Below are 56,006 nucleotides of genomic sequence, written 5' to 3'. Positions count from 1 at the left end.
CGCAATGCCGCGAGCAGCTTCTCCTTCAGGCCGCCGATCGGCAGGATGCGACCACGCAGCGTGATCTCGCCGGTCATCGCCACATCGGCCCGCACCGGGATACCCGTCAGCACCGACACGATAGCCGTGGCCATCGCGGCGCCGGCGGACGGGCCGTCCTTCGGGGTCGCGCCTTCCGGCAAGTGGACGTGGATGTCGCGCTTGTCGAACAGCGGTGGCTCGATGCCGAAATCGATCGCCCTGGAGCGGACATAGGAAGCCGCCGCCGAGATCGATTCCTTCATCACGTCACGCAGATTGCCCGTCACCGTCATGCGGCCCTTGCCGGGCATCATGACGCCTTCGATCGTCAGCAGCTCGCCGCCGACTTCCGTCCAGGCAAGACCCGTGACCACGCCAACCTGATCGTCGGCCTCGACCTGGCCGAAGCGGAAGCGCGGCACGCCAAGATAATCGGCGAGGTTTTCCGCCGTGATCTTCACCGTCTTCTTCTTCGTCCGCAGGATCTCGGTCACCGCCTTGCGCCCGAGCTTCATCAGCTCGCGCTCCAGGCTGCGCACGCCGGCTTCCCGCGTATAGGTCTGGATGATGCCGCGGATCGCGTCCTCGCCGACAGAGAATTCGTTCGGCTGCAGGGCATGATCACGGATCACCTTGGGCATCAGGTGACGCTTGGCGATCTCGATCTTCTCGTCCTCGGTGTAGCCGGCGATGCGGATGATCTCCATGCGATCCATCAGGGGCGCAGGGACGTTCAGCGTGTTCGCCGTCGTCACGAACATCACGCTCGACAGGTCGTATTCGACCTCGAGGTAATGGTCCATGAACGTCGAGTTCTGCTCCGGATCGAGCACCTCGAGCAGGGCCGATGACGGATCGCCGCGGAAGTCCTGGCCCATCTTGTCGATCTCGTCGAGCAAGAAGAGCGGATTGGACTTCTTGGCCTTCTTCATCGACTGGATGACCTTGCCGGGCATCGAGCCGATATAGGTGCGCCGGTGACCGCGGATCTCGGCCTCGTCACGCACGCCGCCGAGCGCCATGCGGATGAACTCGCGGCCGGTCGCCTTGGCGATCGACTTGCCGAGCGAGGTCTTGCCGACGCCGGGCGGTCCGACGAGGCACAGGATCGGCCCCTTGATCTTCTTCTGGCGGCTCTGCACGGCGAGATACTCGACGATGCGCTCCTTGACCTTGTCGAGGCCGAAATGATCGGCGTCGAGCACGTCCTGCGCATAGTTGAGGTCCTGCTTGACCTTGGAGTTCTTGCCCCACGGGATCGACAGCAGCCAGTCGAGATAGTTGCGCACCACCGTCGATTCAGCCGACATCGGCGACATCGACCGCAGCTTCTTCAATTCGGCTTCCGCCTTCTCGCGGGCCTCCTTGGAAAGCTTGGTCTTCTTGATGCGCGCCTCGATCTCGGCGGCCTCGTCGCGGCCGTCCTCGCCCTCGCCGAGCTCCTTCTGGATCGCCTTCATCTGCTCGTTGAGGTAGTACTCGCGCTGCGTCTTCTCCATCTGGCGCTTGACGCGCGAGCGGATGCGCTTCTCCACCTGGAGCACGGAGATCTCGGCTTCCATGAAGCCCATCGCCTTCTCCAGACGCTCCTTCACGGAAAGCGTCGCGAGCATCTCCTGCTTCTCGGGGATCTTGATGGCGAGATGCGAGGCAACCGTGTCGGCGAGCTTGGAATAGTCGTCGATCTGGCTGGCCGCGCCCACTACTTCGGGCGAGATCTTCTTGTTCAGCTTGACGTAATTCTCGAAGTCGGTGACGACCGAGCGGGCGAGCGCCTCGATTTCGACCTCTTCCTCTTCCGGTTCGGCGAGCGCGGTGGCGCGGGCCTCATGGAAATCGGCGCGGTCGGTGAACGAGACGATCTTGGCGCGCGAGGCGCCCTCGACCAGAACCTTCACGGTGCCGTCGGGCAGCTTCAAGAGCTGCAGCACATTGGCGAGCGTGCCGATGTCGAAAATCGCATCGGGTTCAGGATCGTCGTCGGCTGCATTCATCTGGGTGGCGAGCAGGATCTGCTTCTCCTGACCCATCACCTCTTCCAGCGCCTTGATCGACTTTTCACGGCCCACGAAGAGCGGAACGATCATATGCGGGAACACAACGATATCGCGCAGTGGGAGGACTGCGAAAACGCCGTCGCCGGAAGCCTTGGATATCTTGGCCATTGTCCAACCTTTCATGTCGCGGCCGCTTATTTTAGCCAACCGCGAATCTCATATTAACGACCGAGTATCGTTCCGCCTACCACCGTTTGTGACGGGAGTTTTACAGCACAGAATTCGGCGCCTCGGCCTTCTGCTGTTAGGTGGATGCAGCCGGGGCAAAGATCAAGGGTTAACACGGTCGCTCGACCCGTTCCATCGCTTATCCCCGCCCCGTTGACAGCAAAACGGCGCCACGCGGGCGCCGTTCCATAAAAATGACGGGTCCAGTGCCATTTCAGGCGCTGACATTGCCCTTCTTTTCCTTCTGCTCGGAATAGATGTAGAGCGGCCTTGCGTTGCCGGACACCACCTCTTCCGAAATCACCACTTCGCGCACGCCTTCCAGCGCCGGCAGCTCGAACATGGTGTCGAGAAGAATCGCTTCCATGATGGAGCGCAGGCCGCGCGCGCCGGTCTTGCGCTCGATGGCGCGCTTGGCGATCGCCGACAGCGCGTTCTCATGGAACGTCAGGTCGACATTCTCCATCTCGAACAGCCGCTGGTACTGCTTGACCAGCGCGTTCTTCGGCTCGGTCAGGATCTGGATCAGCGCCGGCTCGTCAAGGTCTTCAAGCGTCGCCAGGACCGGCAAACGGCCGACGAATTCCGGTATCAGGCCGAATTTCAACAGATCCTCCGGCTCGACCTGGCGGAACAGGTCGCCGGTGCGCCGATCCTCGGGCGAGGCCACGGTCGCGCCGAAGCCGATCGAGGTCTTGCGGCCGCGATCCGAGATGATCTTGTCGAGGCCCGCGAAGGCGCCGCCGCAGATGAACAGGATGTTGGCGGTGTCGACCTGCAGGAATTCCTGCTGCGGATGCTTGCGGCCGCCCTGCGGCGGCACCGAGGCGACCGTGCCTTCCATGATCTTCAGGAGCGCCTGCTGCACGCCCTCGCCCGACACGTCGCGGGTGATCGAGGGATTGTCCGACTTGCGCGAGATCTTGTCGATTTCGTCGATATAGACGATGCCGCGCTGGGCGCGCTCGACATTATAGTCGGCCGACTGCAACAGCTTCAGGATGATGTTCTCGACATCCTCGCCGACGTAGCCGGCTTCGGTCAGCGTCGTGGCGTCGGCCATGGTGAAGGGCACGTCGATGATGCGGGCGAGCGTCTGCGCCAGCAGCGTCTTGCCGCAACCGGTCGGGCCGATCAAAAGGATGTTCGACTTCGCCAACTCCACGTCGTTGTTCTTGCCGGCATGCGCGAGGCGCTTGTAGTGGTTGTGCACCGCCACCGACAGCACGCGCTTGGCGTAAGGCTGGCCGATGACATAGTCGTCGAGGACCTTGAGGATCTCCTGCGGTGTCGGCACGCCCTCGCGCGACTTCACCATCGAGGTCTTGTTCTCCTCGCGGATGATGTCCATGCAGAGTTCGACGCACTCGTCGCAGATGAAGACGGTCGGGCCGGCGATCAGCTTGCGGACTTCGTGCTGGCTCTTGCCGCAAAACGAGCAGTAAAGGGTGTTCTTGGAGTCACCGCCATTATTGCCGACCTTGCTCATTTTTCTGTCCTTTCACCAACGCCCGCCGGTGGTCTGGCTTTCAGTGACGTCTCACCAATCTATCGCGGGAATCCGCCACCGCCAGTGTCCCGGCTCACACAGCGCGTTCCGTACGAAACACGAAATCAGAAAACGCGGCAATGATTCGCTGCAACCCCATTCAAAGCTAAGCCGTCGAAAATCAACATAGCCTTAACGTAGGCAATCCCGACGCCTGAGGGAACAGCCAAATGTGGCCGAAATGCCGCAAGGCGCGCCAAAACCGCGTTATGCCGTCATTTGCTGCTGATGTCAGGCCGAAGCAGCGACCGTCTCGGCCGCTTCGCGGCTCGAAATGACCTTGTCGATCAGACCGAAGTCCCTGGCCTCGTCCGCGGTCATGAAGTGGTCGCGGTCGAGCGTCCGCTCGATCTCCTCATAGCTCTTGCCGGTATGCTTGACATAGACCTCGTTCAAGCGGCGCTTCAGCTTGATGATGTCCTGCGCATGACGTTCGATGTCCGACGCCTGACCCTGGAAGCCACCGGACGGCTGATGGACCATGATCCGGGCGTTCGGCGTGGCGAAACGCATGTCCTTGTGGCCGGCGGTTAGAAGCAGCGATCCCATCGAGGCTGCCTGGCCGATGCAGAGCGTCGACACGGCCGGCTTGATGAACTGCATGGTGTCGTAGATCGCCATGCCCGAGGTGACGACGCCGCCCGGCGAATTGATGTAGAGGTTGATTTCCTTCTTGGGGTTCTCCGCCTCGAGGAACAAAAGCTGTGCACAAACCAGCGTCGCCATCCCGTCCTCGACCGGGCCGGTGATGAAGATGATGCGTTCCTTCAAGAGACGCGAGAAAATGTCATAGGCGCGCTCGCCGCGATTGGTCTGCTCGACCACCATCGGAACGAGGTTCATGTAGGTTTCAACGGGGTTCTTCATGGACTACCCTTGTTGGAGATGGATTTCCGGCACCTTGGTAGACGAGCAATGGCGCGGAATCGTTCTGGACCGGTTATGACCTAAATAGGATGCCGGCTCACCCTAGCGCAAGGCCGCCTCTCCTAGCCATCTGGTTAAGTCGAGTAAAGCGCTGCAGGCCTGAGAAACACGGTTGATTTGATCGCGCGAGACGGCTTCGGTCCTGGTTGGCCGGACGAAGCCATCCGCAAGGTAGCAATTCCTTAACCGCGCCGCTTAACGAAAAGCCTTGAAATCACTGTCCGACCCTGGACCTTCCGCTACAGTCCTGCGTTGTGAAGGCGTCCTTTTTCAACGGGGGAATGTCATGATCCGCAAACACTCCGCATCGCTGGCGGCGGTCGCGATGCTTGCCAGCATCTCAGGAACCGCCGCTGGTGGCCGCGCGCTCGAATGCTACGAGCCGATCCACAGGCCGGCGCTCTATGACACCGTCTACGAGGATGTGATGGTGAGCCCCGGCGGACAGGTGGTCGATTACGACGCGCCGATCTTCGGCTCCTATCAAAGCGTGGACCAGATCGCGCCGCCGCGCGTCACCTATGAGACCATGCCGGCGGTGACACGCACGGTCTACCACACGGTCAAGGTCGATGATGGCGGCTATGCCTGGGAGTGGCGCGTCATCCATGGCCGCAAGGTGCTGTGCAAGGTCTGGCGCAAGGCCCGCTATGCGCGTGTGGCCGAAACGGTCGTGGTCCAGCCGGGGCGCGTCCGGCGCGTCGTTCAGCCGGCGGAATATGAAGCGGTTGCCCACGAAGTGCTGGTGCGGCCGCAGCAAGTCCGCATCCGGGAAATCCCGCCTTCATATGGAACAGTGGCGCGCCGGGTGGTGGTGCGGGAAGGCTCGACCAGCTGGCGGCGGGTGCAAATTCCCCGGCAATGCCAAGATTAGGCGAAAACTCGCCTATCGGTTGCAGCCGGCCGGGCCGCCTTGCCGCGCACCGGCCGCATTTTGTTGCCGGCTTAGCCCAGGTCGATGTCGAGAATGGCCATCGAGAAATTGTAGTCGCCGTCGTCCTCGTCCTTGAAGACGATGCCGAGGAATTCGTCGCCGACATAAACCTCGGCCGAGTCTTCCTTGCGCGGACGCGCCTTGACCTGCAGCTTGGGGTTCTGGAAGACGCGCTTGAAATAGGCGTCCAGCTTTCTGATTTCGTCAGGCTTCAAAAGTCTTCTCCGAAATGTCGGCCTTGTTCGTGGGAACGCGCTTCTGACACGCCAACAATGGCCATGTAAAGGCAAGCCGGCAGGATAACATGGGAGAACAGCCAGGCGGAACTGGCGACCCGTTCGGCCGCCAGCGGTAAGCGGTCGGTCAGATGTCGAAGCTGACCACGTGATCCATGCTCTGCGACGGCAGGAGCTGGTCCATCTGCCGCGAAGGCTGGTCGCAGCCGGTCTCGCCGACGACACGCGCGGGCACGCCGGCGACCGTCTTGTTGTGCGGGACGGGCGACAGCACCACCGAGCCGGCGGCGATCTTCGAGCAATGGCCGACCTCGATATTGCCGAGGATCTTGGCGCCGGCGCCGATCAGAACGCCGCGGCGGATCTTCGGATGGCGGTCGCCACTGGCCTTGCCGGTACCGCCCAGCGTCACCCCATGCAGGATCGAGACGTCGTCCTCGATGACGGCCGTCTGGCCGACGACCAAGCCCGTGGCGTGGTCGAGGAAGATGCCCTTGCCGATGCGGGCCGCCGGATTGATGTCGGTCTGGAACACGGAGGACGAGCGGCTCTGCAGATAGAGCGCGAAATCCCTGCGGCCCTGATTCCACAGCCAGTGTGCCAGCCGGTGCGTCTGGATGGCGTGAAAACCCTTGAAATAGAGGACCGGCATGATGAAGCGGTCGCAGGCCGGGTCGCGGTCGTAATAGGCCTGGATGTCGACGCGAACCGTGGTGCTCCAATCCGGGTCGTCGTCCAGCATCGCCTTGAAGGTCTGGCGGATGAGGTCGGACCCGATGTCCTGATGTGCCAGGCGCTCGGCAAGCCGGTGGATCACCGCTTCTTCCAGGCTCTCCTGGTTGAGGATGGTGGAATAGAGGAAGGCCGCAAGCAACGGATCGCGGTTCACCGCCTCCATCGCTTCGTCCCGGATCGACCGCCAGATCGGATCGACCGGCTGCACCATGCTGGGGCGGGCAATCGTAATGCTGTTCATCGACGCTCTCCGGCCTTGCTCATTCTCCGGCGGCACATATAGGCCAGATCATAGCACGGTTGAACTCAATTTTCCTTAGTGTTCGTTCAAATGGACCTGGTTCACGCAAATTCAAGCGATGATGGAAAACGAACCCTTGCTGGGGGATAGGCGCCGAAATGTCCTGCCTTCGGCGCCCGCCTGTCGAAAAATGGCCCCGGCTGCACCTCAAGGATCAGGTCGGCAACATTGCGCCGGCGTGCTCGGCAACCATGTATTCGGCGTACCAGTCGGGCCAATTCTTGTCGTATTCCCCGCCGGTTCGCTTCTCGTGCTCACCATGGGCGGCCGCCGCCCGCCGAAGCGCGGCGGCAAGCTCGGCCGACGACGCGAACACCGTATCGCGCGCATCGACGCGGCCGGGTAACCGCTGGGTGATCTCCTGCAGCAGCCAGCCATTGCCGTCCGGATCGCTGAAGGTGACGAACGAGGAATAGCTGCGCCCCTCCGGATGCCGGCCCTTGATCGCCGGCTGGCCGGGGCCGTTGCGATGGAACACCTCGCTTGCCTGGACGCCGCGCGCAACCAGCTCGGCATGGGCCGCCTCGATGTCGGACACGATAAGATAAAGCACTTTTGCCGAGCCGGGTGGCGCCGGCGTCAATCCCTTGCCGAAATGGATCGAGCACGGTGAGCCGGGTGGCGTGAACTGGACGACGCGAAACGTGTCGCCAACGACGAAATCAGCGTCGAGCCGCCAGCCTAGCCCTGCATAGAAATTCTTGGACCGATCGACGTCCGAGACGGGGATGACGACAGCCTCCAGCTTCATGTCGATCGTGCCTGGTTTCGCTTTCTCGATGCTGGTCATGCCAAACTCCTCCGGTTTGAGTGACGCGGCAGCTTCCAGCCGTCTTGTCGTTTGGTCAACCGCTCGCCGATGCCGGCTGGCATTTGCGGCCGTGCTGGGCGACATTCTCCCTCGCCCGCGCCAAACGGCTCCTGGAAAGGCCAGCCATGCAACGATCCTTGATCGACGAAGCGCTGAAAAGCGAGCTTGCCGCGCTCTATAGCTCCGAAGATCGCCACTACCACGGCCTGGCCCACATTCAGGCGATGCTGGCGCTGACTGAAGAATACCGGGGCCTGCTCGACGATCCAGAGGCCGTCGAGGCGGCGATCTGGTTCCACGATGCAATCTATGACAGCCGCGCCAAGGACAATGAGGCAAAAAGCGCCGAACTGGCCGAGAAAAGGCTCGCCGCGCGCATCGATCCCCACCGCCTCGCCCGCATAGCGGCCATGATCAACGCCACCGCCACGCACCAGTTGCCGCCTTTCCGCGATGAGGACGCGCTCAACGATGCCGCTCTTCTGCTCGACATGGATCTGGCGATCCTCGGCGCCGAACCTGCGGTCTTCGATGCCTATGAGAAGGCGGTTCGGCTGGAATATGGCTGGGTGGAAGAGCCGATGTGGCGCGCCGGTCGTGCTTCCGTCCTGCAGAATTTCCTCGCCCGTCCGCATATTTTCTACACGCAATCGTTCCGCGATCGGTTCGAGGCAAGGGCACGAAAAAATCTGGAGCGCTCGCTGGCTTCGCTGCAGCCGGACAAAGGCTAGTCTGGAAAAGTTTCCATCCGTCGCGCATAGGCCTTGAAGCCGGCGCGCTCATAGACCGCCTGAGCGGCCGGGTGGTCATGCGTATCGGTGTGAAGCCAAACCCGCTCCGACCGATGCGACCACGCCGCGCGCAGCGCCCGGTCGAGCAGGAACGGCCCCAGCCGCTTTCCTTGAAAGGCCGGGACCAGCCCGAAGTGAACGAGCTCGATGGCCGTCTGCCCGACATGGTTGAACTCGCAGAAGCCCGCGGCCTCGCCATCGAGGCGCAGCACGTGGATATGCGTGGCATCGTCGGCGAGCAGCGTTTCGAGTTCCGCTTCCGCCATGCGCAGCCGCTGGTCCCATTGCACCGGTCCGCCGACCGCGCGGTAGAGATCGAGATAGAAGGAAAGATCGAGCCTTTCGCGCGCCACCGTGGCGCCGGGCGACGGCGACGCAAGCGGCGCGCTCTGCGGCGGCGCCAGCATCTCCATGTAGGTGACGAGAAGATCGACCATTTTGTGAGCCGAGGAGCGTCGCGCTCAGAGCGGGTTTTCGGCGTAGAATTCGAGCACGCGCTGCTTGAAGCTCTTGTCGCCGACGGCGAGCATGTGGTCGCGGCCTTCTATATGGAATGCTTTCGCATTGGGCATGAGCGCCGCCAGCTCGTCAGGCGAGCCGCCGATATCGTCCTTCGTCCCGACGGCGATCAGCGTCGGCTGGGCGATGCGCGCCATGTCGGCCTCGCTAAGCAGCTCGCGCGACGTCGCGATGCACGCCGCGAGCGCGCGCCGGTCGCTACGCGTCTGGTCTGCGAAGGCGCGGAAGGAGCGTCCGCGCGGATGCGTGTTTTGCGAGGGGTCCTCCGCCAGCAGCGCCGCCGCGATCGGATCCCAGTCGCCGACGCCGTCGACCATGCCGATGCCGAGGCCGCCGAACACCAGCGTCGCAACCTTCTGCGGGTTGGAGAGCGCCAGGAAGGCCGAGATCCGCGCGCCCATCGAATAACCCATGACATGGGCGCGTTCGATGCCGAGGTGATCAAGCAGCGCGGCTGCATCGGAAGCCATCTTGGCCGGCGTGTAATCGGCCTCGTCATAACTCTTCGACGACGAGCCATGGCCGCGATTGTCGAAGGCAATCGCCCTGTAACCGGCGTCGTTCAGCGTCTTGAACCAGCCCGGCGAGACCCAGTTGACATAGTGGCTGGAGGCAAAGCCATGGATCATCAGCACCGGGTCGCCCTGTCCCGAGGCCGGCTGGCGATCGAGATAGGCGAGTTCGAAACCGTCATGCGAAAGGAATTGCATCGGCTGCTTTTCAGTTGGATTGGGCGCCGATGGCCGGATGGCGCAAAAGATCGCCTTCCTTAATGCCGTCCCTGGCGGCGGTGCCTGCCTTCAACTCAAGCACGAAGCGCACGGGCTGTCCGGGTGAGATGATCGCCTCGGACTCGGGCTCGCCAGGCTTGATCGCCTTGATCCGGCCGTCCTCGCCGACAAAGACGAGGTCGAGAGCCATCGGCGTGTTCTTCATCCAGAAATCCACCTCGCCGGTTCTGTCGAAGACGAACAACATCCCGTGATCGTCGGCCATCGTCCGGCGAAACATTAGTCCCGCCTCCCGCTCCGCGGAAGTATCGGCGATCTCGATGGAGAAGGAACGCTCGCCCGAACCGGTCGACACCACCAGCGGCGTCCGGTCGATGGGGAGTAGCATCGCATCCGCCGAACTCGGCTTCGCAGCCATGAAACAGGCGGCGAAAACGATCGCGGCGCAGAGCGCGCCCGCAGTCAGCCAATTGCGGTAAGCCATGGGGTACCTCGTCCAGACGCTCGTCCTAAACCATGATCCGCGGAAGTGGAACCGGTTTTCGGACAAGATGGTCATGTCGCGGCAAAGGGCTCATCGACTGCGTCAAGAAGCCCTTAATGCGAGACCGACAAGGTACCCATATCGGGGTGGATTTCGGCGGCCATAAGGCCTTTGTCGCCGCGTCCGAAGCGCACCAGCACGACCTGACCAGGCCGGAGCTCGGTTATGCCGTAGCGTCGCAAGGTTTCCATGTGGACAAAGATATCTTCGGTCCCCTCGCCCCTCGTCAGGAAGCCAAAACCCTTCGTGCGGTTGAACCACTTGACCAGGGCCCGCTCGAGGCCGCTCTCCGGGCTGACGGTAACGTGGGTGCGCTGTTCCTGCTCTGCCGGATGCACCGCCGTCGAGGCATCCATGGACAGGACGCGGAAAGCCTGCAGCCCGCGCTCGCCCTGTTTCACCAGGCAGACGACCCGCGCGCCCTCGAGCGCCGTCTGGAAGCCGTCCTTTCGAAGACAAGTCACATGGAGGAGGATATCACCCGAGACGCCGTCGTCCGGAAGAATGAACCCGTAGCCCTTGGCCACGTCGAACCATTTGATCGCGCCGGCGATTTCGACAAGCTCGGCGGAGTCGCCGCCATTGTCCCGCTTCAAGGCGTCGTCAAGGCTTGCGTCCCGCCTCGTTAAAGAGGCTTTTTCCCCCATAAGAATGCCCCCTTTTTCCAACTGAACCGCAACTGATTCTTGCCAAGAGATTAACACTGCGGCTTCCGGGGTGTGCAAGGGCTGACGTGCCTTTTTTCACCGTTCAGCACCGGAAAGGCTGAATTGCTGTTTGCCGGCGCTTCCCGGAGACGATTGGCGAGGCCCCAAAAACCGATCCCGCCGCCGCTATTGTCGGACGATTGCCCTTTCGTCGGGTGGCCCCTATGGTGCCTCACAACCCCAACAAGCCGAGGAAGCCGCCATGCGCTATCTGCACACAATGGTCCGCGTCGCCGATATCGACCAATCGCTCGATTTCTACTGCAACAAGCTCGGCCTGAAGGAGGTCCGCCGCTATGAAAACGAGCAGGGCCGCTACACGCTGATCTTCCTCGCCGCGCCCGAAGACGAGCAGAGCGGCATCAACGAGAAGGCGCCGCTGGTCGAGCTGACCTACAATTGGGACCCTGAGGACTACAAGGGCGGCCGCAATTTCGGCCACCTCGCCTATGAGGTCGACGATATCTACGCCACCTGCCAGAAGCTGATGGACAGCGGCGTGACCATCAACCGTCCGCCGCGCGACGGCAACATGGCCTTCATCCGCTCGCCGGACGGCATCTCGATCGAGCTGCTGCAGAAAGGCCCCGCCAAGGCCAAGGCCGAGCCATGGGCCTCGATGGCGAACACGGGCGTCTGGTAGAACCGGCGGTCCCGCGCCGATTTGACCGGCCGCCGCTGGCGTTTCGCCAGATGCTGCCTATCTACCGGGAATTGGCGTCAGCCTCATCCAGGCTGGCGTTTCTTCATCCGCCAGGAGAACTTCATGTTGACCAGCCGCGCCGATGTCGCCACCGAACATGCCAGCCGCTACCTGCAGCAGCTTTGCAAGCACTGGTCGCACAAATTCCCGGTTGAGTTCGACCCGCGCCACGGCGCCATCCAGCTCTCGATCGGCCGCACCGTGATGGACGCCGACGATCATGCGCTGCACATCGCTTTGGCCGCCGACGACGAAGCTTCGCTGGACCGGTTGGAGACAGTGGTCGCCGACCATATCAAGCGCTTCGCCTTCCGCGAGGAATTGAGCTTCGACTGGCAAAAGGCCGCCTGACAATCGGCGATCACCCGCCGGCTTTTCCAGCCATATCGAGCAGCGCCAGGACGCTGCGCCAGTTGCGCGCCGTGCCCGGCACCTTCAAGGTACGCGGGATCAGATTGGCGAAGACCGATTTGCCGAGCCCGTCCGGCGCGTGAAGATAAAGCACGTCGCCCTTGATCTCGAAACGCTCGGGGCCGGTGCATTTGTCGGCGAGCCGCTGCGTCTCCTCGGCGGTCGGTTCCCGCTCCAGCGCATAGGCATGCAGCTTGGTCGGTTCGCCGGCGACCTCGGGATAGGGATTGTCCTTCACCAGCCGCTCGAACCAGCCGGCGTCGCGCACCATGATGCGCGAGTGAAAACCCCATTTCTTCTCGAAGGCCGTTTCGATCTCCTTGGTCAGCGCCGCCGCACCCCCATTCTTCGCCCGGAACACGACATTGCCGCTCTGCATATAGGTCGCGACATCGGTGAAGCCGAGGCCTTCGAAGAAGGCTTTGAGGTCCGCCATCTTGACGATGCGGTTGCCGCCGACATTGATGCCGGAAAACAGCGCGACGAAGACCGTGCCTTGTTTTGCGCTCATATGATGAAGCCCGCCAGCGTCTCGTTGTCGGTGATATCCTGATACTGCACGCCCTCGGCGTCGAAATTGGCCTTCAGCAAGTCGAAATTGCGCCGGTCCTTGGTCTCGATGCCGATCAGCACCGAGCCGAAATTGCGCGCAGACTTCTTCAGATATTCGAAGCGGGCGATATCGTCGTCGGGACCGAGCATTTCGAGGAAATCGCGCAGCGCGCCCGGCCGCTGCGGAAAGCGGATGATGAAATACTTCTTCAGCCCCTCGAAGCGCAGCGCCCGCTCCTTCACGTCCGGCAGCCGCTCGAAATCGAAATTGCCGCCGGAGACAACCGCGACAATGGTCTTGCCCCTGATCTCCTTGCGTGAAAAATCCTTCAGCGCATCGATCGCCAGCGCCCCGGCCGGCTCCAGCACCACGCCCTCGACATTGAGCATCTCGATCATCGTGGCGCAGAGCCGGTTTTCCGGAACCAGCCGGACGGCATCGGCGGTGAAGTCCTTGAGGTGGCGCAGTGGCTCGCGGCCGATCTCGGCCACCGCGGCGCCGTCGACGAAATTGTCGACCTTGGCGAGCTTGACCCGCTTGCCGCTGGCCAGGCTCTCACGCAGGCTCGGCGCGCCCGCCGGCTCGCAGAAAACGAAGCGCGGGTCGCGATGCTGGTCGGCGAAATAATGAGTCACGCCGGCGGCAAGGCCGCCGCCGCCGACGGGAAGCATGACGATATCGGGCACACGCCCACCCGGCATCTGGGCCGCAATCTCATAGGCGACCGTCGCCTGTCCCTCGATGATGTCCTTGTGGTCGAAGGGCGGCACCATATGCGCGCCGGCGCTTTCGGTGAATTCGAAGGCGGCGCGGTAGCAGTCGTCGAAGAAGTCGCCGACCAGCCTGATCTCGACGAAATCGCCGCCGAACAGCCGCGTCTTGTCGATCTTCTGCTGCGGCGTCGTCACCGGCATGAACACGACGCCCTTTTTTCCGAAATGCCGGCAGACGAAGGCAAAACCTTGCGCATGGTTGCCGGCCGAGGCGCAGACGAACAGCTCGGCATTATTGCCGGCGGCAAGCGCCTTGCGGAAGAAATTGAAGGCGCCCCTGATCTTGTAGGAGCGCACCGGCGTCAGGTCCTCGCGCTTCAAAAGGATGCGGGCGCCGGTCTTCTTCGACAGATAGTCGTTCTCCTGGAGCGGCGTTTCCGGAAAGATTTCGCGGATCGCTTCGGCGGCCACAGCGACGCGGGCGGAAAAGCTGTTCACGACAAGTCCCTCATTTTCGATCTCGCCGGCACGCGCCACCATCCTGCCGGTGCCGGCAAACCTTCCTGCCGCCCTTTTGGCTTTCGCGCAACACCACGATGGTCCTCGCCCGGCGCTGAGCTAATTTCCGCTGGACACGACTTACTTTAGCCGCACTTCGGCTGTCCGGGAGATTTCCGCGGAGGTGGACGGCCAATCGCGGCCAAAGTGGAATTGCAGTGGAAGTGTCGACGTGCGGTTGAAGACAATTCTCATTATTGCCCTTGCCCTGCTGACGGTGGGCTGCGCGGGTCCCCAGACGCAGGAAATCCTGGGCAGCGTCGTCGTGCCTACGCAGGCGACCGAGATCGCGGGCAATCATTCGATCTTCATCGCCACCACGCGCAAGCGGTCCGACGACCCGAACAAGGTCTTCGACGGCGAACGCTCCGCGACGCTGAACTATGCCCGCGTCAGCGTCACCGTTCCGCCCGTTCACCAGGTCGGCCAGATCGAGCGCCGTTCGCGCGGCAAGTCGGACGACCCGACCAAGTATTTCATGGCCTCGGAAGTCGTCGGCTACGATACGCAGCCGAAATTCAGCAGCGCCCTCAACGCTGACATCGACGCCCGCGGCGGACGTGTGATGGTCTTCGTCCATGGCTACAACACCGGCTTCGACGACGCCGTCTACCGGCTCACCCAGATCGTCCATGATTCCGGCTATCCGGGCACACCCGTGCTGTTCTCCTGGGCTTCCGGTGCCAAGACCACCGACTATGTCTACGACAAGGAAAGTGCCGCCGCCGCGCGCGACCAGTTGGAAGTGACGCTCAGGATGCTGGCGCAGACCGGTGCCCGGCGCATCGACATTGTCGCCCATTCAATGGGAACCTGGGTGACGATGGAGACGCTGCGCCAGCTCGCCATCACCGGCGACCGCGATCTGAGCGGCAAGCTCGGTGATGTCGTGCTCGCCTCGCCCGACATCGATGTCGACGTCTTCAAGAGCCAGATGCGCCGCTACGGCAAGCCGGACAAGCCCTTCATCCTGCTCCTGTCGGATGACGACCGGGCGCTGCGGCTTTCCGGCCTGATCGCCGGCTCGCGGCCGCGCGTCGGCGACTATCGGGACGCCGCCGACCTCGCCTCCTATGGCGTCACGGTGGTTGACCTTTCCAAAATGAAGGGCGGCGACAGCTTCAATCACACCAAATTCGCCGACAACCCGATGATGGTGCAGATGATCGGACAGCGGCTTCGCGAGGACGATGGATTTGCCAGCGATCGCGACGTCACCGACCGCATCCGCCAACTGGCGGCGCAGTAGTCCCAACCGCGCAGTTTCTGCGTTGCATAGACTTTGAACTGGACCCGGCCGCTCTCTGCCTTTATCGGAGTAATGGAGAGCTTTGCCGCCCTTGGGGGACCCCGGGTGACTGTGCATGTGAAGATCGTTGTCGGCCTTGCCTTCGCGCTCGCCCTCGCCGGCTGCGCCGGTCCCACGCACGACCTTCTCAACCGCAAGGCGGTTGCGGCGCCGGCCTCCGACATTGCCGCCACGCATGAGATCTTCGTCGCCACCACCCGCCAGCAGGCGACGAAGGACCCCCGCCAGGTGTTCGACGGCGACCGATCGCTGACCACCAGCTACGCCCGCGTCGACGTCACCGTGCCGAAGATCCACCAGGTCGGCGCGATCGAGCGCGCCAAGGGCTCGGCCGACAGTAATCCCGCCAAGCAGTTCACCGCCACCGATGTCGTCCACTATGGCGACGCGCAGCAATTCGCCAAGGCGGTCGGCGCCGACATCTCCATGCGAGGCGACCGCGCTTTGATCTTCGTGCACGGCTTCAACAATGGTTTCGACGACGGCATCTATCGCATCACGCAGATAGCGCATGACACCAAATATCCAGGCACCCCGGTGTTGTTCTCATGGGCATCGAGCGCCAAGGCGACCGGCTATATCTACGACAAGGACAGCGCCAACGCCGCGCGCGACGACCTCGAGGCGACGCTTAGAATGCTGGCCAGGACACGGATCAAGAGCATCGACATCATTGCTCATTCGATGGGAACCTGGCTGACGATGGAAGCGCTGCGCCAGCTCGCCATCACCGGCGACCGCGACCTCGGCGGCAAGCTCGGCTATGTCATCCTCGCCTCGCCCGACATCGACGTCGATGTCTTCAAGAAGCAGATGATCCGATATGGCAAGCCGGACAAGCCCTTCGCCATCCTGCTTTCGGGCGACGACCGCGCGCTCAAGCTGTCGAGCTTCATTTCCGGCGACAAGCCGCGCGTCGGCGACTACGGCAACGCCGCCGACCTCGCGAGCTACGGGGTGGTCGTGGCCGACCTTACCAAGACCAAGGGCGGCGACGGCGGCCTGAACCATGCCAAATTCGCCGATAACCCGATCCTGGTGCAATTGCTCGGCGACCGGCTGCGCACGCCGGCAGCGCTGCGAGCGGGCGAACCGCAGGGAGCCGGGTTGGACAATATCGGCCAAGGCCTCGGCAAAGCCGTGGGATCGGTGGCCGAGGTGGTCATCACCACGCCGTTCAAAGTGCTGACCATAGCCACCGGCGGCGAATAGCGCCGCTCCCGCTCAGACAAAGAGGTCGACCTTCTGGAAGGTCCTCACGTCGACCAGGCCGACATCCGAGATCCTGAGCTCCGGGATGACGACCAGCGCCAGCAGCGAGTGCTGCATATAGGCGTTGTTGAGCGAGCAGCCGACCTTGCACATGGCCTCTGTCAATTGCTCGGCTTTCGCCGCGACGATCTCGGCGCGTTCGTCCGACATCAGGCCGGCGATCGGCATCTCGACCAGCGCCAGTTCCTTGCCCTTGGAATAGAGCACCACGCCGCCGCCCACCTCGCCCAGCCGGTTGACGGCCAAAGCCATGTCTTCCTTGTTGGTGCCGACGACGATGATGTGGTGCGCGTCATGCGCCACGCTCGATGCCATCGCGCAGTCTTCCACATAGCCGAAACCGGAGACGAAGGCGTTGGTGACGCCGCCCGTGCCGCGATGGCGCTCGACCAGGGCGATCTGGCAGATGTCGTTGCGCCGATCCATGGCGACCAACCCGTCCTCGACGGGCAGATCGGCCTCCAGCGCCCGCGTCGGCGCCTGGTTCTCGATCACGCCGATCACCCGCGCCCGCACCTCGTTGGCGCCCTGCGGCGCCGCAATGTCGAAATCCTTCGCCGCGAGCTTCTTGCCGAGCTTGACCGTGTTCTTCGCGGATTGCGGATAGTCATAGGCGGGGATGTCGATCTCGAGCTTGCCGGCCTTCGCCAGCTTGACGCCGCGGCCATAGACCTCGTCTATGGCCATCTGGGCAAGGTCTGAAACGATCAGCAGGTCGGCCAGTCGCCCCGGCGCGATAGAGCCGATATCGCGCTCCAGCCGGAAATGCTGCGCGGTGTTGAGCGTCGCCATCTGGATCGCGGTCACCGGCTTCAGGCCCTGTTGGATGGCATGCCGCACCACCCGGTCCATATGGCCTTCATGCACCAGCGTGCCGGAATGGCTGTCGTCGGTGCACAGGATGAAGTTGCGCGGGTCGATGCCGCCTTCGGTCACCGCCTTGATCTGTGCCGCGACGTCGTACCAGGCCGAACCAAGCCGCAGCATCGCCTTCATGCCCTGGCGCACACGCGCGATCGCGTCCTCGGCGCGCGTGCCTTCATGGTCGTCCTCCGCGCCTCCCGCGACATAGCCGTGGAACGGCAGGCCGAGATCGGGCGATGCATAGTGCCCGCCCACCGTCTTGCCGGCCTTGACTGTCTCGGCGATCTCGCCCGACATCACCGGATTGTTGGCGGCGACGCCGGGGAAATTCATCACCTCGCCGAGCCCGATGATGTTTTCCCAGGTCATGGCCTCGGCCACGTCGGCGACCGTCAACTCGGCGCCGGCGTGCTCTAGCCCCGGCGCCGACGGCACGCAGGACGGCATCTGCACATGCACGTTGACCGGCATCGCGACCGCCTCGTCATGCATGAGCCGCACGCCCGGCAGTCCAAGCACATTGGCGATCTCGTGCGGATCGATGAACATCGAGGTGGTGCCATGCGGGATCACCGCGCGGCAGAACTCCGTTACCGTCACCATGCCGCTTTCGACATGCATATGCGCGTCGCAGAGGCCAGGCACCAGATAGCGCCCGCCGGCATCGACGACCTTGGTCCCCGCCCCGATGGCGTGCCCGGCGTTCGGCCCGCAATAGGCAAAGCGGCCGGCGGCGATCGCGATGTCGGTGCCGGGGATGATCTCGCCCGAATGGACATTCACCCACCGGCCGTTCCGGATGACCAGATCCGCGGGTTTTCGGCCCATCGCGACATCGACCAGATGTGTCGCGACCTCCGTCCACGGCTTTGGCTTTGCGGCGCTGGTCGGCTTGGCGTTGGTCATGGGCGAGTCCTCTTGCATAAGCCACTTTGGCAAATGTCGGCGCGTGGAGCCAGAGCGTCAGGTCGTAAACCACTGTTGCAGAGATGCAATTCCGTTCAGCGGCGAAAGGGGCTAGTCTTTCCCAAGGAGTCTTTCGGAACCGCCATTTCGGAGTGCTCGATGCGTCGACTGACGCTCGCCAGTGCCGGCTTTCTTGCCCTGCTGTCCGGGTCTGCCTGGGCGGCGGATCTAGGCGCTGATCTGCCGATGACCGCGCCTGGCTTCGACTGGACCGGCTATTATGCCGGCATGCAGGCCGGCTATGGCTGGGGCCGGTCCGACATCACCGTCGATGGCGGTTCGGTCAAGCCCGACATCGACGGCGGTTTTGTCGGCGGCCATGTAGCGGGGCTCTGGCAGTTCGACCAGGCCGTGATCGGCGCCGAGGCCGACCTCAACTACGCCTCGATCGACGGCACTGCCGATGCCGGCCCGGCAGGCACGTTCGGCACGGACGTCAAATGGTTCGGATCGATCGATGCCAAGGCCGGCTACGCCGCTGATCGCGTGCTGCTCTATGGCATCGGCGGCATCGCTTTCGCCGGCATCGAGAACTCGCAGGCGGCAGGCACGACTTTTGCCCGAACCCGCACCAGCACCGGCTGGACGCTCGGCGCCGGCGTCGACTACGCCTTGACCAACAATGTCGTCGTCGGCGCGCAATACCGCTACTACGATTTCGGCAAGGAGCATTTCGACGCTTCGGACACCTTCACGGAACGCGACCAGGACGTGAAGCTGCAGACGCTCGGCGTGAATTTCAGCTATAAATTCTGAGGCTTGCCGCCGTCGTGGCGGCTCCGTCTCTTATTGCCTCTTGAAATCAGGCTCTTGAAAATCAAATGGCCGGCGCCCGCAGGGGGCGGGGGAATGGCTACGGCCTGATAGACGCCGGCCTCGGCGGATCGATCCGCCGTATGGCAAACATGAGCGTTCTCGCAGCAGACCGTAATTCCGCGATCGCGCCACTTTCCAATTACCTGCCCCGCCTGAACCGAACATGGCGGATACGCTTCGCCGACGAGGCTGCAGCCGGTTGGTCAGGATCGGTTCGATGCCGGCCTTCCCGCCGGCATCGCGGCCAGGCACTCCTCCAGCAGCCGAAGTCGCGCTTTTTGCCAGCGCAGCGTATGCCCAACCTCGTGCAGGTTACATCTTGCCTTCGAATTGGCTGCCTCGATCAGCCCCCGCTCGAGCCGATCGATCTCGCTGCGCAACTGACGCGCCTCCGCCTCCCGCAGCCCTCTGATCCAACCTGCCCCACGCATGGTTCCAGCACCAAAGCCGGCCCCATGCTCGCAGACAAAGGCTAATGAGATCGGTTTGCGGAACCCGGCATTTTAAACATCACTAATGTTAAATCTATGCGGCGGATCACCCACGCAAACTGCGGACGATCCGAAACATCGCTTGACGGCCCATGTCAGGCATCTGAAAAGGGCACGCCTGCGGACGTGGCGGAATTGGTAGACGCAAGGGACTTAAAATCCCTCGATCTCTGATCGTACGGGTTCGATTCCCGTCGTCCGCACCAACCTTCGCTCTTCGACGAGTCCTCCGAGCCTTGCTGAAGAGAGGAGCTTCGGGTGGCAGGCCCCCAACGCCGAAACATCGTAGCCGAAGACAGGCTCAAACCTTCATCGGGTTGAGCTTCAGGTGCTGGAGCAGGATGATTGTCTTGGCGTCGACGATGCGGCCGTCGGCGATGGCGGCCAGCGCCTCGTCCAGTGGTATTTCCAGAACCTCGATGTCCTCGCCTTCCTCCGGCGCGCCGCCGCCGTCGGAAATGCGGTCGGCCGGCGAATAGCGCGCGGTGAAGAACCACAGCCGCTCCGTCACGCTGCCCGGGCTCATGAACGGCGAGAACAGCCGCTCGATGTCCTTCAACCGGTAACCCAGTTCCTCTTCCGCTTCCTTGCGGATGGCGGTTTCAGGGTCGTTTTCGTCGAGCAGCCCGGCGCAGGCCTCGATCAGCGGCTCGCGGTGACCCACGGCGTAAGCCGGGAAGCGGAACTGCCGCACCAGGAGCACGGTCGAGCGTTGCGGATCGAACGGCAGGATCACCGCGCCGTCGCCGCGATCGTAGGTCTGCCGGATCTGCGTCTCCCATTGCCCGTCGCGGCGGCGATAGTCGAGCACCGTCTTCTTCAGCACCGCCCAGTCGTCCGAAAGGACCTCTTCCGAACGGATGCGAACGCGATCTTCCATGACGACCTCCGTATTGGCCGCAAAGGGATAGAGCAATTTCAGGAAAAGTGTGAAGCGGTTTTCCGTCCGAAATTGCGTCAAAAGAATAGAGCGGCGAAAGATGACCCGCGCAATCCTGGAAACCGACTGGTCCAGCGGCAGTTTCACCGGCTCGTGTCTGGCGCGAAGCACCGCGACTGCCTAGATAGCGGTATCTTCCCAGGAGCCCGCTTCATGACGTCATCGCTTTTCCAGCCGATCACCCTCGGCGACCTCACCTTCCCCAATCGCATCGCGGTCGCCCCCATGTGCCAGTATTCGGCCGAGGACGGCTCGGCTAGCGACTGGCATCTCCATCACTGGATGAACCTGGCAATGTCGGGCGCCGGCATGGTCACCGTCGAGATGACCGATGTCGAGCGGCGCGGGCGCATCACACATGGCTGTCTTGGCCTCTATTCGGACGACAATGAGGCGGCCGCCAAGCGCACGCTCGACGCCGCCAGGCGCGTCGCCGCGCCCGGCACGAAGTTCGGCGTCCAGCTTGCCCATGCCGGCCGCAAGGCCTCCAACCGCCGACCCTGGGAAGGCGGCGGTCCGCTGCAGCCCGGCGAAGATCCCTGGCAGACGGTTTCTGCCTCGGCCATCGCCTATGACACGGGCTGGAATGTGCCGCACGCGCTGGAGGATGAGGAGATTCTTGAGCTCATCGCGCGTTTTGCGCAGTCGGCGGTGCGCGCCGAACGCGCCGGCTTCGACTTTGCCGAACTGCACGCCGCGCATGGCTATCTGATCTTCCAGTTCCTCTCGCCGCTCTCCAACCAGCGGACCGACCGCTGGGGCGGGTCACTCGAAAACCGCATGCGCTTTGCGGTCGAAATCGCCAGGGCGGTCAGGAAGGCCGCTCCGTCCATAATGCTGGGCGCGCGCCTCTCGGTGAAGGAATGGGTCGACGGCGGTTTTGACATCGAGGACGCGATCGAGGTGGTCAAGGCGCTGAAGGCCGAGGGCATCGCCTATATCTGCTGCTCCAGCGGCGGCAATTCACCCCTGCAGCAGGTGCCGCCCGGCCCCGGCTACCAGGTGCATCTGGCGGAAGCCGTGCGCAACGGCGCCGGCATTCCGACGCGCGCCGTGGGGCTGATCGACGATCCGAGCCAGGCCGAGGCGATCGTCGCCGATGGTCGCGCCGACATGGTGGCGCTGGCGCGCGCCTTCCTCGCCGACCCGCGCTGGGGCTGGCGCGCGGCGGCGGCGTTCGGCGAGGAGATCCATCCCGCGCCCCAGCTGGCACGTTCGGTGACGACGATGCGGCATTGGATGAAGGCTGCCGGCTAGAGCAATTCCAGGAAAGTGCGCGCGGTTAGGCTCGGCGACTTCGCCGTGGTCTTCCGTCCGGAATTGCGTCAAAACGAAACCGGAAATCAGCGGGGGCCTGAGACGTTTGGGCGCAGGATCCTCGCCACAACTGCAACCAATTTGGCCGCTTTACGTTGGCGGCCATGATAGACAGCAAACCTTTTGAGAAGCCGGTGGTGGTCGAGCTCGGCCATGTCGGCAAATATCGCCAGATAAGCAGCACCCGCGGGGCCGCCGAGTGCCTGATGACCGTTTGGCCGCTCAATCGCGGCGAGCGCCATCGTGATGCTCTCGACACTTGCCTCAAAGCGCTGGAAGGGTATCGTTCGCCAGCGGACGCACGTCGCGCCCTTATCGAGGCGGCCAGGGAATCGGATGTGCTGGTTCCCGAGGACAGGCTGCTCGACGGAAAGCTGCACTGAGCAATTCCAGGAAAAGTGTGATCGGTTTTCCGTCCGGAATTGCGTAGAAACGTACTAGCACGCTTCTTAACCGGAGGATTTCATGGCGAAGCTGACTTACAAGATCGTCGAGCATGATGGCGGCTGGGCCTACAAGGTCGGCTCGACGTTTTCCGAGACTTTCCGCACCCACCAGGAGGCGCTGCGCGCCGCCGAGATCGCCTCGTCCGAGCAGCAGGTCGCCGGAACCACCGACGGCATCCAGTATGAGGATGCCGAAGGAAAGTGGCACGATGAGCTTGCCGACGGCCGCGACCGGCCGCAGACCGAAGTATCGGACTGAGTTTTACCCGCGCCCGCGGCCGACGATGCCCGAGCCTTCATGCCGGCCGCTGGCGGGGTGCCAGAGCAATTCCAGGAAAAGCGCGTAGCGGTTTTCCGTCCGAATTGCGTAGAAACAAAGAGTTGGGGCGGGCCAGCGATTCCATCAAACGCTGAACCGCTCAAGGCTTATTTGCCGCAGTACTGGTCGTTGACGTTACCGCTGGCATTGGCGTCCGGTCCGGGCGTGCTCGACGCGCACGGTCCCACGGGGCCGGGATTGCCGAGCGTATTGAGGCCGGAAGCGTCACCACCCGCGATGCTGCCCGTGGTGGTCCGGTCGATCGGCCGCTCGCTCGAGGCCGAATTGCCGCTGTGCCACCACGACCAGTCGTCGGACGACTGCGCCATCGCCGCGCCACTCAGGGCCAATACGAGCGCCGAGGCTGCTATGATTTTCCTAAGCATTGGAGTCTCCATTCTGTTGGTCGCCGAAGATTTGACCGGCGACGTGGCTGAAACCCGGGGTTGCAGGCAAAGGTTCCAGCGGGGAGATCACGATGAATCGCGGCGGTCGACACGTTTATGTGACGGTTCTGTGAGGCGTCAGAGGCTCAACACCGACTGATGCGCGCAATTGCGGCGAAAACTCAATTCACGCCCGCGAAGGCGCGTGCGGCGATACGTTGGATGAACGCGACGACCCGTTCGGCTTCCACAAATTGCGGCATGTGGCCGAGACCTTCGACCCGCTCGAAGTCGAGTCCCTGGATCTTGTCCAGCATCGGTTCGCCATGGACAGCTTCGCCAATGACGCGGTCGGCGCTGCCGAACAGAATGCCGGTCGGCATCGCTATTTCGCCATAGCGCTTTTCGATGCGATCAAGATCCTGCTCGACCGCCACGAAGTCGGTGGACGTCGCGAAATAGTGGGACGGGCGCAAGCCGAGCCATCCCCCGCCGGCGACCATGTAGTCCGCGGGAACCACTTGCGGTGCGAAGATGAACCTCAGCGTCGGCTGCGCGTAACGCAGGCTGAGTGGTATCGCCGCCGTATAGGCCAGGACCCGGCGCAGCAGCGGCGATGGAATATAGAGCAGGTCGAACCGCTGACGTGTCCTCGCTTCCAGATGCGTCAGCGGCGACAGCAGCGCGATGCCGGAAATCGCCGTCGGATGCTCGGTCGCCAGCGCAAGTGCGACGGCGCCGCCCAGCGAATGGCCGACGATCAGAGGTCGTTCCAGCCGCAGTTCCTCGATGAAGCGCCGCACGACGTGCGCCTGTTCTGGCAGCCGGCCGGTCGCGCCGCTCTCCCGAACCGAATAGCCCGAGCCCGGCCGGTCGAGCGCGATCAGGCGGTAGCCGGCGCCGAAGCGTCCGAACAGCGTATGGCGGAAATGGTGGAGTTGGGCGCCCAACCCATGCAGAAGAACGATCGGCCTGCCCTCGCCTTCTTCCACGTAATGGATGCGGTTGCCGTCGATCTCGACGAATTTTCCGCAAGCCGGCACCAGCCTTTCGGCCCTCGCCGCGATCCGCCATGTCGCGAGCATCAGGACGAGCAGGACAAGCGCGGCCGCGGCGAGCAAGCCCGCGAGCAGCCACAGGACGATCAATATCAGCATGGTTTCATCCGCCCCCGACCGACCGCACCATATCCGCAACGGCCGCCGCCACAAGCGCGCATCCGGCTTTCGCATTGCGGACGGCCTCAGGCCGCGTTATCTCAGGCGAGCTTTCGCGCCGGAGTCCGCCATGCCTGAAATCGTCACCGCCGCCATGCTCGTCATCGGCGACGAAATCCTCTCCGGCCGCACCAAGGACAAGAATATCGGCCATCTCGCCGACATCATGACGGCGATCGGCATCGACCTGAAGGAAGTGCGCATCGTCCCCGACGAGGAAGACGAGATCGTTGCGGCGGTGAATGCCGTGCGCGCCCGTTATGCCTACGTCTTCACCACCGGCGGCATCGGCCCCACGCATGACGACATCACCGCCGATTCCATCGCCAAGGCTTTCGGCGTGCCCTGCGAATACGACGCCAAGGCCTACGCCCTGCTCGAGGCAAGCTATGCCGGGCGTGGCATCGAATTCACCGAAGCGCGCAAGCGCATGGCGCGCATGCCGCGCGGCGCCGACCTTATCGACAATCCCGTCTCCGTCGCGCCGGGTTTCCGCATCGGCAATGTCCATGTCATGGCCGGCGTGCCGTCGATCTTCCAGGCCATGCTCGACAATGTCGTGCCGACGCTCAAGGCCGGCACGAAGATGCTGTCGGCCACGGTGCATTGCCCGTTTGGCGAAGGCCTGATCGGCGGGCCGCTGGCCGAGATCCAGAAGGCGCATCCCGACACCATCATCGGCTCTTATCCCAAATATGGCGACGGCAAGTTCTGGACCGAGCTCGTCGTCCGCGCCCGCAGCGAGGAAGCGCTCGAGGCCGCGCGCAAGGATGTCGAGGCGATGGTGGCGGGCTTGGCCAGGGCAGGCTGACCCGGCGTTAGGCTGGAACCAGTCAACGCGCTGAGGCGTTCCCTTGCCGCGCACGCACGTAGCGCAAGCAATTGAGGGAACGATCATGCGCTTCAAGACAATCGTCGCCATTTTGCAGAACGAGCAAGACGCCGAGCGCGTTCTCGATTGCGCCCTTCCGCTTGCCGAAAGGTTCGAGAGCCATCTCGTCGGCATCCATGCCGAGTCGTTGCCCGTTCCCTACACGTCGGCCACCGGCTTCCCGGACACCGAATTCCTCCAGGTCTCGGCCGAGATGAACAAGGAACGCGCCGGCAAGCTGCAGGCCTATTTCCTGAAGCGGGTTGAGGAATCCGGCCTGTCCTTCGAATGGCGAAGCCTGGAAAGCTTCTCCGGCGACAGCGCGCTGACCGGCATAACGAGCGTGCGCGCCGCCGATCTGATCATCGCCGCGCAGCGTGACACCGGTGGCGACCCGAGCGCCGATGTCGACACACTGGTCTATGATGCCGGCCGGCCGGTTCTGGTCGTGCCCCATGCCGGGCCTCTGATCACCACCTTCAGACGCGTGCTGCTCGCCTGGAATGGCAGCAAGGAGGCCGCTCGCGCAGCCTTCGATGCCCTGCCTTTCATCGCCGAGGCCGACAAGACGGACATTCTCGTCATCGACCCGCCCGAGACGCTGGATGAATCTCCGGAAGCGGCCGGCGCCGAGATCGCAGCGGCCTTGTCGCGTCACGGCGCCAATGTCAGCGTCTGCGTGCAGAAATCCGGCGGCACTTCGGTCGATGACATGATTCAGGCCAGGATCGCCGAATCCGGCGCCGACCTTCTGGTGCTCGGCGCCTACAGTCACTCCTGGCTGCGCCAGCTTCTGTTCGGCGGCGTTACCCGCACGGTGCTGCGCACGACGAATGTGGCGGCTTTCCTATCGCGTTGAGCATCCCTCGAAAGCGGGAGCCAGCTTCAGGGCAACACCTTTGCAAGTCTGACGGGCGTCGCTTGAATCCGGTTGAGCGCGGTGCCCGAGTCCACAGCCGTCGCCGGCCCTGCTCTTGCCAAGCCTGGCGCTTTCCGGCTAATTCCGCCTGCATTCCAGTGTTTCTGCGCGCCACGGCGCGCCTTGCGGAGTGCGCGAACCATGTCCCTTCCCGAAAAAGCCTTTCCCGTCTCTTGGGACCAGTTCCACCGCGACGCCCGTGCGCTTTCCTGGCGGCTTTCCGGCGCCAGCAAGGGACAATGGAAAGCGATCGTCTGCATCACCCGCGGCGGCCTGGTGCCGGCGGCCATCATTGCGCGCGAGCTCGGCATCCGCATCATCGAGACGGTATGCGTCGCCTCCTACCATGACTATAGCAGCCAGGGTCAGCTGCAGGTCCTGAAGGAGATTTCGCCGCCGCTGCTCGCCGATGACGGGGCCGGCGTGCTGATCATCGACGACCTGACCGATACCGGCAAGACGGCCGGCATCGTGCGCGCCATGATGCCGAAGGCGCATTTCGCGACCGTCTATGCCAAGCCGAAGGGCCGTCCTCTGGTTGACACATTCGTCACCGAGGTCAGCCAGGACACCTGGATCTACTTTCCGTGGGACATGGGCTTCACTTACCAGAAGCCGATCGCGGACGATCATGTCGGCTGAACGGCCGTCATATTTTCCAGAGGATCTGCCTCAAAGGAGCGGCGTGTAGTCGAACCAATGAGCGCGTCTACTTTGTGAGATTGACCTTTTCTGGCGGCATTTTCCCACGGAGTGAAGTTTTTTACTTTTAAAGCCCATAATTCGCCGTAAGATTCGTAAGGTGGCAAACGATTCTGGAGGCTGGGGGCAGCTTTCTTCCGATGTTGACGAGGCCGACAACGCACAACCAGATGGCCGAAAGAGTCCGGCGACTCTTCGGCAAGGCGCCGTGCCGCCTGCAGGTTGCCGCCCTGCCCTGGCGTGAAGGCGAAGATGGCGTCGAGATCATGCTGATCACCAGCCGCGACACCGGGCGTTGGGTTCTGCCGAAGGGCTGGCCGGAGGCCAGGGAACCGCTTTGCGAGGCCGCCGCCCGTGAAGCAGGCGAGGAAGCCGGCTTGCGCGGCACCGTCTCGCATCTTGAAGCCGGCCGTTATTTCTATGCCAAGGTCCTCGCCTCCGGCGAGGAAGTGCCCTGCGAAGTCCTGGTCTTTCCGCTGCATGTCGACCGCATCGCCGACCGCTGGAAAGAGAAGCGCGCACGGACGCGCAAATGGGTTGGCGCGACCGAGGCGGTCGAAATGATCAACGAGCCGGACCTTTGCCAGATCATTGCCGGTTTTTGCGCCGCGCCGCACACCTTCGTCTGATCGTCAGACGCGACCGAAATCATCGGAACTCAGTCGGGTCCAGCGGTCGCCCATCAATCCGCCGATAAAGATGTCGCCGGAGCGCACCGCTTCCGCGACCTCGGCGATGCGAGAGCGTACCATCGTGCCGCCGGCATAGCGGAAGAAGAGACGGTTGTAGCCGAAGAGGTGCGGCAGGAACCTGGCTTGTGTCTGGCCGGTTATGCCCACGCAGCCCATCTCCCGCGCAGCCGCGATAAGGCCGTCCAGCGTCGCGCCCCAGTGGGGTCCGGGCGCCTGGATCTGCAACAGGTTCGCGATGCCGCCAGCCTGCCCGTAGAAGGCATGACAACCGACCATCTTGCCTGCTTCGTCATAAGTCCCGCCGAAATGAAGTGGCCCGTCGGCCTGCTTTTCGGCCGCCAGCGCGAGCAGCCGCGGCAGTTCGCCATCCTTCCAGCTCGGTCGAAGAGCAAAATCGGACATCAGTGCCGGCAGCCGCTCCGCAAACTGCGCGGCATCGATCCGCTCATGGTGGATCCGTCGCGACGATGAAGGCTGGACCGGGGGCTCGAGCCGTCTTCCCGCGAGAGCATCGAACGCTCGCGCACAGGGGCCGAGCGCCAGCCGAGCCAGCCCGGGCCATTTACGCTGCAGCAAGGCGGCGGCCATGGCGCCCGGCTGAAAAACACAGGTCCATTCCAGACAGTGCACCGGCAAGAGCTGATACTTCATCGGACGCGCGAAGGCCAAGGATGTCCGGTTGGCCGAATCAGTCAGATATAGATCGAACTCGCCCTGATGCAGGGCACGCAGCAATTGCGGTCCGGCCCAACCGTGATCGGTGCTGGAATCGGTCATGAAGGGACCGATGATGGCCGCATTCAATGCCGTTCCATTGAGCTCATAGCGGGCCTTCAGAACGCCCATGAACCCGCCCAGGCCGCCCTGCGGGTTTATCTGGACAAGGGCCTTGTTCTCACCGCCGTCAAGATAAAGCTTTCCCATATAGTCCGCCGTCTGCGCGACGGCGTGATCGCGAAGGCGGCGACGACGGAACTTCGTCAGGAAGAGTGCGGCGACGCGCTCGAGATCTTCAGCGGCAAGCGGCCGTACCGAGCCATGGGACTCCAGCGCCGATGGCCCAGCCACCTTGGCTAGGCCCGCTTTTGCGGAAACAGGATTCATCGCGAATGCCTATACGAAAGCGCTATGGGCTGCCGTTCTTCCCAAAGAAATCTCCATCCGGTCGGCTTCCTGTGAAAATGTCCAAGAGGTCTTTTTCTGCCACGCTCGATTTTCTTTTCTGTAAATACATCAAGACAATTACGTAAATCCCTGAACATACATAATATCTAAAATACAACCTTCTAAAAATTTAAGCCCATATAAAGTAGTTTGAACGACGTATTGAACCGATCTAACCGCATGACGGGAGAGTGGTTGCAAATGTAGGATCTGCGGGCAGATTGCCCACGATCACGTGCCGGGTAGCAAGGGAGGGGGCGGACATAACGCGCCCGCGGACATGCTCGCAACAGGTTCGGCCGGTTCACCGGTAGCGAGATCGAGCCCGGCCGCGTCGCTGCCGACTGCGCCCGGCCAAGGCCGGGCGCAGTTCCTTTCCTCAGGCGACGAGGCCCTTGGTCAATTCGAGCGCCTGCCGCTCGAACAGCCGCCGGTAGATGCCGCCATTGAGGCGGATCAGGTCGTCATGCGAACCCTCTTCGGCGATTCGGCCTCGATCGAAGACCAGCAGGCGGTCGAGCGCCCGCACGGTCGAGAGCCGATGCGCGATGACAAGGGTCGTGCGCCCCACCATCAACCGCTCCATCGCCTTCTGGATCAGCACTTCCGATTCCGAATCGAGGCTTGACGTCGCCTCGTCCAGGATCAGGATGCGCGCGTCGGCCAGGAAGGCGCGGGCGATCGCCACGCGCTGGCGCTCGCCGCCCGACAATTTCACGCCACGCTCGCCGACCAGGGTTCCGTAGCCCTTGGGCAGGCTGGTGATGAAATCATGGGCGCTGGCCAGCCTGGCGGCATGCTCGATCTCGGCCTGGCTGGCGCCGGGCCTGGCATAGGCGATGTTCTCGGCCAGCGAGCGGTGGAACAGGATCGGCTCCTGCTGGACGATGGCGATCTGGCTGCGCAGCGACGCCTGCTCGACCTGCGAGATGTCCTGCCCGTCGATCAGGATCCGCCCGGCATTCACGTCATAGAGCCGCTGGATCAGCTTGACGAAGGTCGTTTTGCCCGAGCCTGAATGCCCGACCAGCCCGATGCGTTCACCCGCCGCGATCTCGACCGAGAAATCGCGGTAGAGCGGCAGAAGATGATTGCCGTAGTGGAACGTCACCTTGTCGAAGGCGATACGCCCATCGGTGATCCGGATCGGCCGAGCGCCGGGCCGGTCCTCGATGCCGAGCGGCTCGGACTGGAAGTCGACCAGCTCCTCCATGTCGTTGATCGAGCGCTGCAGGTTGCGGATATGCGTTCCGATGTCGCGCAGATAGCCCTGCAGCACGAAGAACGAGGTGAGCACGAAAGCGACATCGCCGGCGCTCGCCTGGCCCCAGGCCCACAGCATGAGGGCAAGACCGATGACCGCCGCCCGCATGACCAGCAGCAGCACCCCTTGCGTGGTGCCGTTGGCGGTGCCGCGCATCCAGGTGCGGCCTGTGCGCAGGCGCCATTTGGCGGTCACGCGCGCCAGCCGCGCTTCCTCGCGGGTCTCCGCGCCGAAGCCCTTGACGACGGCGTTGCAGCTCACCGCATCCGCCAGCGCGCCGCCCAATCGCGTGTCCCAGCTGTTGGCGAGCCGCGCGGCAGGCGCGACATAGCCGAGCGACAGCATTGTCGTGACGGTGATGAACAACACCGAGCCGACGGCCACGACACCCCCCATCAGCGGCCAGAACCAGCCGAGCAGCAGCGTCGAGCCGACAAGCATCACGACCGACGGCAAAAGCGCGATCAGGATCGTGTCGTTCAGCAGGTCCAGCGCCCACATGCCGCGCGTGATCTTGCGCACCGTCGATCCGGCGAAACTGTTGGCGTGCCAGTCCGTCGAGAAACGCTGCACACGGTGGAAGCCGTCGGCGGCAATATCCGACATCATCTTCAGCGTCAGCTCGACGATCCACAGGAAGGCGGCGTTGCGCAGCATCACGCCTGCCACGGCCAGCGCCATCAGGATCGAGAACGCCGTCATCGCCGCATTCCAGGCGATTTCGTCGGTTCCGGCGCCGCTTGCGACCGCATCGACCAGCCGGCCGGAATAGAAGGGTGTCAGCACGTCGGCCAGTGTCGAGAGCAGGAAGGCGCCCATGATGAGCGAAAGCCGCCACGGCTGGCGCCGCCAGTGGGTGAACGTGAAACCGAGCACGCTGCGAAAGGCGCCGGCGCGCAGATCGATTTTGAAACGAGCCATTATGTCATCCGGGCGCAAACGAGCCCGGTCCCGGTAAAATCAAATTGGAAAACCCGCATCCGCGCCCTGCGGCGCCGCAAAAGAGCGGGAGGTTCAGTATGGTAGCCCGCCTGCCCAGAGGCGGCGACCGGCAGCGGCAAACGCCTATCCTGCGTCCGGCTCTCCGAAAAACCTTCGGAAAGCCCGAGCAGACCTAGGCTTCGCGGCCTCGCATAACGATGTCAAATCCTGCCATACGGTCCTCCCGGAAGGGAATCGCGGAGAGGTTCTTATAGGGAGGCGTCACCCGATCGCCAAGCCGGCCTATCGTCAAAATGCCATCTGGCCCAACCACTGCGACGAATTTGCAACAACGGCGGGTTGTGCGGGCATATGCATGTCGCCCGGAAGCGCGCAGCGGTTCTGGGACGACGACATGCATCAAAACAAAGACTTAAAGCGCGTTACCCGATTGCGTTTCGACGTGATGCGCTTTGAGCCCCTCAGGCTGCTGGCTTACGATCCAGCCGCATGTAGCGTCCATCGGTCGACGCCTTGAATCCGAACTTCTCATAGAGGCTGTGGGCATCGTCGGTCGAAAGGCTCCAATGCGTCACGGTTCCGACTCCGGGGTGATCGATCAGCGCCTGGACGAGCCGCTTGCCGATCCCCTGCCCGCGATTCTCCGGCCAGATGATGACGTCGGCAACATAAGCAAAGACGGTGTAGTCGGTGATCGCGCGGGCGAAACCGACCTGCTTGCCGTCCAGATAGGCGGCGACGCAAAGCGAGTTGTCGAAGGCGCGGTGATGGGCCTCGTCGGTTCGGGACGCACCCCAATAGCTTCGCATGAGCTGGTCGGAAGTTGCCCGGAAATCGATCCGCGACAGGTCGAAACTGATTTCAATGTCTTGCATGCGAAGGTTAACCGCGGTCCCGGAACCGGTTGGTGATCGGATAGCGGCGGTCGCGGCCGAAATTCTTGCGCGTGATCTTAACGCCGGGCGCCGCTTGCCGGCGCTTGTATTCGGCGATGTAGAGCAGGTGCTCGACGCGGGTCACCGTCGCCCGGTCATGGCCGCGCGCGACGATGTCGTCGACGCTCATCTCGTTCTCGACCAGACATTCGAGAATGTCGTCCAGCACCGGATAGGGCGGCAGCGAATCCTGGTCGGTCTGGTTCTCGCGCAGCTCCGCCGATGGCGCCTTGTCGATGATGTTCTTCGGAATGACCTCGCCGGAAGGACCGAGCGCGCCCGGCGGCACATGCGAATTGCGCCAGCGCGACAGCGCGTAAACCTGCATCTTGTAGAGATCCTTGATCGGGTTGAAGCCGCCATTCATGTCGCCGTAAAGCGTGGCGTAGCCGACCGACATCTCGCTCTTGTTGCCGGTGGTGACCACCATCGAGCCGAACTTGTTCGAGATCGCCATCAGGATCGTGCCGCGCGCGCGGCTCTGCAGGTTTTCCTCGGTGATGCCCTCCTGGGTGCCCTCGAAGAGCTGCGTCAGCGCATGCTTGAAGCCTTCGACCGGCTCGGAGATCGGCACGATGTCATAGCGACAGCCGAGCGCGCGCGCGCAGTCTTCGGCGTCCTTCAGCGAATCCTTCGACGTGTAGCGATAGGGCATCATGACGGTGCGCAATCGCTCTTCGCCCAGCGCATCGACGGCAAGAGCCGCGCAGATCGCCGAGTCGATGCCGCCGGAGAGGCCGAGCACGACATTCTTGAAGCCGTTCTTGTTGACGTAGTCGCGCAGGCCGAGCATGCAGGCCCGGTAGTCTGCCTCTTCGCGGTCGGGGATCTTCGACGTCGGGCCTTCCACACAGACCCAGGTATCTCCCTTTCTTTTCCAGGTGGTGACAGCGACCGCGTCCTCGAACTGGCTCATCTGGAAGGCCAGCGTCTTGTCGGCCCCGATGGCGAACGAGGCGCCGTCGAAGATCAGCTCGTCCTGGCCGCCGAGCTGGTTGGCATAGATCATCGGCAGGCCGGTTTCGATGACCTGACGGATCACGACCTGGTGACGCACGTCGATCTTGGCGCGGTAGTAGGGCGAGCCGTTCGGCACCAAAAGGATCTCGGCGCCGCTTTCGGCCAGCGTCTCGCAGACAGCGATATCGCCCCAGATGTCCTCACAGATCGGGACGCCGATGCGCACGCCGCGGAAATTGACCGGCCCCTGCAGTTCCGGTCCGGCCTGGAAGACCCGCTTCTCGTCGAACTCGCCGTAGTTGGGCAGATCGAGCTTGTAGCGCTCGGCGATGATCTTGCCTCCGTCGGCGAAGACGATGGAATTGTGCGTGCCGCTTTTGCGCTTCAGCGGCGTGCCGATGATGACGCCGGGCCCGCCATCGGCCGTGTCCTTGGCGAAATCCTCGGCCGCTTTCTCGCATGCCTTCAGGAAGGATGGCTTCAGCACCAGGTCTTCCGGCGGATAACCGGCGAGGAAGAGCTCGGTATAGAGCACCAGGTCGGCGCCTTGTCGCGCGGCGTCCGCCCTCGCCTCGCGCGCTTTCGCCAGGTTGCCGGCGACGTCGCCGACAGTCGGGTTGAGCTGGGCGACGGCGATGCGCAGGATATCGGGAGCGGTCTTGGTCATGCAACGGATGTAGCGTGGCACAAATCGCCTCGCAATGGCGATTGCTTGTGCCAAATAGGATCGATCGGCAAAGCCGATCGTATGCTAACTAATCGGCAGAGCCCATCAGTCCCGATCGACTAGTCGCCCATATACTCGCGCAGCGCCTCCGCCGACCGGTTCTCGCCGATCGACATCGCCAGGATGCGCGAGATGTGACGGCGCGGCAGGCCGGTTTCGGCCGACCAGTGGTTGATCTGCGCCTGGATTTTTTCGAGGTCCCGCTTCGAGGTCGGATTCTCGGCTATGTCGAGGCCGGCATCGCGCAAGGCCGCCGCCATGTCGGTGGAAACGACAAACGTGTCCCATTCCAGCCAGCGCAGGAAATACTGGCCGGTGTTGCCGCCGAGCCGGCTGCCATGCTTGGCGAGATACGCGGTCAGGCCGATCTGATCGTCGGCCGGCCACCCGGCGATGAATTTGCCGAAGCTGCCATGCTCCTTCGAGACGCGATCGACGAAGGCGGCGTTGTCGCGCACCGATCTGATCTTCTGCGGGTTGCGAACGATGCGGCTGTCGGATGCCAGTTCGTGCCAGAAGTCGTCGGGCTGGAACAGAAGCCGCTTCGGCTCGAAACCGAGGAACGCCTCCTCGAAACCCGGCCATTTCTGCTCGATGACGCGCCACACGAAGCCTGCGGCGAAGATGCGCTCGGCCATGGTGGAGAGAATGCGATCGTCGGGGACTTTCGCCACCGCCTTGTTGTCAGGCGCAGGACCAAGCAGCGGAGCCAGCACCGCCTCCCCGCCCTTGCGCTTTGCCGCCCGCGCGTGGATTTTCTGGAAATCGAGCATCTTTGTCCTCGCCTGTTCGCCGCAATCTATCACTTCACGTCCGGCCCGGCAGCCTCTACCTCTATCGAGGCTCTGCCTAAGGAGAAGAACCAATGAACAAGATCGTCGAGGACATGGCGAACCGTCTGCTCAAGCGAAAGCCGGACGGGTTCGGTCCGCTCGAGAGCCGCGTGCTCCAGTCGACGCTCGAGCGCACCACGATCGCGCGTGACACCAACAAGGCCGTCGCCTTCCACGAGACCTATGGCGATCGCGTCGCCGACACCATCGCCAGGATCGGCGGTTCCTGGTCCTTCATCCTCGGCTTCCTGGGCTTTCTGGTTCTTTGGACTGCCGGCAACGCCTGGCTGCTGACCCGCGACGCCTTCGACCCCTACCCTTTCATCTTCCTCAACCTCGTGCTGTCGATGCTCGCGGCGATCCAGGCGCCGGTGATCATGATGTCGCAGAACCGCCAGACCGAGCGCGACCGCATCGACGCTGCCCATGATTACGAAGTCAATCTGAAGGCCGAGATCGAGATCATGGCCCTGCATGAAAAGCTCGATGAGTTGCGCCACAGCGAGATCATCGGCATGCGCGACGAGATCCTGCGCATGGCCGAACAGATCAGGCGCATCGACGAAAAACTGTCGGCGTGGCCCGCAACGGAATGAGCGAGACGATCCACCATCTCATCGAGCAATACGGTCTGATCGCGGTCTTCCTGGGCTGCGTCGCCGAAGGCGAAAGCGCCGCGATCCTGGGCGGCTTCTTTGCCCATCAACATGTCTTCGTGCTGTGGCAGACTTTCCTCGCCGCCTTTCTCGGCGCCTTCGCCGGCGACACGTTCTTCTTCACCCTGGGGCGCAGCTTCGCCGAGCATCGCTATGTGAGAAGGCTGCGCAGGCGTCCGGGCTTCAGCCGTGCCTACCGCCTGCTCAACACCCATCCCAACATCTTCGTGCTGACCAACCGCTACATCTACGGCATGCGCCTGGTCGGCGGCATCGCAGCCGGCCTGTCGACGGTGCCAATGCCCCGTTTCGTTCTCCTGAACGCTATCTCTTCCGCGGTCTGGGCGGCCCTGTTCAGCGGCATCGGCTATGTCTTCGGCCTCGGCGCGGAGGAAATGGTGGGCCAAGCATTCGCGCGGCATGAGCGCCTGCTCATCGCCCTTGGCGTCGGCGTCGTCGTCGCGATTGTTGCCTGGCTGGTCGGCCATCACTTCGCCAGGCGCGAACGCGCCAGGGAAGATCAATCAGGAGCCTGAACCGCGAGGATCAGATCGGCGCACCAATAAGGCGCTCGATCAAGGCGATGCCCCAGACACCGCCGGCGATCACGATCGAAATCAGCACCGCCAGCGAGCCGCAGTCCTTGGCGAGCTGGATTTCGATGTGGAATTCGCGCGAGATCGCATCGCAGGCGGCTTCGATTCCGGTGTTGAGAACTTCGACCATGATCAACAGCAGCACAGCGCCGATCAGCAGGGCGTAGCCGCGCCAGGAGACCGAGATGAACCAGCCGGCCGGCAGGGCAAGCGCAAGCAACAGCAGCTCCTGCTGAAATGCCTTTTCATGCGCGGCCAACTTGCGGAAGGCCCGCACCGAATTGATGAAAGCGTCGATCAGCCGCTGCATGCCCAGCCCCGTTTCGAGTCACGTTGAGGGGATATCGCAACGGCCGGATCAAGGGAATAAGGCAGCCCCTGCAAATTCACCCGTCGGCGACCTTTATCGACGGCGTCGATTTTTCGAACTGCGGCAACCCGTCCTCGATCGAATAGTAATCGCCCTTGTCGCCGACGAAGATGTGGCTTTCCGCCGAGAGGCCACTCGGCCTCTGGAAGGATCCGGCCATGATGGAAATCGTATCCAATTCGTTGTGCTTCCAGAAAAGCAACGAGCCGCAGGTTCGGCAGAAGCCGCGCTTCGCCACATCGGAAGCACCATACCAGCTGAGCGCGTCGGCCCCTTCTATGACGATATCGGCATCCCTGGAGGCGGTAGCGGCGACGAAATGGCCAGTCTGCCGGCGACATTGCGAGCAATGGCAGTATACGACGCCGCGCAACGGGCCACTCGTCCTGAAACGCACCGCCCCGCACAGGCACGATCCGCTGTGGTTGTCGTCCATTCCGGCCTCCTTCGACCATCTGCCCGATCCATTGCCGGACAGAATTTCAGGTTTGAAATGGCTGGGCGCAGGCAAATGCGACACCGAAGCGACGCGTTTCAAAAGCTGCGCCTCACACGGCGCTACACCCTGAGGTAGCAGAGAAATCGAGGAAAGGCAGGCCATTAAGGAAACTTTAGCGCAACTGCATCTATGTTTCCTGCAAGCGAAGGTCGTGTTGGGGACGCGCCGTCGCATTTAGGGTTCCGATACAAATCCCCGCGTGCGCGACACCCGGTGGTGGCAGGTCTCCGGTCGCACTGAAGGGGGAATGAACAGAACATGCAGCCGGCAGCCATTCCGACCGACAGGAATACCGACATCGCCAGCACCGTCGTGGCGACGATGCGGCAGCTTGGCGTGCTTGGCCTGCCCCGCAACTATGAAATCTTCTACGAGGCGCTCAGCGGCAGCAATCACGAACTCAGCCTTGCCGTCGTCTCGTTGAGCAACCGACCGACCCAGGAGGACCTCGACGGCATCGGGCGCGCCTTCTTCCCCCAGCATCACGGACCGGCCATTGTCGAGCATGCCCGCGAGATGGTCGCCAAGGAGCTCGAGGACATCGCCGCGCTGTTGCGCAGCGAGCGCTCGCATATCGAGAAATACGGCCGTCTCCTCGACGAGACCTCGAGTGGCCTGAGCAATCGCAGCCTGCTTTCGCAGGAACTCCTGCAGAAGATCGCCAGCGCAATGTCGGCCGCCACCAGCTCGACGATCGACCATGGCCGCCAGATCGCCAGCACGCTCAGCGAAAAGACGGCCGAGCTTGAAAGCGTCAAGTCGAAGCTCGAGGAATACAAGCGGCTTGCCGACACCGACCCGCTGACGCAGTTGTGGAACCGCCGTGCCTTCGACAAGGAGATCACCCGGATCTACAACAGCAACCGCGGCATCCTGTTCAACGCCTTGATCCTTGCCGATATCGATCATTTCAAGGACATAAACGATCGTTACGGCCATCCGGTCGGCGACAGGATCCTGCAGATCATCGCCGAGATCTTCCAGTCGAGTGTCCGTTCCGACATGTTTGTCGCGCGCACCGGAGGCGAGGAGTTCGCGCTCATTGTTGAAGGCGCCAGCGAGGACGCCACATACGAGATCGCCGAGCGGATCCGCGCGCTGATCGAGCGGACCCCGTTCACCAGCAGCCAGACCGGCATGAATTACGGCACCGTTACCGTATCGCTGGGCATCTGCATGGCTTCGGAGGCGGAAAACCCCGAGGACCTCTACACCAAGGCGGACCGGGCGCTTTACCGCTCCAAGGTCGGCGGCCGCAACCGCGTGACAAGGCACTCGGCCACGGCCGGACGAGCCGGCAAGGGCTGGCTGCTTTACAAGAAAGACTGACATCACCCTTTCCATAAGAATTTTTGTGGACTATATTTTCCACAGAAATGAAAGGGTGCGCTTATGCAACGTCCAGTCGCGGCCGCGACGGCGGCCGAAAACGCCGTCATCACCAAGGCCACGCTGCGCGCGGCCGACCTGCTCGACATCACCGCCAGGACGCTCGCTTTGGTCATCGGCGTGTCGGAGGCAACGGTCTCGCGCATGCGCAAGCAGGAGTTCCTGCTCGAACGCGGCACCAAGCCGTTCGAGCTGGCGGTGCTGTTCGTCCGCCTGTTCCGCTCGCTCGACGCCATCGTCGGCGGCGACGAGACTGTTGCGCGGGCATGGCTGAGAAATCCCAACGTCACGCTCGACGGCACGCCGCTCGAGAAAATCCTGACCATTGCCGGACTTGTCGATGTCATCGCCTACCTGGACTCCCGGCGCGCTCTCGTCTGAAGCCGTCAGGCTCGAAGGCAAATACTGGCGCATGGTCGAGGCGCAGCATCGCGTTTCGACCCTCAAGCTGGTCGACACGCTCGACGAGCAGTCGCTGCTCGAGGACCTCGTCGAGGACACCAAGCCACATATCCCGCTGGAATGCCGCCACCTCCACTATCTGCTGGCGACGCCTTTCCGCTACGGCTCCGTCTATCCATACGGCTCGCGCTTCCGTCGCGCGGGCAAGACCAAAGGCGTCTACTACGCGACCGAGACAGTGCTGACGGCGGTGGCGGAGATGGCCTTCTACCGCTTGCTGTTCTTTGCCGAATCGCCGGCGACGCCATGGCCGAACGACGCGGCGGAATACACCGCCTTCGCCGCCGCGATCAAATGCCGGCGCGCGATCGACCTGACGCGGCCGCCGCTCGATCGCGACGAGAAGGCCTGGACGCAGCCCACCGATTACACCGCCTGCCAGGCGATCGCCGATATCGCGCGCGAAGCCGACGTCCAGGCGATCCGCTATCGCTCGGTGCGCGATCCCAGGGGCGCCAACATCGCCTTGTTGACCTGCAAGGGCTTTGCCAAGGCCAAACCGCTGGAGCCGCAGACCTGGCGCATACGAATCGGCTCCTTCGGCCTGCAGGCGATCTGCGAATTCCCCGACAAAAGGCTGGAATTCTCACGCGCCGCCTTTGCCGATCCGCGACTGGCCGGAATGCGTTGGGAGCGCGGCCACTGAGCTCGGAAAACTCTCTCGAGATTCAGGACGAGACGGCAGATAGCTATGCCAGGATGTTGACCGCCCGCGCTGCCACCAGCGCGATCGTCAGCAGCGAGATCATCGCTTCGGCCATCATCAGGAGCTTTGCGCGCTGCGTAAGTGGCAAGGTGTCGGTCGGCGAGAAAGCAGTGGCGTTGGTGAAGGCCAGGAAGACGTAGTCGGACGAAGCCCGGCAGCCAGCCCTGTATCTCGCGATCGGGCAGCGTCATTTGCGGGAACAGGAAGTCGGCCTGCGCCCGCTTGACCAGCCCGCAGGTCGGCGGACCGCCGCGGTCGGTGCTCCAGAACCAGAGCGCAAAGACAATCACATTGGTGACCCAGATGTTGAGGGCATCGATGAGCAGCGTCGTGCCGGCGCCGGCACGCCCTTCCAGCAGTGCCCGCACCAGGAAGACCAGCGATCCGCAATTCATGACGCTGATGACGCCGGTCATCACCAATGCCGTGCGGCGTATATAGAGGCGCAATCGGCCGATCGCGTACCAATGCTCATGGTCGACTGCCTTCTGCGTCCGCATCTGCGTCCAGGCCGCCGCCACCGACAAAGGCACCAGCAGCGCCGCCTCGACGGTAGGAGCCAGCCAGCGCGAACCGAAGGACAAATTGTTGATGACCAGAAGCTGAAGACAGATGATGACGAGAACCGCCGCGCGCGCCGACCAGAAGTCGAGCGCGCGATGATGGATGACGGCATGCTGGTGGCGCATGGAGGAACCTGTATTGCTGGAATCGCGGCGCCGAAGGCCGGTTCCGGCAACGATGGACTGGCCGGTTCTGCCCGAGGCGCCGCGACGGGTTCCATCGCAATCTTGGTTTTACAATGTTGCAGCAGCATACATTTTCGTAAGCTTTTGCTATCGGACTGTTCAGAAATCCGTCGGTGTGATTTTAGGCCCGCATGTCGAGAACCAGCGAATCCGTTCACCTTTGGCCGGCGGCAGCCGCGCAAGGCAATGCGCGCTCGATCTGGAACGGCCTGGTCCGGCATCCATGGCGATTGCTGGCGCTTTTGTGCCTCAGCCAGATCGCTTGCTGGACCGTCATGCCGGCGCTCGTCAACGTTGGGCCGCCATACGACGTCGTCGAGGGGTTCATGTGGGGCCGCGAATGGGTTCTGCTGACATACAAACACCCGCAGCTGCCCTGTTGGCTGCTCGAGATCAGCCATCTCCTGACCGGCTCGTTCCGCTGGCCGCAATATATGCTTTCGCAACTGCTGATCTCGACGACTTTCGTCCTGGTCTATCTTCTCGCACGCGACATCATGGGTTCGATCCGCGCTCTCGCCGCGGTGTTGCTTATGCCCGCGATCTATTTCTTTGGCTGGCCGACCCCGCAATTCAACCACGACTATGCGCAGATGCCTTTCTGGGCCGGCATCTCATGGCTGTTGTGGCGCGCGGCGCGCGACGGACGGCCCGGCTGGTGGCTCGCCCTCGGCGTCGTCTCCGGCCTGGGACTCTACGCCAAGTTCTCGACGGCCTTGCTGCTGGCTTTCGGCGGCATCTGGCTCTTATACGATAGCCGTGCCCGGAGCCGGCTCGCCACCCCATGGCCGTGGCTTGGCCTTGCGGTTTTCCTTGGCATCGCGGCACCGCTGGCGGTCGAGCTTTTCCGACTCGATTTCCTGCCGCTGACCTACGCCGAGCACCGCAACGAGTGGGTTCTCGCCCACCGCGCCCGGCTTTACTATATCGGCGTTCAGCTTGCCGGGCTTTCCGCTGTTCCCGTCGTTCTTGCTCTTTCCGGCCTGCTGCGGCGGCAGGCCGACCCCACGCGAGAACCCGTACAGGCCCAGCCCGCCCCCGAGCGGCGCGCGGTTGTCTACCTGGCATGGATGGGTCTGGGACCGGCGCTCCTGATCATGGTCGCCTCGCTGTTTACCGGCACCGGCGAGTCCTGGGGCGCGACGATGTACAATCTCGTGGGCGCCCTGGCGATCGCGCTTCTGGGCCAGCGACTGGGACCCGCGGAATTGCGCCGGCTGACGGTGCTGGCGCTGCTATGCGTGGTCGCCATATCGAGCGCCTACGCCGTCACCCGCTGGACCGGCTGCAACGTCCGCGGTCGCCTGCAGCCGATGTGCTGGCCGGCGCGATCGATTTCACGGACGGCCGAGGCGATCTGGCATGAGGCGGTGCCCGGGCCGTTGGGCATTGTCGGCGGCGAAGACGGCGTGGCCAGACTTGCCGGACTGGAAGCCGCGGACCAGCCTTCCATCTTCACGATGCTCGACAGGCGCCTCGCTCCGTGGATCACGGACCAGCGCCTGCGGGATCAGGGAATGCTGCTGGTGTGGCCGAAGGGCTGGCAACTCAGTCCGCAGCAAATGGCCTGGATCGACGGCCTGCCGGTCAAGACGGTGTCTTTCGACTGGTCGCTCAGGGCGCCGCCCCTGTTGATCAACTTTGCCGTCATTCCACCCGGCAGGGCCAGTTTCCCGGGAGACCCGCCCGGGCCGCCCGACCCGGAATGACCAGCCAAGCTTGATCCACCCGCCCGAATTGAAAAGGCGCCGGTTTTGCCGGCGCCTCCAATGATCAAGCGCCGCGCGCCGCTCAGGCGTTGGCGACCTGCTTGTGCTGGATCGGATGGCTCTTCTTGAGCAGGTCCGAGACCAGGAAGGCGAGCTCGATCGCCTGATCGGCGTTAAGGCGCGGATCGCAATGGGTATGATAGCGGTCCTGCAGGTCTTCGGCCGTGATGGCGCGGGCGCCGCCCGTGCACTCGGTAACGTTCTTGCCGGTCATCTCGACATGGATGCCGCCCGGATGCGTGCCCTCGGCGCGATGCACCTCGAAGAAGGTCTGCACTTCCTTGAGGATGCGGTCGAACGGCCGCGTCTTGTAGCCGGCCGCCTCGATGGTGTTGCCATGCATCGGATCGGACGACCACACGACGCTGCGGCCCTCCTTCTTCACCGCCCGCACCAGCTTCGGCAGGTGTTCGGCCACCTTGTCGGAGCCGAAGCGCGCAATCAGCGTCAGCCGGCCAGGCTCATTCTCGGGATTGAGCAGGTCAATCAGTTCCAGCAAACCATCCGGCGTCAGCGAAGGTCCACATTTAAGGCCAAGTGGGTTCTTGATGCCGCGGCAATATTCGACATGGGCATGGTCGGGCTGGCGGGTGCGGTCGCCGATCCAGATCATGTGGCCCGACGTGGCGTACCAGTCACCGGAGGTGGAATCGACCCGCGTCAGCGCCTCTTCGTAACCGAGCAGCAGTGCCTCGTGGCTGGTGTAGAAATCCGTCTCGCGCAGCGCGAAATTGGTTTCCGATGTGATGCCCACCGCGCGCATGAATTCCATCGTCTCGGTGATGCGATTGGCGAGCGATTCATACTTCTCGCCTTGCGGACTGTCGGCGACGAAGCCCAGCATCCAGCGATGCACGTTCTCCAGGCTGGCATAGCCGCCCTGCGCGAAGGCGCGCAGAAGGTTGAGCGTCGCGGCCGACTGGCGGTAGGCCATCTCCTGCCGGGCGGGATCGGGAATGCGCGACCTGGCGTCGAACTCGATGCCGTTGATGATGTCGCCGCGGTAGCTCGGCAATGTCACCCCGCCCTTGGTCTCGTTGTCGGAGGAGCGCGGTTTGGCGAACTGGCCGGCGACGCGGCCGACCTTCACCACCGGCTGCGCGCCGGCGAAGGTCAGCACCACCGACATCTGCAGGAAGACGCGGAAGAAGTCGCGGATGTTGTCAGCGCCGTGCTCGGCAAAGCTCTCGGCGCAGTCGCCGCCCTGGAGCAGGAAGGCTTCGCCGGCGGCGACCGCCGCCAGCTGCTTCTTCAGCTTGCGCGCTTCACCGGCAAAAACCAGCGGCGGGAAAGTGGCGAGCTGGGCCTCCGTCGCCTTCAGCGCGGCAAGGTCCGGATAGGCCGGAACCTGCTTGATCGGCTTTTCTCTCCACGAATTCGGCGACCATTTCGTCATCGCTGCACCCAATACTCTTCTCAACGAGCACCCTCGCCCGTTATTTGCGCCCCAACACGAGGTCGCGGCTCCTTACACGAAGCCGATTGCCTATTCTAGCCGGGTTTTTCAGCAGTGGCGAATGGTCCGGGTGCCGTCAGGCCGCCTTGTCGACCAGCCGCGCCAATTGAGTCATAACAACTGCGGCCCCCGCCAGCCGCTTCTCCGCATTCGGCCAGTCGCGCATGAAGACGACGCTGTGGTCGGCCCTGATCTTGGCCAGCGAGCCCTGCTCGCCGATGAACTTGACCAGCCCCACCGGATTGGGGAATTCGCGCTTGCGGAAGTGGATGACGACGCCCTTCGGCCCGGCGTCAAGCTTCTCGACATTGGCCTTGCGGCAGAGCGCCTTGATGAAGACGATTTTCAACAGATGCGTCACTTCTTCCGGCAGCGGCCCGAACCGGTCGATCAGTTCGGCCCCAAAACCGTCGATCTCCTCGGTGGTTTCGAGGTCGCCGAGGCGCCGGTAAAGCGCCATGCGGAGCTGCAGGTCGGGCACGTAGCTTTCCGGGATCATCACCGCGGTGCCGACCGCGATCTGCGGCGACCAGCCACCGTCCTGAACTTCACCGGTGTCCTTCACCTCGGCCACCGCCTCCTCCAGCATCTGCTGGTAAAGCTCGAAACCGACCTCCTTGATATGCCCCGACTGCTCTTCGCCGAGAAGATTGCCGGCGCCGCGGATATCGAGGTCGTGGCTGGCGAGTTGGAAGCCGGCGCCGAGCGTGTCGAGCGACTGCAGCACCTTCAGGCGGCGCTCGGCCGTATCGGTCAGCTTGCGGTTGGCCGGCAGCGTGAACAGCGCATAGGCGCGCACCTTCGAGCGGCCGACGCGGCCGCGCAACTGGTAGAGCTGAGCCAGACCGAACATGTCGGCGCGATGGATGATCAGCGTGTTGGCGGTCGGGATGTCGAGGCCGGATTCGACGATGGTGGTCGACAGGAGCACATCGTACTGCCCGTCATAGAAGGCGTTCATGATGTCGTCGAGCTCGCCCGGCGGCATCTGGCCATGCGCCACCGCCACCTTCAGCTCCGGCACGGATTCCTTCAGGAAATCATGGATTTCGGCCAGGTCGCTGATGCGCGGCACGACATAGAAGGAATGACCGCCGCGATAGCGCTCGCGCAGCAGCGTCTCACGGATGACCAGCGGATCGAAGGGCGAGATGAAGGTGCGCACCGCCATGCGGTCGACCGGCGGCGTGGCGATCAGCGACAGCTCGCGCACGCCGGTCAGCGCCAGCTGTAGCGTGCGTGGGATCGGCGTCGCCGACAGCGTGAGCACATGCACGTCGTTCTTGAGCTCCTTCAGCCGCTCCTTGTGCTTGACGCCGAAATGCTGCTCCTCGTCGATGATCAGAAGTCCGAGATTCTTGAATGAGATCGAGCTGCCGAGCAGCGCATGCGTGCCTACGACGATGTCGATCGTGCCCTCGGCAATGCCTTTCTTGGTTTCCGCCAGCTCCTTCGAACCGACTAGGCGCGATGCCTGCGCGATGCGGATCGGCAGGCCGGAAAAACGCTGCGAGAAGGTCTTGAAATGCTGGCGCGATAAAAGCGTCGTCGGCACCACGACCGCGACCTGGAACCCTTCCATCGCCGCGATGAACGCGGCGCGCAACGCCACCTCCGTCTTGCCGAAGCCGACGTCACCGCAGACCAGCCGGTCCATCGGCTTGCCGGCGCCGAGATCGTCCATGACGGCATCGATCGCCGTCTGCTGATCGTCGGTCTCCTCATAGGGAAAGCGCGCGGCGAACTCGCCATAGAGCCCTTCCGCCGGGATCATGGCGGGTGCGGCGCGCATTTGCCGCTCAGCGGCGATGCGGATCAATTGCCCGGCCATGTCGAGCAGGCGCCGCTTCAGCCGCGCCTTGCGCGCCTGCCAGGCGCCGCCACCCAACTTGTCGAGTGTCGCCTCGGCCGAATCCGAGCCGTAGCGCGACAGAAGCTCAATGTTTTCGACCGGCAGGAACAGGCGGTCGTCGCCGGCATAGTGGATTTCGAGACAGTCATGCGGCGCGCCGACCGCCTCGATGGTGCGCAGGCCGATGAAGCGGCCGATGCCATGGTCGGCATGGACGACGATGTCGCCGGAAGACAGCGACGAGGCCTCGGCGATGAAATCGGAAGCCTTCTTCTTACGCTTGGAACGCCGGATCAGCCTGTCGCCGAGAATGTCCTGCTCGGCGACGACCACCATGTCGTCGGTCTCGAAGCCGGATTCGAGCGGCAGAACGGCAAGGCCCGCCTGCCCCGGCTCGAGCTTTTCGACCTCGGCAAGCGTCGCGACCGTTTTCAGACTGCCGAGATGATGTTCAGCCAGGATCTGGCCGAGCCGGTCGAGCGAGCCCTCCGTCCAGCCGGCGACGATGACGCGGCGACGCGCGGCGCGCTCATCGGCGATGTGCTTCACGACGACATCGAAGACGTTGATGTTCGGGTCGGCGCGCTCTTCCGCAAAGCTGCGGCCCTGCCGCGAGCCGGCATGGAAGACCTTTTTGCCTCCGACATCGGGCGCGTCGAACACGGTGAAGTCGATGTCCTCGCGCGGCCCGAGCGAGGCTTTGAGGTTCTCAGGCGACAGGTAAAGCAGGTCCGGCGCTACCGGCTTGTAGGGCACGGCATCCTTCAGCGCGCTGTCGGCCTGCTTCCGGCGCGCCTCGTAATGGTCGAGGATCAGCGTGTGGCGCTCGGTCAGCGCCTCATGCGCCAGATGGTCGAACACGACAGGCGCATCCGGCAGATAGTCGAACACCGTCTCCAGTCGCTCGTAGAAGAAGGGCAGCCAGTGCTCCATGCCGGCAAAGCGCCGGCCTTCGCTGACCGCCGCATAGAGCGCGTCGTCGCGCGAGGGCGCGCCGAAAGCCTCGATATAGGAACGGCGAAAGCGGCTGATCGTCTCCGGCGTCAGCGCCACCTCGCTCATCGCCTGCAGCGACATCGACTTGCGCTGCCCGGTGGTGCGCTGGGTGGCGACGTCGAAGACGCGGATCGATTCCAGCGTGTCGCCGAAGAAGTCGAGCCTGAGCGCCTCGCTCCAGCCTGGCGCGAACAGGTCGAGAATGCCGCCGCGCACCGCGAATTCGCCAAGTCCGCGCACGGTCGGCACGCGCTCGAAGCCGGAAGTCTCCAGCCGCGCAATCAGCGCGTTCATGTCGATCTGGTTGCCGGGCCTGGCATGGAAGGTCTGCGCTTCGATCAGCTCCGCCGGCGGGATACGCTGCAACAGCGCATTGGCGGTAGTGAGGATCACGGCGCGATGCGGCTTCTTCGCCAGCGCGATCATGGCGGAAAGCGCGTCGAGCCGCCGCGCCGCGGCATCCGCTCCAGGTGAGACGCGATCGTAAGGCAGGCAATCCCATGCCGGCAGTTCCAGCACCGGCAGGCCAGGCGCGGCAAAGGCGAGCGCCTCGATGATCGCCGGCAGCCGCTGGCCGTCGCGCGCGACGAACAGCACCGGCTTGTCGGGCGCGATCTCTTGCGCCGTCTGGACCAGGGCGAAGGCTTCGTAGCCGTCGGCGACGCCGTCGACGATGAACTGGCCGGCGCGGCCCTTGGGCAGGCCGATGGAAGGAATGAGGCTCATGCGTTTTTCAAAATGTCATGGTCCGGCGCGACGTCATGATTTTCCGCAGCACCGCGCAATCGACATCGGGCGGAACCGGGTGCTCGCCCGTGACCATCGGCAGGAAATCGGTGTCGGAAATTTCGAGAAGCCTCTCATATTGGTCGATTTCATCGCCGGTCAAGGCGCCGATCTCGGCGTCGGCGAAGGAACCGAGGATCAGGTCCATCTCGCGCATGCCGCGATGCCAGGAGCGGAACAGGAGCTTGCGGCGGCGGGCATCCAACCCCTCGCTTGATCGCTGTGTTCCGGTCATGGCACGCTATCCCTGTTCGAAGCGGCGCATATAGCGTGGATAGAGAGCGGTGTCAGCCTTGCGCTGCCGCCGTCGCGACATAAGCTGACACGATGCGCCCCACCATCCTCGATCCGTTGTTCGTCCCGATCACTTCGCTTGCCGGCGTCGGCCCGAAGGTCGGCTTACTGATCGAGCGTGTCGTGCCGGCCGATCTCGGCGATCGCGCAGCGCGCGCCGCCGATCTTCTGTTCTTGCTGCCCAATACCGTGATCGACCGCCGCAACCGTCCCGGCATCGCGCTGTCGGCCGAGGGCCAGATCGTCACGCTGGAAGTGCGGGTCGATCGCCATCAGCCGCCGCCGCGCGGCAACAGGTCGGTACCGTACCGCGTCTACGCTCATGACGACACCGGCGAGGTTGCGCTGACCTTCTTCCATGCCCATGCCGCCTATCTGCAGAAGATGCTTCCCGAAGGCGAGCGTGTGGTGATCTCCGGCCGTATGGAGTGGTTCAACGGCCGCCCGACCATGGTCCATCCGGACCACATCGCCCCGATCGACGAGGCCGGGGGCCTGCCGCTGGTCGAACCGGTCTATCCGCTTACCGCCGGCCTGTCGGCCAAGGTGCTGCGCCGCGCCATCGGACAGGCGCTCGGCCGGTTGCCTGAACTGCCCGAATGGCAGGACGACGCCTTCATGCGTCGGCATACCTTTCCATCCTTCGGCGATGCGCTTGCCCGCATCCACTATCCGAACGACCCCATCGACGTCGCCGTCGAGCGATCAGCCTGGCGCCGTCTAGCCTATGACGAGCTGTTGGCCGGCCAGGTGTCGCTGGCGCTGGTGCGGGCCAGAATTCGACGCCTCTCGGGCCGGCCGCTCATCGGCGACGACCGCATCGTCGAGAAGCTGCGCGCAGCCCTGCCCTACAGGCTGACCCCCAGCCAGGAATTCGCGCTCGGCGAGATCAACGCCGATCTCGCCGACCCCGAACGGATGCTGCGCCTGCTGCAGGGCGATGTCGGCTCCGGCAAGACGGTGGTGGCGCTGCTAGCCATGGCGCGCGCGGTCGAGGCCGGCGGCCAGGCGGCGCTGATGGCGCCGACTGAAATCCTGGCGCGCCAGCATCTGGCAACCATCACGCCGCTGGCCGAGAAAGCCGGTTTGCGCCTCGCCATCCTCACCGGGCGCGAGAAGGGCCGCGAGCGCACCGAAACGCTTGCAGGTCTTGCCAGCGGCGCGATCGACATCGTCGTCGGTACGCATGCGCTGTTCCAGGAAACGGTGACATTCCACGATCTAGTGCTGGCCGTCATCGACGAGCAGCATCGGTTCGGCGTCCACCAGCGCCTCGCGATTACCGCCAAGGGCGATGCGCCCGACATGCTGGTGATGACGGCCACACCCATCCCGCGCACGCTTGTGCTGACCGCCTTCGGCGACATGGACGTCTCGAAGCTCACTGAGAAGCCGGCCGGGCGCCAGCCGATCCGCACCGTGACCCTGCCGATGGAAAGGCTGGACGAATTGGTGGGACGCATGCGCGATGCGGTTGCGGAGGGGCAAAAAATCTACTGGATCTGCCCGCTGGTCGAGGAATCCGAGGAAATTAAACTGATGTCGGCGGAGGATCGCTTTGCCTCGCTGAAGCCGCGCTTCGGCGACCGGATAGGCCTCGTGCATGGCCGCATGAAGGGCGCGGAGAAGGACGAGGCGATGCGCGCCTTCAAGGACGGTGAGACCCGCATCCTGATCGCCACCACCGTCATTGAAGTCGGCGTCGACGTGCCTGATGCCACGATCATGGTGATCGAGCATGCGGAACGCTTCGGCCTTGCCCAGTTGCACCAGCTGCGCGGCCGTGTCGGGCGCGGCGACAAGCCGTCCTCCTGCGTGCTGCTCTACAAGGACCCGCTCGGAGAGACCGCGAAGCGCCGGCTTTCGGTGATGCGCGAGACCGAGGACGGCTTCAAGATCGCCGAGGAAGACCTGAAACTGCGCGGCGAAGGCGAGTTGCTGGGGACAAGGCAATCCGGCACGCCCGGCTTCCAGGTGGCGCGCCTGGAGTTCCACGCAGATTTGCTCGAAGCGGCACGCGACGACGCGCGGCTGATCCTGTCGCGCGACCCGGAACTGCAGTCCGAACGCGGCGAGGCGCTGCGGCTGTTGCTTTACCTGTTCGGCCGCGACGAAGCGGTGCGGCTGCTGCGCGCCGGCTGAGCGCCGACCGGTGGGTTGGCGAGACCGCCTTCGACGGGCTCGCCATTCAGCGTCACCAGCTTGGCCTTCACCTCCGGTGCCACCATGCCTGCTGAAACGATCAGCTTGGCGCCGTCCTCGATCGACATGTCGAGCAGCACGATCTCGGATTTGTGCACATACATCAGGAAGCCGGTGGTCGGGTTCGGTGTGCAGGGCATGAACACCGCGATCAGCGGATCGCCTTCCTGGTCGAGCTTCTGGTTGATCTCGGTTTCCTTCTCGCTAGCGACGAAGACCAGCGACCAGACTCCCTTGCGCGGATATTCGACCAGCCCGACCTGGCGGAACATGTCGCCCTTGTTCGACAGCACCGTCTCGAAGATCTGCTTCAGCGAGCCATAGATGCCGCGCACCAGCGGCATGCGGCCGAGCAGCCGCTCGCCGAAATTGACGATGGCGCGGCCGACGATGTTCGCCGTCAGGAAACCGATCAGCGTGATCAGCACCAGCGCCACGATCAGCCCAAAGCCCGGAACCGGAAACGGCAGGTAGGTGTCGGGATTGTAGCGGGCCGGGATGTAGGGTTTCACCCATGAATCAACCCAGCCGATCAGCGACCAGGCGATATAGGCCGTGATCGCCAGCGGCGCGCAGACGACGAAGCCGGTCAGGAAATAGTTCCTCAGCCGGGTCATGCCAGAGGTCTTCAGGGCGTCGGACATGGGGCTCACCGCGGCGCATGTTGCGCTGCAAGATTAATGAACCGCGAGCCGCTTTGGAACTGCGAAGTTTTTAAAGAACGCGCTTATGCGGCTGCGTCCAAAGGCACGATCTTCTCGAGTTCCGACGCTATTTTCCTCGCCTCGGTCTCCAACTCGTAGGCCTTCTGGAAATTCATCCAGAATTCAGGCGTGGTGTTGAAGAACCTGGCGAGACGAAGCGCAGTATCCGGGGTAAGACCAACCTCTTCCTTGACGATGCGCTCGATCCGCGTGCGCGGGAGGTTCAGCTTCTTCGCCAGCGCGCCGGCGCTCATGCCGAGCGGCACCAGATATTCCTCGCGCAGGAACTCTCCGGGATGGATAGGGCGTGCGAACTTGAGCATAGCTCAGTATCCTCAAAGGGTTAGGGCGAGTGCCCCCTCAATGATAGTCCACAATCTCCACATCTTCGGCACCGGCGGCAGTCCATCTGAAGCAGATGCGCCATTGACCGTTGATGCATATCGAATGCTGCCCGGCACGATCCCGCTTCAAAGCCTCCAAGTGGTTTCCGGGTGGCGACCGAAGGTCATTTAGTTGGATTGCATTATCAATCGCCCGGAGCCGCCTTTCAGCACGGGCGACCAGATCCGGAGGAAATCCCTTAGGTGCCCTGCCAGCCGCTACCTCCGCGACCATCTTGCCTTTGAACGAAACGATCAACGGCTGCCCCCAGGAACCGTATCATACTCTGATACACAGCCAGCTGCAAGGTCTTGTATCATGGATTGATACAAATCGCCCGCGTAGGAGTGTGGCGTTACTCCACCGTCACAGATTTCGCCAGATTGCGCGGCTGGTCGACGTCGGTGCCCATGAACACGGCGGTGAAATAGGCGAGCATCTGGATCGGCAGCGCGTAGATGATGGGCGAGATGATCTCCGGCACCTCGGGCAGGATGATCGTCTCCATCGTCTTGATGCCGGCCTGCGCGGCGCCCTTGGCGTCGGTGATCAGGATGATCTTGCCGCCGCGCGCCGCCACTTCCTGCATGTTCGACACCGTCTTTTCGAAGATGCGGTCATGCGGCGCGATGACGATCACCGGCATGTTCTCGTCGATCAGCGCGATCGGCCCATGCTTGAGCTCGCCGCCAGCATAGCCCTCGGCGTGGATGTAGGAGATTTCCTTGAGCTTCAGCGCGCCTTCCATGGCCAGCGGAAAATTGATGTCGCGGCCGAGATAGAGCACGTCCTTGTAGCGGGACAGCTCGCGCGAGATGCGTTCGATCTGCTCCTCGAGCTTCAGCACCTGGGTGGCGAAACGCGGCGCTTCGGAAAGCTCGCGCACCAGCTGCTTTTCCTGATCGGGCGAAATGGTGCCGCGCGCCACGCCCGCGCGCACCGCAAGCGCAGCCAGTACCGACAGTTGGCAGGTGAAAGCCTTGGTCGAGGCGACACCGATCTCCGGGCCGGCAAGCGTCGGCAGCACGACGTCGGATTCACGCGCCATGGTCGATTCGCGCACATTGACCACGGCGCCGATCTTCATGCCGGCCTGGCGGCAATAGCGCAGCGAGGCGAGCGTGTCGGCGGTTTCGCCCGACTGCGAGATGAAGAAGGCCGCGTCATCGGCCGACAGCGGCATCTCGCGATAGCGGAATTCGGAAGCGACATCGATATCGACGGGAAGCCGCGCATAGCGCTCGAACCAGTATTTCGAGATCAGCCCGGCGAGATAGGCGGTGCCGCAGGCCGACAGCGCTAGCCGGCCGATCCTGGCGAAGTCGAACGGCAGGTCGAGCGGCTTGGACTGGCCGGAGACGAAGTCGACATAATGCGCCAGCGTGTGCGAGATCACCTCCGGCTGCTCATGGATCTCCTTCTCCATGAAATGCCGGCGATTGCCCTTGTCGACCATGAAGCTGGTCGACAGCGACTGCTGGCGCTTGCGGTCCACCTTGTTGCCGTCGATGTCGTAGATCGCGACGCCGTTGCGGCGCACCACCGCCCAGTCACCATCCTCGAGATAGGTGATCGAGTTGGTGAAGGGCGCCAGCGCGATGGCGTCCGAGCCCAAAAACATTTCGCCCTCGCCATGGCCGACGGCCAGAGGCGGACCGTTGCGGGCGCCGACGATCAGATCCTCGTCGCCCTGGAACATGATCGCCAGCGCGAACGCGCCGGACAGCCGCTTAAGCGCCGCATGCGCGGCCTCCACCGGCTTCAGCCCCTTGGCGAGCTCGCGCGCCACAAGATGCGCCACGACCTCGGTGTCGGTCTGCGAGGCGAATTTGTAGCCATCGCGGGTGAGCTCGTCGCGCAGCTCGGCGAAATTCTCGATGATGCCGTTGTGGACGATGGCGACGCCGTTGGAAAAATGCGGATGCGCGTTGGTCTCGTTGGGTACGCCATGCGTGGCCCAGCGCGTGTGGCCGATGCCGATGGTGCCGTCGAGCGGCTCGTCCTTCAGCCGGCGTTCGAGATTGATGAGCTTGCCTTCGGCGCGGCGACGTCCGAGCTCGCCCTTTTCGATGGTGGCGACGCCGGCCGAGTCGTAGCCGCGATATTCGAGCCGCTTCAGCGCGTCGACGATGAGCGGCGCGACCTGTGAATAGCCGACGATTCCAACGATACCGCACATGCGATAACCCCCGATTCCCAGCGGAAAACCCGGCGTTATCTAGGGGTTGCCGGCCTGCCGCGAAAGTCACTTTGCGTTTCGTTCCGTGTCAGCGGAACGGTCTTTTCTTCCATGCACCATGCCAGACGGCGCTTGCAATCCAGTTACCTGAACCGCTTGGGTTTTCAGGGCCCCGGTTTCCACTCATTCATATCTGATCGAGCTGCGACCGCCTCCTTGAAGAGGCGCTGGAGATCATTCCGCCGCCGCCTTCTTCCTTGCCGCTGCGGCCGAAGCGAAGCGCTCGCGCAATTCCTTGCCCTTGCCGGGGATCGTCTTCTGGCGGGCGCGGCCGAAGGCCAGCGCGTCGTCCGGCACGCTTTCGGTGATCACGCTGCCGGACGCGATATAGCCACCCTTGCCGATCGTGACCGGTGCCACCAGCGAGGAATTCGAGCCGACAAAGGCGCCTTCGCCGATATCGGTGAAGAATTTCGAGTAGCCGTCATAATTGCAGGTGATGGTGCCGGCGCCGATATTGGCGGCGGCGCCCACGCGCGCATCGCCGATATAGGTCAGGTGATTGACTTTGGCGCCCTCCTCGATCGTCGCCTGCTTGACCTCGCAGAAATTGCCGACCTTTGCCTTGTTTCGAAGGTCTGCGCCCGGCCGCAGCCGCGCGAACGGCCCGACATCGCAATTGGACGCAATCGTTGCGCCCTCGATATGGCTGAAGGCGTGGATCTTGGCGCCCGAGGCTATTCTAACGCCCGGCCCGAACCAGACATTCGGCTCGACGATCGTGTCGGCGCCGATCTCGGTATCGTGCGAAAAATAGACTGTCTCCGCCGCGATCAAAGTGACGCCGGACAGCATCGCCTCGCGCCGCCGGCGCGCCTGCCAGATGGCTTCCGCCTCGGCAAGCTCGGCCCGGTTGTTGATGCCGAGCGCACTCTCGAAACTTGCCTCGGTGGCCACCACGTCGAGCCCTTCCGCGCCGGCGATCTCGACGATGTCGGTGAGGTAGAATTCGCCCTTGGCGTTGTTGTTGCCGACCTTGTCGAGCAAGCGAAGCGCATGCTTGCCCGCCACCGCCATCATCCCGGCATTGCAGAAGCCGATCTTCTTTTCCTCCTCCGAGCAGTCCTTCTCCTCGCGAATGGCGACGAGCTTGCCGCCCTTCTCGATCAGCCGGCCATAGCCGGTCGGGCTCGGCGGCCGAAAGCCGATCACGGCCACTGCAGCGCCGCCGGCGAGCTTCTGCCGCGCGGCGGCCAGCGCGCCTGCGTCAATCAGCGGCGTATCGCCGAACATGACGAGGATGTCGTCGTAACCCTTTGATATCGCTTCGCGGGCGGCCAGAACGGCATGGGCAGTGCCGAGCCGCTTCTCCTGAACGAAAGTCTCCGCCTTGGGCGCGAATTTCTGTGCCGCCTTGCGCATCTCGTCGGCGCCGTGCCCGATCACCAGCGCCAGGCCCGTCGCGCCGGCCGCCTCGGCCGCTTTCACGACATGCGCCACCATAGGCAGGCCGGCAATGGCATGCAGCACTTTTGGCATCGCGCTTTTCATGCGCGTGCCCTCGCCGGCGGCGAGGATAACGGACAGGCAGGATCTCTGGCTCATGGATGGGCAACCGTATGAAATGGTTTGAATCAATGCATGCTAGCAGCCGCGTGATGCTGCACCAATGCGGTTAAATTCCGGTGAGATGGTAGAGCGAAGTCTTCGAGCGCGGACGTCTGGGGGGATGACCGATACAAAAGCGCCGCCCTGGTGGCGTTAGCCGGTTACACAAACAGGAGATATCTCCGGCCATCTGGGATTGCTGTGTCAGCGTGCCCAGAGGCTGCGCGAAACGTGTCGGTTGACTGTTAGAGCAATCCAGGAAAATTCGGCGCTTCTGTGAAACGCTGAAACGCTCGACCGCGGCGACTGGAACGCTCCACGCCTTGCAAGCGGCACAGCGAGATCTCGCGGACTGGGAGAGATGTGTACCATGCGCGTGGCGCGTCTGGAAGTTGGCAGGACATGGACGCGGGGCGGCCCGCGTGCAGGCGTATGGCCGAGCACGCAGCGCCACCTCGCAGCGATCCTGGCTTGCGACGTGGTCGGCTACTCGCGCCTGATGGAGCGCGACGAGCGTGGCACGCTCGAGCGGCTCAAGATCTACCGCAAGGATCTCCTCGAACCGCTGGTCTCCGAGCACCACGGTCGGGTCGTCAAGCGCACCGGCGACGGCATGCTGTGCGAGTTCGCGAGCGTCGTTAACGCGGTGACCTCGGCGATGGCGATCCAGCAAGCCTTGGCGGAACACGAGGCGGAGACGCCCGAGGAAGAGCGGATTCGCTTCCGCATCGGCGTCAATCTCGGGGACGTGGTCTGCGAGGAGGACGGCGACCTTTACGGCGACGGGGTCAACATCGCCGCCCGCCTCGAAAGCGTCGCCGATCCAGGCACCGTGGTCGTCTCGGGTACCGCCTATGACCACCTTCAGGGCAAGCTCGACTGCGGCTTCACGCCGCTTGGCGACCTCCGCCTCAAGAACATCGAGCGGCCGGTGCGCGCTTACCGCGTCGAGGCCGACGCCGGCGCTGCACCGCCTCCCCTGCCCGAGAAACCCTCGATCGCGGTTCTGCCTTTCACCAACATGAGCGGCGACCCCGACCAGGAATACTTCGCCGACGGGCTGGTGGAAGACATCATCACGGGATTGAGCCGGGTGGACTCCTTCTTCGTGATCGCCCGAAACTCGTCCTTCACCTACAAAGGCCGAGCGGTGGACCTGCGCCAGGTCGGGCGCGAGTTGGGCGTCCGCTACGTGCTTGAAGGCAGCATCCGCAGAGCAGGTTCGCGGGTTCGCATCAGTGGGCAGTTGGTTGACGCGATCAGCGGACACCATGTCTGGACCGGCCGCTTCGAGGGCGACCTGAGCGACATCTTCGACCTGCAGGACAAGGTGACCGAGAGCGTCGTCGGCGCGGTCGAGCCGAGCATCCGGCTGGAGGAAATCAAGCAGGCGCGCATGAAGCCGACCGACTACATGAGCGCCTACGACCTCTACCTTCGCGCGCTGCCGCGCTTCTACAGCATGACCCGCGAGGGCTTTGCCGATGTGCGTCGGCTCACTAATGAGGCGCTCAGCATCGACCCTGGCTTCAGCTTGGCGAAGGCACTCGGCGCTTATATCCGCAGCATCTCCGTGAGCCAGTGCTGGCACGAGCCCGACGATACCAGAGTCGCCACGCGCATGGCGCGCGAGGTACTGGCGGAAGCGCGCGACGACCCCACGAGCCTGCGCTTCGCCGCGCAGGTGATTGCCTACAGCGCGAAGGACTACGAAATGGCGCTGGGCACGATCGAACGATCCCTGCTGCTCAACCCCAATTCGGCGCAGGGCCATACGAGCTGCGGCTGGGTCAACGCACATTCCGGCCGCCCGCTCGTCGCGATCGAGCATTTTCATAGGGCAATGCGGCTGAGCCCAGTCGATCCCGAGAAGGGCATCGCGCTCTCGGGCATCGGGATGAGCTACCTGATGCTCGAGCACTACGAGGAAGCGCTGGCATGGGGTGAACGCGCGCTGCACGAGATGCCGAACTACGGCTCCTCGCACCGGGTGGTGATCATGGCGCTGGTCAAACTCAATCGGTTGGA

At 63.4% G+C, this 56,006-nt stretch carries 54 protein-coding genes, 1 tRNA gene and 1 pseudogene (2 of these 56 cut by a window edge); 23 read left to right on the top strand and 33 right to left on the bottom strand.

Annotated features, from left to right (window positions below; translation table 11 throughout):
* The 3 genes from lon to clpP all read right to left on the bottom strand — a co-directional run.
* Positions 1–2,186 carry the 5' portion of an endopeptidase La gene (lon, locus tag EN862_RS08780; RefSeq protein WP_127863710.1) on the bottom strand. 226 nt of this gene lie to the left of the window's left edge, so 2,186 of the gene's 2,412 nt are visible here — the first part of the coding sequence; its start codon is at positions 2,184–2,186; its stop codon lies beyond the left edge, outside the window.
* A 274-nt stretch (positions 2,187–2,460) separates the two neighbouring features.
* Positions 2,461–3,735: an ATP-dependent Clp protease ATP-binding subunit ClpX gene (gene clpX / locus EN862_RS08775; RefSeq protein WP_040969491.1), complete on the bottom strand. Its 1,275-nt coding sequence runs from the start codon at positions 3,733–3,735 to the stop codon at positions 2,461–2,463.
* Between the two features lie 291 nt (positions 3,736–4,026).
* The gene (gene clpP / locus EN862_RS08770; protein WP_127863709.1) at positions 4,027–4,662 is read right to left on the bottom strand and encodes an ATP-dependent Clp endopeptidase proteolytic subunit ClpP; all 636 of its coding nucleotides are present in this window, start codon (positions 4,660–4,662) and stop codon (positions 4,027–4,029) included.
* Between the two features lie 346 nt (positions 4,663–5,008).
* On the opposite strand from clpP, the gene EN862_RS08765 reads away from it, so the two are divergent.
* On the top strand, positions 5,009–5,596 hold the full coding sequence (locus EN862_RS08765; protein ID WP_127863708.1) for a hypothetical protein: 588 nt from the start codon (positions 5,009–5,011) through the stop codon (positions 5,594–5,596).
* Positions 5,597–5,667: 71 nt separating this feature from the next.
* Here the strand turns inward: EN862_RS08765 and EN862_RS08760 are convergent, their stop codons facing one another.
* The 3 genes from EN862_RS08760 to EN862_RS08750 form a co-directional block, all read right to left on the bottom strand.
* On the bottom strand, positions 5,668–5,871 hold the full coding sequence (locus tag EN862_RS08760; protein WP_042644432.1) for a DUF3126 family protein: 204 nt from the start codon (positions 5,869–5,871) through the stop codon (positions 5,668–5,670).
* A gap of 148 nt (positions 5,872–6,019) precedes the next feature.
* Positions 6,020–6,868, bottom strand: coding sequence for a serine O-acetyltransferase (cysE, locus tag EN862_RS08755; protein ID WP_127863707.1), 849 nt, complete (start codon positions 6,866–6,868; stop codon positions 6,020–6,022).
* A gap of 214 nt (positions 6,869–7,082) precedes the next feature.
* Complete coding sequence (locus EN862_RS08750; RefSeq protein ID WP_245519527.1) at positions 7,083–7,718, bottom strand: VOC family protein; 636 nt, start codon at positions 7,716–7,718, stop codon at positions 7,083–7,085.
* Positions 7,719–7,864: 146 nt separating this feature from the next.
* Here EN862_RS08750 and EN862_RS08745 point away from each other — a divergent pair, with 146 nt between their 5' ends.
* Entirely contained in the window at positions 7,865–8,470 is a 606-nt protein-coding gene (locus EN862_RS08745; protein WP_127863706.1) for a hypothetical protein, read from the top strand.
* Here the strand turns inward: EN862_RS08745 and EN862_RS08740 are convergent.
* From EN862_RS08740 to EN862_RS08725, 4 genes are all read right to left on the bottom strand, one after another.
* A complete protein-coding gene (locus tag EN862_RS08740) occupies positions 8,467–8,967 on the bottom strand; it encodes a GNAT family N-acetyltransferase (protein WP_127863705.1) in 501 nt (166 codons plus the stop codon). The genes EN862_RS08745 and EN862_RS08740 overlap by 4 nt on opposite strands.
* 24 nt (positions 8,968–8,991) lie before the next feature.
* Entirely contained in the window at positions 8,992–9,759 is a 768-nt protein-coding gene (locus tag EN862_RS08735) for an alpha/beta hydrolase (RefSeq protein WP_127863704.1), read from the bottom strand.
* A gap of 10 nt (positions 9,760–9,769) precedes the next feature.
* Entirely contained in the window at positions 9,770–10,264 is a 495-nt protein-coding gene (locus EN862_RS08730; protein ID WP_127863703.1) for a DUF192 domain-containing protein, read from the bottom strand.
* 113 nt (positions 10,265–10,377) lie between these two features.
* Positions 10,378–10,971: a cold-shock protein gene (locus EN862_RS08725; protein ID WP_127864027.1), complete on the bottom strand. Its 594-nt coding sequence runs from the start codon at positions 10,969–10,971 to the stop codon at positions 10,378–10,380.
* A 262-nt stretch (positions 10,972–11,233) separates the two neighbouring features.
* Here EN862_RS08725 and gloA point away from each other — a divergent pair, with 262 nt between their 5' ends.
* Positions 11,234–11,674, top strand: a complete 441-nt coding sequence (gene gloA, locus EN862_RS08720; RefSeq protein WP_095818488.1) for a lactoylglutathione lyase — start codon at positions 11,234–11,236, stop codon at positions 11,672–11,674.
* Positions 11,675–11,797: 123 nt separating this feature from the next.
* On the top strand, positions 11,798–12,085 hold the full coding sequence (locus EN862_RS08715; RefSeq protein ID WP_127863702.1) for a DUF2218 domain-containing protein: 288 nt from the start codon (positions 11,798–11,800) through the stop codon (positions 12,083–12,085).
* Between the two features lie 10 nt (positions 12,086–12,095).
* Here EN862_RS08715 and EN862_RS08710 read toward each other — a convergent pair whose 3' ends face one another.
* Positions 12,096–12,656: a DUF1697 domain-containing protein gene (locus EN862_RS08710; RefSeq protein ID WP_127863701.1), complete on the bottom strand. Its 561-nt coding sequence runs from the start codon at positions 12,654–12,656 to the stop codon at positions 12,096–12,098.
* A complete protein-coding gene (ilvA, locus tag EN862_RS08705) occupies positions 12,653–13,909 on the bottom strand; it encodes a threonine ammonia-lyase IlvA (RefSeq protein ID WP_127863700.1) in 1,257 nt (418 codons plus the stop codon). The genes EN862_RS08710 and ilvA overlap by 4 nt, the downstream gene beginning before the upstream one ends.
* A gap of 232 nt (positions 13,910–14,141) precedes the next feature.
* Between ilvA and EN862_RS08700 the strand changes: the two genes are divergently transcribed.
* Both EN862_RS08700 and EN862_RS08695 read left to right on the top strand, forming a co-directional pair.
* Positions 14,142–15,218, top strand: a complete 1,077-nt coding sequence (locus tag EN862_RS08700; RefSeq protein ID WP_127863699.1) for an alpha/beta hydrolase — start codon at positions 14,142–14,144, stop codon at positions 15,216–15,218.
* Positions 15,219–15,323: 105 nt separating this feature from the next.
* Entirely contained in the window at positions 15,324–16,490 is a 1,167-nt protein-coding gene (locus tag EN862_RS08695; protein ID WP_127863698.1) for an alpha/beta hydrolase, read from the top strand.
* A 12-nt stretch (positions 16,491–16,502) separates the two neighbouring features.
* Here the strand turns inward: EN862_RS08695 and ade are convergent, their stop codons facing one another.
* Positions 16,503–18,320 (bottom strand): adenine deaminase, encoded by a 1,818-nt coding sequence (gene ade / locus EN862_RS08690; protein WP_127863697.1) that lies wholly within the window; start codon positions 18,318–18,320, stop codon positions 16,503–16,505.
* A 159-nt stretch (positions 18,321–18,479) separates the two neighbouring features.
* Here ade and EN862_RS08685 point away from each other — a divergent pair, with 159 nt between their 5' ends.
* Positions 18,480–19,136, top strand: a complete 657-nt coding sequence (locus EN862_RS08685; protein WP_127863696.1) for an outer membrane protein — start codon at positions 18,480–18,482, stop codon at positions 19,134–19,136.
* A gap of 263 nt (positions 19,137–19,399) precedes the next feature.
* Here the strand turns inward: EN862_RS08685 and EN862_RS08680 are convergent, their stop codons facing one another.
* Positions 19,400–19,576: a hypothetical protein gene (locus EN862_RS08680; RefSeq protein WP_245519526.1), complete on the bottom strand. Its 177-nt coding sequence runs from the start codon at positions 19,574–19,576 to the stop codon at positions 19,400–19,402.
* A 231-nt stretch (positions 19,577–19,807) separates the two neighbouring features.
* Between EN862_RS08680 and EN862_RS08675 the strand changes: the two genes are divergently transcribed.
* A tRNA-Leu gene (locus EN862_RS08675) sits at positions 19,808–19,893 on the top strand.
* 95 nt (positions 19,894–19,988) lie between these two features.
* On the opposite strand, the gene EN862_RS08670 is transcribed toward EN862_RS08675, so the two are convergent.
* The gene (locus EN862_RS08670) at positions 19,989–20,567 is read right to left on the bottom strand and encodes an NUDIX domain-containing protein (RefSeq protein ID WP_127863694.1); all 579 of its coding nucleotides are present in this window, start codon (positions 20,565–20,567) and stop codon (positions 19,989–19,991) included.
* Positions 20,568–20,780: 213 nt separating this feature from the next.
* Between EN862_RS08670 and EN862_RS08665 the strand changes: the two genes are divergently transcribed.
* The 3 genes from EN862_RS08665 (at position 20,781) to EN862_RS08655 (ending at position 22,649) form a co-directional block, all read left to right on the top strand.
* Positions 20,781–21,884 (top strand): NADH:flavin oxidoreductase/NADH oxidase, encoded by a 1,104-nt coding sequence (locus EN862_RS08665; RefSeq protein WP_127863693.1) that lies wholly within the window; start codon positions 20,781–20,783, stop codon positions 21,882–21,884.
* Between the two features lie 164 nt (positions 21,885–22,048).
* A complete protein-coding gene (locus EN862_RS08660; protein WP_127863692.1) occupies positions 22,049–22,327 on the top strand; it encodes a DUF982 domain-containing protein in 279 nt (92 codons plus the stop codon).
* A gap of 82 nt (positions 22,328–22,409) precedes the next feature.
* Complete coding sequence (locus EN862_RS08655; RefSeq protein ID WP_042644408.1) at positions 22,410–22,649, top strand: DUF2188 domain-containing protein; 240 nt, start codon at positions 22,410–22,412, stop codon at positions 22,647–22,649.
* A 167-nt stretch (positions 22,650–22,816) separates the two neighbouring features.
* On the opposite strand, the gene EN862_RS08650 is transcribed toward EN862_RS08655, so the two are convergent.
* On the bottom strand, positions 22,817–23,095 hold the full coding sequence (locus EN862_RS08650) for a hypothetical protein (protein WP_127863691.1): 279 nt from the start codon (positions 23,093–23,095) through the stop codon (positions 22,817–22,819).
* Positions 23,096–23,277: 182 nt separating this feature from the next.
* A complete protein-coding gene (locus EN862_RS08645; RefSeq protein WP_127863690.1) occupies positions 23,278–24,252 on the bottom strand; it encodes an alpha/beta fold hydrolase in 975 nt (324 codons plus the stop codon).
* Positions 24,253–24,382: 130 nt separating this feature from the next.
* Here EN862_RS08645 and EN862_RS08640 point away from each other — a divergent pair, with 130 nt between their 5' ends.
* From EN862_RS08640 to EN862_RS08625, 4 genes are all read left to right on the top strand, one after another.
* On the top strand, positions 24,383–25,123 hold the full coding sequence (locus EN862_RS08640; RefSeq protein ID WP_127863689.1) for a competence/damage-inducible protein A: 741 nt from the start codon (positions 24,383–24,385) through the stop codon (positions 25,121–25,123).
* Between the two features lie 85 nt (positions 25,124–25,208).
* Entirely contained in the window at positions 25,209–26,042 is an 834-nt protein-coding gene (locus EN862_RS08635) for a universal stress protein (protein ID WP_127863688.1), read from the top strand.
* Positions 26,043–26,243: 201 nt separating this feature from the next.
* Positions 26,244–26,744 carry a xanthine phosphoribosyltransferase gene (gpt, locus tag EN862_RS08630; RefSeq protein ID WP_127863687.1) on the top strand — a complete coding sequence of 167 codons (501 nt, stop codon included), beginning with the start codon at positions 26,244–26,246 and terminating at the stop codon, positions 26,742–26,744.
* Positions 26,745–26,944: 200 nt separating this feature from the next.
* The gene (locus EN862_RS08625; protein WP_127863686.1) at positions 26,945–27,433 is read left to right on the top strand and encodes an NUDIX hydrolase; all 489 of its coding nucleotides are present in this window, start codon (positions 26,945–26,947) and stop codon (positions 27,431–27,433) included.
* A gap of 3 nt (positions 27,434–27,436) precedes the next feature.
* Here EN862_RS08625 and EN862_RS08620 read toward each other — a convergent pair whose 3' ends face one another.
* From EN862_RS08620 to EN862_RS08600, 5 genes are all read right to left on the bottom strand, one after another.
* Positions 27,437–28,600 carry a hypothetical protein gene (locus tag EN862_RS08620; protein WP_127863685.1) on the bottom strand — a complete coding sequence of 388 codons (1,164 nt, stop codon included), beginning with the start codon at positions 28,598–28,600 and terminating at the stop codon, positions 27,437–27,439.
* A gap of 439 nt (positions 28,601–29,039) precedes the next feature.
* Positions 29,040–30,845 carry an ABC transporter ATP-binding protein gene (locus EN862_RS08615; protein WP_127863684.1) on the bottom strand — a complete coding sequence of 602 codons (1,806 nt, stop codon included), beginning with the start codon at positions 30,843–30,845 and terminating at the stop codon, positions 29,040–29,042.
* Positions 30,846–31,327: 482 nt separating this feature from the next.
* On the bottom strand, positions 31,328–31,741 hold the full coding sequence (locus EN862_RS08610) for a GNAT family N-acetyltransferase (protein ID WP_127863683.1): 414 nt from the start codon (positions 31,739–31,741) through the stop codon (positions 31,328–31,330).
* A 7-nt stretch (positions 31,742–31,748) separates the two neighbouring features.
* On the bottom strand, positions 31,749–33,428 hold the full coding sequence (locus EN862_RS08605) for an NAD+ synthase (protein ID WP_127863682.1): 1,680 nt from the start codon (positions 33,426–33,428) through the stop codon (positions 31,749–31,751).
* A 119-nt stretch (positions 33,429–33,547) separates the two neighbouring features.
* Positions 33,548–34,261, bottom strand: a complete 714-nt coding sequence (locus EN862_RS08600; RefSeq protein WP_127863681.1) for a DNA-3-methyladenine glycosylase I — start codon at positions 34,259–34,261, stop codon at positions 33,548–33,550.
* 92 nt (positions 34,262–34,353) lie between these two features.
* Here EN862_RS08600 and EN862_RS08595 point away from each other — a divergent pair, with 92 nt between their 5' ends.
* Together EN862_RS08595 and EN862_RS08590 are read left to right on the top strand one after the other, a co-directional pair.
* A complete protein-coding gene (locus EN862_RS08595) occupies positions 34,354–34,917 on the top strand; it encodes a DUF1003 domain-containing protein (protein ID WP_127863680.1) in 564 nt (187 codons plus the stop codon).
* Positions 34,914–35,513, top strand: a complete 600-nt coding sequence (locus EN862_RS08590; RefSeq protein ID WP_127863679.1) for a DedA family protein — start codon at positions 34,914–34,916, stop codon at positions 35,511–35,513. The genes EN862_RS08595 and EN862_RS08590 overlap by 4 nt, the downstream gene beginning before the upstream one ends.
* A gap of 10 nt (positions 35,514–35,523) precedes the next feature.
* Here the strand turns inward: EN862_RS08590 and EN862_RS08585 are convergent, their stop codons facing one another.
* Both EN862_RS08585 and EN862_RS08580 read right to left on the bottom strand, forming a co-directional pair.
* A complete protein-coding gene (locus EN862_RS08585) occupies positions 35,524–35,883 on the bottom strand; it encodes a diacylglycerol kinase (protein ID WP_042644382.1) in 360 nt (119 codons plus the stop codon).
* Between the two features lie 76 nt (positions 35,884–35,959).
* Complete coding sequence (locus EN862_RS08580) at positions 35,960–36,379, bottom strand: GFA family protein (RefSeq protein ID WP_127864026.1); 420 nt, start codon at positions 36,377–36,379, stop codon at positions 35,960–35,962.
* Between the two features lie 321 nt (positions 36,380–36,700).
* Between EN862_RS08580 and EN862_RS08575 the strand changes: the two genes are divergently transcribed.
* From EN862_RS08575 to EN862_RS08565, 3 genes are all read left to right on the top strand, one after another.
* The gene (locus tag EN862_RS08575; protein ID WP_127863678.1) at positions 36,701–37,771 is read left to right on the top strand and encodes a GGDEF domain-containing protein; all 1,071 of its coding nucleotides are present in this window, start codon (positions 36,701–36,703) and stop codon (positions 37,769–37,771) included.
* A gap of 63 nt (positions 37,772–37,834) precedes the next feature.
* Positions 37,835–38,212 (top strand): antitoxin Xre/MbcA/ParS toxin-binding domain-containing protein, encoded by a 378-nt coding sequence (locus EN862_RS08570; protein WP_095815208.1) that lies wholly within the window; start codon positions 37,835–37,837, stop codon positions 38,210–38,212.
* Complete coding sequence (locus EN862_RS08565) at positions 38,172–38,939, top strand: RES family NAD+ phosphorylase (RefSeq protein ID WP_127863677.1); 768 nt, start codon at positions 38,172–38,174, stop codon at positions 38,937–38,939. The genes EN862_RS08570 and EN862_RS08565 overlap by 41 nt, the downstream gene beginning before the upstream one ends.
* A 43-nt stretch (positions 38,940–38,982) precedes the next feature.
* Here EN862_RS08565 and EN862_RS37515 read toward each other — a convergent pair.
* Positions 38,983–39,688: pseudogene (locus EN862_RS37515) on the bottom strand (hypothetical protein).
* Between the two features lie 191 nt (positions 39,689–39,879).
* Between EN862_RS37515 and EN862_RS08555 the strand changes: the two are divergent.
* Positions 39,880–41,457: a glycosyltransferase family 39 protein gene (locus tag EN862_RS08555; RefSeq protein ID WP_127863676.1), complete on the top strand. Its 1,578-nt coding sequence runs from the start codon at positions 39,880–39,882 to the stop codon at positions 41,455–41,457.
* Positions 41,458–41,539: 82 nt separating this feature from the next.
* Here the strand turns inward: EN862_RS08555 and EN862_RS08550 are convergent, their stop codons facing one another.
* The 3 genes from EN862_RS08550 to EN862_RS08540 form a co-directional block, all read right to left on the bottom strand.
* The gene (locus EN862_RS08550) at positions 41,540–42,913 is read right to left on the bottom strand and encodes a 3-deoxy-7-phosphoheptulonate synthase class II (protein WP_127863675.1); all 1,374 of its coding nucleotides are present in this window, start codon (positions 42,911–42,913) and stop codon (positions 41,540–41,542) included.
* Positions 42,914–43,049: 136 nt separating this feature from the next.
* Positions 43,050–46,547 (bottom strand): transcription-repair coupling factor, encoded by a 3,498-nt coding sequence (gene mfd, locus EN862_RS08545; RefSeq protein ID WP_127863674.1) that lies wholly within the window; start codon positions 46,545–46,547, stop codon positions 43,050–43,052.
* Between the two features lie 7 nt (positions 46,548–46,554).
* Positions 46,555–46,842 carry a succinate dehydrogenase assembly factor 2 gene (locus EN862_RS08540; RefSeq protein WP_127863673.1) on the bottom strand — a complete coding sequence of 96 codons (288 nt, stop codon included), beginning with the start codon at positions 46,840–46,842 and terminating at the stop codon, positions 46,555–46,557.
* A gap of 92 nt (positions 46,843–46,934) precedes the next feature.
* Between EN862_RS08540 and recG the strand changes: the two genes are divergently transcribed.
* On the top strand, positions 46,935–49,043 hold the full coding sequence (recG, locus tag EN862_RS08535; protein ID WP_127863672.1) for an ATP-dependent DNA helicase RecG: 2,109 nt from the start codon (positions 46,935–46,937) through the stop codon (positions 49,041–49,043).
* Here recG and EN862_RS08530 read toward each other — a convergent pair.
* The 5 genes from EN862_RS08530 to glmU all read right to left on the bottom strand — a co-directional run bounded on the left by EN862_RS08530 (position 48,995) and on the right by glmU (position 53,975).
* The gene (locus EN862_RS08530; protein WP_112127641.1) at positions 48,995–49,747 is read right to left on the bottom strand and encodes a DUF502 domain-containing protein; all 753 of its coding nucleotides are present in this window, start codon (positions 49,745–49,747) and stop codon (positions 48,995–48,997) included. The genes recG and EN862_RS08530 overlap by 49 nt on opposite strands.
* Before the next feature lie 83 nt (positions 49,748–49,830).
* The gene (locus EN862_RS08525) at positions 49,831–50,130 is read right to left on the bottom strand and encodes a HigA family addiction module antitoxin (RefSeq protein ID WP_127863671.1); all 300 of its coding nucleotides are present in this window, start codon (positions 50,128–50,130) and stop codon (positions 49,831–49,833) included.
* Between the two features lie 37 nt (positions 50,131–50,167).
* Positions 50,168–50,449 (bottom strand): type II toxin-antitoxin system RelE/ParE family toxin, encoded by a 282-nt coding sequence (locus tag EN862_RS08520; protein WP_127863670.1) that lies wholly within the window; start codon positions 50,447–50,449, stop codon positions 50,168–50,170.
* 97 nt (positions 50,450–50,546) lie between these two features.
* Complete coding sequence (glmS, locus tag EN862_RS08515) at positions 50,547–52,370, bottom strand: glutamine--fructose-6-phosphate transaminase (isomerizing) (RefSeq protein WP_127863669.1); 1,824 nt, start codon at positions 52,368–52,370, stop codon at positions 50,547–50,549.
* 234 nt (positions 52,371–52,604) lie between these two features.
* A complete protein-coding gene (gene glmU / locus EN862_RS08510) occupies positions 52,605–53,975 on the bottom strand; it encodes a bifunctional UDP-N-acetylglucosamine diphosphorylase/glucosamine-1-phosphate N-acetyltransferase GlmU (protein ID WP_127863668.1) in 1,371 nt (456 codons plus the stop codon).
* Positions 53,976–54,348: 373 nt separating this feature from the next.
* Between glmU and EN862_RS08505 the strand changes: the two genes are divergently transcribed.
* Positions 54,349–56,006, top strand: partial view of an adenylate/guanylate cyclase domain-containing protein gene (locus EN862_RS08505; RefSeq protein ID WP_127863667.1) — the 5' portion only. The gene runs 145 nt beyond the window's last position; the window shows 1,658 of its 1,803 coding nt (coding positions 1–1,658); its start codon is at positions 54,349–54,351; its stop codon lies beyond the right edge, outside the window.

Source organism: Mesorhizobium sp. M2E.F.Ca.ET.219.01.1.1 (assembly GCF_004016445.2).
In the GTDB taxonomy this organism is placed as follows: Bacteria; Pseudomonadota; Alphaproteobacteria; order Rhizobiales; family Rhizobiaceae; genus Mesorhizobium.
The sequence above is the reverse complement of the archived record's forward strand: the minus strand, read 5'-3'. Positions and strand labels throughout refer to the sequence as shown.

Coding starts and splice junctions, on each gene's coding strand:
- clpX (WP_040969491.1), bottom strand. CDS start 3,735: ATGAGCAAGGTCGGCAATAATGGCGGTGACTCCAAGAACACCCTTTAC.
- clpP (WP_127863709.1), bottom strand. CDS start 4,662: ATGAAGAACCCCGTTGAAACCTACATGAACCTCGTTCCGATGGTGGTC.
- EN862_RS08765 (WP_127863708.1), top strand. CDS start 5,009: ATGATCCGCAAACACTCCGCATCGCTGGCGGCGGTCGCGATGCTTGCC.
- cysE (WP_127863707.1), bottom strand. CDS start 6,868: ATGAACAGCATTACGATTGCCCGCCCCAGCATGGTGCAGCCGGTCGAT.
- EN862_RS08750 (WP_245519527.1), bottom strand. CDS start 7,718: ATGACCAGCATCGAGAAAGCGAAACCAGGCACGATCGACATGAAGCTG.
- EN862_RS08745 (WP_127863706.1), top strand. CDS start 7,865: ATGCAACGATCCTTGATCGACGAAGCGCTGAAAAGCGAGCTTGCCGCG.
- EN862_RS08740 (WP_127863705.1), bottom strand. CDS start 8,967: ATGGTCGATCTTCTCGTCACCTACATGGAGATGCTGGCGCCGCCGCAG.
- EN862_RS08735 (WP_127863704.1), bottom strand. CDS start 9,759: ATGCAATTCCTTTCGCATGACGGTTTCGAACTCGCCTATCTCGATCGC.
- EN862_RS08730 (WP_127863703.1), bottom strand. CDS start 10,264: ATGGCTTACCGCAATTGGCTGACTGCGGGCGCGCTCTGCGCCGCGATC.
- EN862_RS08725 (WP_127864027.1), bottom strand. CDS start 10,971: ATGGGGGAAAAAGCCTCTTTAACGAGGCGGGACGCAAGCCTTGACGAC.
- gloA (WP_095818488.1), top strand. CDS start 11,234: ATGCGCTATCTGCACACAATGGTCCGCGTCGCCGATATCGACCAATCG.
- EN862_RS08715 (WP_127863702.1), top strand. CDS start 11,798: ATGTTGACCAGCCGCGCCGATGTCGCCACCGAACATGCCAGCCGCTAC.
- EN862_RS08710 (WP_127863701.1), bottom strand. CDS start 12,656: ATGAGCGCAAAACAAGGCACGGTCTTCGTCGCGCTGTTTTCCGGCATC.
- ade (WP_127863697.1), bottom strand. CDS start 18,320: ATGACCAACGCCAAGCCGACCAGCGCCGCAAAGCCAAAGCCGTGGACG.
- EN862_RS08685 (WP_127863696.1), top strand. CDS start 18,480: ATGCGTCGACTGACGCTCGCCAGTGCCGGCTTTCTTGCCCTGCTGTCC.
- EN862_RS08670 (WP_127863694.1), bottom strand. CDS start 20,567: ATGGAAGATCGCGTTCGCATCCGTTCGGAAGAGGTCCTTTCGGACGAC.
- EN862_RS08665 (WP_127863693.1), top strand. CDS start 20,781: ATGACGTCATCGCTTTTCCAGCCGATCACCCTCGGCGACCTCACCTTC.
- EN862_RS08660 (WP_127863692.1), top strand. CDS start 22,049: ATGATAGACAGCAAACCTTTTGAGAAGCCGGTGGTGGTCGAGCTCGGC.
- EN862_RS08655 (WP_042644408.1), top strand. CDS start 22,410: ATGGCGAAGCTGACTTACAAGATCGTCGAGCATGATGGCGGCTGGGCC.
- EN862_RS08650 (WP_127863691.1), bottom strand. CDS start 23,095: ATGCTTAGGAAAATCATAGCAGCCTCGGCGCTCGTATTGGCCCTGAGT.
- EN862_RS08645 (WP_127863690.1), bottom strand. CDS start 24,252: ATGCTGATATTGATCGTCCTGTGGCTGCTCGCGGGCTTGCTCGCCGCG.
- EN862_RS08640 (WP_127863689.1), top strand. CDS start 24,383: ATGCCTGAAATCGTCACCGCCGCCATGCTCGTCATCGGCGACGAAATC.
- EN862_RS08635 (WP_127863688.1), top strand. CDS start 25,209: ATGCGCTTCAAGACAATCGTCGCCATTTTGCAGAACGAGCAAGACGCC.
- gpt (WP_127863687.1), top strand. CDS start 26,244: ATGTCCCTTCCCGAAAAAGCCTTTCCCGTCTCTTGGGACCAGTTCCAC.
- EN862_RS08625 (WP_127863686.1), top strand. CDS start 26,945: ATGTTGACGAGGCCGACAACGCACAACCAGATGGCCGAAAGAGTCCGG.
- EN862_RS08620 (WP_127863685.1), bottom strand. CDS start 28,600: ATGAATCCTGTTTCCGCAAAAGCGGGCCTAGCCAAGGTGGCTGGGCCA.
- EN862_RS08615 (WP_127863684.1), bottom strand. CDS start 30,845: ATGGCTCGTTTCAAAATCGATCTGCGCGCCGGCGCCTTTCGCAGCGTG.
- EN862_RS08610 (WP_127863683.1), bottom strand. CDS start 31,741: ATGCAAGACATTGAAATCAGTTTCGACCTGTCGCGGATCGATTTCCGG.
- EN862_RS08605 (WP_127863682.1), bottom strand. CDS start 33,428: ATGACCAAGACCGCTCCCGATATCCTGCGCATCGCCGTCGCCCAGCTC.
- EN862_RS08600 (WP_127863681.1), bottom strand. CDS start 34,261: ATGCTCGATTTCCAGAAAATCCACGCGCGGGCGGCAAAGCGCAAGGGC.
- EN862_RS08595 (WP_127863680.1), top strand. CDS start 34,354: ATGAACAAGATCGTCGAGGACATGGCGAACCGTCTGCTCAAGCGAAAG.
- EN862_RS08590 (WP_127863679.1), top strand. CDS start 34,914: ATGAGCGAGACGATCCACCATCTCATCGAGCAATACGGTCTGATCGCG.
- EN862_RS08585 (WP_042644382.1), bottom strand. CDS start 35,883: ATGCAGCGGCTGATCGACGCTTTCATCAATTCGGTGCGGGCCTTCCGC.
- EN862_RS08580 (WP_127864026.1), bottom strand. CDS start 36,379: ATGGACGACAACCACAGCGGATCGTGCCTGTGCGGGGCGGTGCGTTTC.
- EN862_RS08575 (WP_127863678.1), top strand. CDS start 36,701: ATGCAGCCGGCAGCCATTCCGACCGACAGGAATACCGACATCGCCAGC.
- EN862_RS08570 (WP_095815208.1), top strand. CDS start 37,835: ATGCAACGTCCAGTCGCGGCCGCGACGGCGGCCGAAAACGCCGTCATC.
- EN862_RS08565 (WP_127863677.1), top strand. CDS start 38,172: ATGTCATCGCCTACCTGGACTCCCGGCGCGCTCTCGTCTGAAGCCGTC.
- EN862_RS08555 (WP_127863676.1), top strand. CDS start 39,880: ATGTCGAGAACCAGCGAATCCGTTCACCTTTGGCCGGCGGCAGCCGCG.
- EN862_RS08550 (WP_127863675.1), bottom strand. CDS start 42,913: ATGACGAAATGGTCGCCGAATTCGTGGAGAGAAAAGCCGATCAAGCAG.
- mfd (WP_127863674.1), bottom strand. CDS start 46,547: ATGAGCCTCATTCCTTCCATCGGCCTGCCCAAGGGCCGCGCCGGCCAG.
- EN862_RS08540 (WP_127863673.1), bottom strand. CDS start 46,842: ATGACCGGAACACAGCGATCAAGCGAGGGGTTGGATGCCCGCCGCCGC.
- recG (WP_127863672.1), top strand. CDS start 46,935: ATGCGCCCCACCATCCTCGATCCGTTGTTCGTCCCGATCACTTCGCTT.
- EN862_RS08530 (WP_112127641.1), bottom strand. CDS start 49,747: ATGTCCGACGCCCTGAAGACCTCTGGCATGACCCGGCTGAGGAACTAT.
- EN862_RS08525 (WP_127863671.1), bottom strand. CDS start 50,130: ATGCTCAAGTTCGCACGCCCTATCCATCCCGGAGAGTTCCTGCGCGAG.
- glmS (WP_127863669.1), bottom strand. CDS start 52,370: ATGTGCGGTATCGTTGGAATCGTCGGCTATTCACAGGTCGCGCCGCTC.
- glmU (WP_127863668.1), bottom strand. CDS start 53,975: ATGAGCCAGAGATCCTGCCTGTCCGTTATCCTCGCCGCCGGCGAGGGC.